Below are 46,280 nucleotides of genomic sequence, written 5' to 3'. Positions count from 1 at the left end.
CACGCATGATGCGTGTACAATAGAAGACAGAGCCGGGAACACCCGCTCACCCCGCACCCGAAAGGAGCCAGCCATGGCCCGCAAGACCTACACCCCGCAGCAGAAAGAGGCCGCCCGGGCGGCCCGCGCCGAGAAGGTCGAGCAGATGCACGACGAGCTGTCCGCCGCCGTCGACGCCCTCACCGAATCCGGCGAGTGGCAGCGGTGGCTGGACTTCCTCGGTTCGTTCCACCGCTACAGCTTCAACAACACGCTGCTGATCCAGGTGCAGTGCCCGCACGCCACCCAGGTCGCCGGATTCAAGGCGTGGCAGGCCAAGGGCCGCCAGGTCCGCAAAGGTGAGAAGGGAATCCGGATCTTCGGCAAGCCGTTCCGCCTCGTCTCCGAAACCGATGAGGCCACCGGAGAGACCACCCGCAAGGCCATCAAGTGCCCACCGCCCGTGGTCAGCGTGTTCGACATCTCCCAGACCGACCCCATCGAGGGGGTCGAACAGCCCACCGCCCCCGTCGCCCACCTCCAGGGCGACGACCACGCCGCCCTCTACGAGCGCATCAGCCAGTGGATGACCGGCCAGGGCTGGACCGTCACCCGCGAGCAGATCCCCGGCGAGTCCAACGGCTACTGCACCGTCGACGGAACCCGCCGCATCGTCGTCGACGCCGACCTGTCCGACGCCCACGCCGCAAAAACCGCCATCCACGAGGCCGCACACGCGATCCTGCACACCGACGATGACGGCAAGCTCACCACCGAGCCCGACCAGGCCACCCGCGAACTCGAGGCCGAATCCGTCGCCTACGTCGTGGCCGCACTGCACGACCTCGACACGAGCGACTACAGCGTCGGCTACGTCGCCAGCTGGAGCGGGGGACAGGCCGACAAGGTCAAGGCCACCGCCGTCCGAGTCCAGGAGGCCGTCCACCTCATCGCCGGCGCCCTCACCGACGGCGCCCTCACCGACGAAGATCAGGACGAGGAGGCCGCCGGCTAGGCCGGCGGGGCGGTCGGGCGTGGCGCCGCTCCGCTAAGCGCCACGCCCGACCGCCGGCCACCCTCGCATCATGCACGCACGACACGCCCCGCACCCAAGTATCACACGTGCTCCATACCCGCACCATGCGCGGATATGCTCGCACCATGCACGCATAACGAAGGGAAAGCAACCATGACCACGGTCATCGCGATCGCCAACCATAAGGGCGGCGTCGGCAAGACCACCACCGCCCTCATGCTCGCCCACGCCGCCGTCGCAGGTGGAAAGCGCGTCCTAGTCATCGACCACGACGCCCAAGGGGGAGTGGCCCTGCGCATCCTCGGAAACCGCGACCCCGACGGACACACCCTCGCCGACATCTACGCTCGCACCCCAGGCGTCACCCTCGCCGGCGCCACCCACACCACCCGCCGCCCCGGCCTGGACATCGTCCCCTCCGGTCGCGGCAAACTCGCCGCAGCCCTCCAAGCACTCGGGGGAGTGGCCCCCGGAAAAGTCCTACACAAAGCCCTCGACACCGTCCGCGACAACTACGACCTCGTCATCATCGACTGCGACCGCGGCCTGTCCCTGGGAACCATCAACGCCCTCTACTCAGCCGACCGGGTCCTCCTCGTCACCGAGCCCGAAAACGACTCCTTCAACGGCATCAGCGACACCGGCGAACTCGTCGACGAGATCAACGAAGACCTCCGCCCCAGCCGGCCCCTGCCCGACCCCGACATCCTCATCAACCTGCGCGACACCACCCGCACCGCCACCCACGGCCGCGTCGCCACCGAGATCCGCGACTGGGCCACCCAATCCGGCTACACCGTCCACCCCCACGACATCCCACGCCGCGCCTTCATCGCCGAAGCCGCCGCCAACGGTCAAGGACTCGACGAGCTCCGCGACATCGCCGCCGTCACCGTCCGCGACAGCTTCCACGAGCTGCTCACCACCCTGACCGCCGAAAGGACCTGAACCCATGGCCGCCACACCGCCCATCCGCAAGCGCAAGACCACCGACAGCCTCGTCGCCCAAGCCGCAGCAGGGGAGACCACCGCCCGGCCGGCCGACGCCCCCGAATACCGCAACTGGAACATGCGCCTGCCAGCCGACCTGGTCGAACGCATCTGGGGCACCTGCGAAGCCCTCGACAAGGACGAGGACCTACCCAGCGCCGTCGCCTTCACCGTCCGCGCCTTCGAGGAGCTGCTCGACCGCCTCGACGCCGAATACAACGACGGCAAGCCCTACCACTCAGACACCAGCCCCTTCCGCGCCGGCGGCCGCACCACCTACAAGAGGTAGACCCATGCACATCGTCACCATCACCACGACCACACCCACCGGCGAACTCCTCCACCAGGACACCCTGACCACCACCGGCAGCCACGCCGAAGCCCTCGACCTCGCCGCACACCACGCCGCAGCCACCACCATTGACATCCACGCCGACGACCCCTACAAACACCACGCCCACCTCATCGCCCTGGGCGACGAACCCCACGCCGTCATCGCACCCCGCATCACCCCAACCGGACGCACCGACCTCCTCGCCACCCTCCGAGCCACCACCACCCTCACCCACTAGAACCACTATCTGCCCGGCCGCCGCGGGTCGACTGGGGCCAGCTCCCGCGTGCAACACCGCCCGGTGACTCCCGGGGCGTAGATCCCTGGCCGTGGACGCCGGCACTGCCCGGCGGTGGGGCGAACCGGTGGGTGGCCCTCTTTCCCTGCCACTGCGAGTCTTTGTGTTCCGCTCCCTGCGTCAAGGTCGGCGCCGGCTTCGCCGTCGCCCGGCCGGCCACGACCAATCTGCGACGCGCTCGCTGCGCTCGTTTGTTTCGCCGCAGATTCCCCGCGTCCGCCCGGGTGCCCTCTCTTGCCTCCGGTTCGCGGCCCACACGATCGGCGGGTGTCAGGGAAAGGGGGACACTGCGCGAACGGCATAGCCGAGGTGGTGGTGCGAGAACCTGCAGGTGAGAGCACACTAACGCGTCATACACGTATGATGCACGCATAATACGTGTACAATAGAAGCAGAGCAGGCCACAAGGCCACTCACCCCGAACCCGAAAGGAGCCAGCCATGGCCCGCATCACCTACTCCGTCACCGCGACCGAGCCCTGGGAGGCCGCCGCCACGCTCGCCACAGTCCTCGACCTCTCGGTCAACCCGCTCACCGTTCACGAGGACCGGGTCACCGTCGTCGCCGACGAAGACGACACCGAGATCGTCGGCACCATCCGCCGCGCGATCTACGCCGCCTGACCCACAACCCCCGCCCATTGCCGCGAGGCAGACGGACACCACGACCGAAAGGACCACCGCCATGGCCATCACCGTGTACACCAAGCCCCAGTGCGTGCAGTGCGGCGCCACCATCAAGGCGCTCGAGAAGGCCGGCCTGGACTACGAGCTCGTCGACATCACCACCGACACCGAAGCCCGCGACTACGTCATGGCCCTCGGCCACCTCCAGGCCCCCGTAGTCGTCGCCGGCACCGACCACTGGGCCGGATTCCGACCCGACCGCATCAAGGACCTCGGCCGCACCGCCGCCTGAATCACCCGCCAGTAGGGGAGGGGACACACAATGCACACCATGACCGCCGAGGACCCGCAGGCCACCGCCGACCCGGTCGACGTCGACGACCTCGCCGCCGCAGACGCCGCACCCACCGTCCCCGAGCTCGACCCCGAAGCCGCCCTGCTGTGTGCACTCCTGCACACCACCGACACCACCGAAGCCCGCCACATCACCGCCCACCTCGAGGCGAACGACTTCCTAGGCCCCCGCTACGGCGACCTGTACCAAGTCATCGCAGACCTCATCGCCATAGGCGAACCCCACCACGCCCCCCGAGTACTCGCCGCCCTCACCAGTGCCGGACGCATGGCCGGCCACCACGGCCGGCTCCTAGCCGACGCCCTGCAAACCGTCACCCTGCTCGGAACCCCCACCGTCGGACTGCGCACCCTCGCCGCAGACGTCCTCGACGCGAGCTACCGCCGCCACTTCGCCCACACAGCCGCCGACCTCACCCGGGCCAGCGCCGAAGCCCCGACCGACGCCCTGTTCGAGATCCTCCTCAGCCACGGCCGCGCCATGCGCCGCGAAACCGAACGCCGAGCCGCCCTCACCAGCAGGGGAGGGGAGCAGGCATGACGTTCATCATCGGCACGGGCCCCACAGAGCTGCACGCCCTGATAGACCTCGAGAACCGCCTCGACGCCCACCGCGACGCCCGCGCCGCCCCGCCTGTCACCGTGCTCGACGTCGCCTGCCACCACGGCAACTGGTCGGCCATCGCCAACGTCCGCCACGACCTGCCAAGGGAGGGGAGCCAGTGACACCCGACGAAGCCCGATCCCTCGGCCGCGCCATCCGCACCGCCCGACTCGAGCAAGGCCTGTCCCAACTCAAGCTCGCTGTCGCGATCGGCGTCAGCGGGGGACAACTCGGCCTCTGGGAACGCGGCCGCGTTCCCGCCGCCCGGGGTCGGGACGCCCACGCTCCGACGATCCCGCGGGACCAGCTCGAGGCGATCGCCGCCGCCCTGGACTGCACCGTCACTGCCATCGCCGATCGCGCAACCCTGTCCGCCACCACCCGAGTCCTCTACGGGCTCGAACCACTCGGCCCTGCCCGTACCCTTGTCGCCGGCCAGGAGTACGACCTCACCGACGCCGAAGCCGACCGTGTCGCTGACTTCATCGCTGGACTCATCGCAGGCCGCAACCTGCGCTAACAGGCATTGTCGGAACTGCCCGATACCGTGCGCCGCATGGACGAGCTGCTAGACCGGATCCGCCGTGCAGCCGACCAAGTAGGGGAGCCGCTGTTCCTCGAAATCCTGGGCTGGCACCGTGCCGTCGTCGGCCTCCCAGCCCTGGACCCCAACGCGCACGGCGCCTACCGAGACGCGATCGCTGAACTCGGAGACGACCGCACCGCGGAACTACTCCGAGACCTGCGCCGACTCGCCCGCAACCCCCGCCGCTATCGCAACGGCGCCGACGGCAAACCTCGATACCGCCAGGGGCGAACCGTCAGCGATCACCACCACCGCGAGTAACCGCCTCGATCAGGCCGGCATCGCGGCGGTCCAAGGTACGGACGTTGTTGACCGCCCGTGACACTGGACGGGTTCGAAGAGTCGATGCCACCGCCCGCGACTTGACGTCCAGCAGATCCAGCATGTCTCCGACCTGGTCCTTCTCGAGCTTCTCCGGGGCCAACCAGGTATTCCACGAAGCGGGGGTCACAAAGACCGGCATGCGGTCGTGCACCTCGCCGGCCGCATCCTCACCCGTCCGCGTGATGATCGTGAACGTCGTCCGCCACTGCTCGTCACCGTCCTGGCGGTGGAAGGCCAACAGCCCCGCAGCGAGCAGCAGCTCGTCCCCCGGGGCATGCACATAGCTGGGGTTCTTGACCTTCTTGCCGTCCTCGAGAGCTTCCTGCCACTCGTAGTACCCGGTCATCGGAACCAGGGCACGTGCCGAGGCGAACGCCGAACGAAACATGCCATTGGTCGCAGCAGTCTCGAGCCGGGCGTTAATCGGCCGCGGCCCCTTTTCCTTCGCCCACGACGGACGAAACCCCCACGTAGGCATGAACGCCTCACTCACCCGCTGTTCGCCGATCAGGCGATCCCGGATTACCGGCGCCCGCGTGCGAGGAGCAACTGAGTAGGCCGGCTCCCACTCGAACCCCGGCTCCGTCCCATCCAGGTCAAGAACATCGACCAAGGCGGCGCCAGACACCGCTACCGAGTACCGACCACACATGCCGAGACAGTAGCAGCGCCTCGAGCGATTCGGCTCTGACCAGCAGGTATTGCGGCCTCTACTCACAACGCCACCTGAGATCTAAGAGGAAGAGCCCCTCACAACAGACCCCTCTGATCGTCATCGGTGGCGGGTATGGCTCCCCGGCGGTCCACGGGATCGACACGCGATCGCTTCTGCACCGATCAATAGATCGATCTATCGAAACATCCGAACTATTGCCCCGAGAAATTCCTGGATAACAGTAGAACGCTGCATTTTGCCCCTCTTGGCATGTTTCAAAAATTGGCCGGAAAATCGGGCGGTAAATCACCGGCAGAAAAACTTTAGAAATGAATTGCAAACCCCTTTTCAGGCGCCATGTTTTTTTGCTACCTTGTGTGGGCCGCACCGCATCGTTGCAGGTAAAACGATCGCAGCGGCATTGCGAACTCAATAGTGGATACCTCCGGAAGCGCTTATCCGCGACTGCTGAAAATGTTCCGAAAAGAAGTCCCGAGAATCAACCAAAAGGAGAAATCATGCGTACTTCCAATCTTTCTTTGTCGTCTGTCCCCGCTCACTCGTCCGACTCCGTGTCAATCGTCTTCGACGGCTGGAATGCCGTCCTCGGAGCATCCGAAGGATTCGGCTACTCCCGCCGGCAACTGTCAACGTTCACGCTGGACCTGCCTCGGCTGGCCGACAGAATCGCCGGAATGCGTCACCACTCAAGCCGGGTGGAACGAATCGCGGTGGTGATGGGGACCCATGATCTGCGCGCCAATCCGGCAGCCCACACCGCGCAAGCCGCCGCAGCCCGGCAGTGGAAGCGAGACCCGCGAGTCACCGTGATCGACCCCGGGATGGAGCAACTCGATGAGCCGACAGTGGGGGAGGGGGTGGTGGTCCCGCTGCGGCGCCACTGCGAGGTCCGCGGAGATGCGGAGATCCAGCGGATGCTCACCGAATGGACCGACGACCGCAAGACCGATGTCGCGATCCTCGTCAGCGCCGACGCGGATCACCTCCCGACGGTGACCGACATCCGGCGCCGGCGCCGGACCCACCTCGAGGTGGCCCGATGGGAATGGCAGTGGTCGTCCCTGTGGGAACGCGGCCTGTGGGTGCACCACCTGGGCCACGACCTCCTCGACTCCGTGACCTCCGACTGCAATCCCCGAAAGGCGGCCTGACATGACCACCACCCACACCGCGAACGGACCGCAGGATCACGTGGTCTACCGGATGGAGACCTCCCGGGATCTGCTCGACTGGCTCGGCGGGCAGTTCGCCCGCCGAACCCGACCCCGGGCCGGCAACGGGAGGAACAGCACAGGTCAGGCCAGCAGCCCCGCCGACGGGGCCCAAGCCCGCACGGTCGGCAGGCTGGAGGTGCAAGTGGCGCGGGTGTGTGAGCTGGTCAACCTCGCCCTGGCCCAGGTCGATCTCTACGACGACCTGGGGATGGCGTGGATCCTGCTCGAACAGGCCCGCCAGCAATTGGGGCACGCTGCGGTTTCGGCTGCGGCCGGCTCGAGTGACGACGGCGGCGAGGGTGAGGCCGGTGGGCACGCCGCGATGAAGGCGCAGATCGTGTGGCTGCTTCAGCGCGACCGCATGCCCTGGCCCCAAGACGCCGCGGAAGTCGTCGACTTCGGGGGAGGACCGGGTCTGCTGCCGGACCTGCTACCGGACACCCCGCTCGAACTGCTGCCGCTGCAACTGCTGGCCCACACGTCCATGACGCTCGCTGCAGGAGCCGAGACTCAGGGCATGGGCGAGACGGTGATGGCGATGGCGTTCGGCGAGTACGTGTCGACGGTCATGGCAGAGGCCATGGAACTGCTCTCGTCCTGCTCCGACCCGGCGGACGTGGACGAGATCGTCGAGACCGGCTACCAGGTCGCCGACCTCATCGCGGGAGCGTTCCCGCCGGCGTGGCAAATGTTCCAGGGACCGGCCGGCTTCCCCGGAGAGGCCGCCTGACACACCCTGATCGGGCCCACGCGCCCGATCAGGGCACCTGGCCCGCCGAGGCCGACCGGAAGGCGCACAGAACGCGTCTTATCGGCACGCGACTTGTGGGAGCTGTTGACCTCATGAAGTCACGGTTGTCGGCACAGTTTGTGCCAAGGGCGGATTGGAATGCCGAACGGTCCTGGTTCTGGTCGAACACCGGTCGGCTCGTTCCGAACCCGTGCGGCGCCCGGCTCGTTGCCGGGGCCCACCCCACAACTGCAGTTCGTAGCCCGAAGCTAGCTCGTGACGGCTCCAGTGGGGTACAGTTAGTAACAGCAGAAGCCAAAGAATCGCACTTTTACCTACCTCTACTGACGGAGGGGTCCCATGGACGCTGCTCCCACTAGCGGCACCTCTGACCGTCACGCTGCGCTACTGGCCGCTTACACCGCTCACCTTGCCGAGTACGGCCGTCGGCCCGGAGTCCGGGCCCTGCGCGAGCGAGCCCGGGTCAGCACTGACGCCGCGGCCACCTGGCTCAAAGAGCACGCGCCCGAGCGTCGCGCCCCCGAGCTCCCGGCCGAGAGGCTAGCCCCGGTGCTGGCGCCCCTGTGGGCCGCCGCCGTGGATGCGGCCACCCAGGTCCTGCAAGAGGACCACCAGGCCACTCTGGCCACCCACATCAAGTCCGAGCAGCAGGCCCTGCAGGACGCTGAGCGCGCCACCACCCACGCACAACAGCAAGCAGACCGTGCCGCCGAGGCCGCGTCCCGCGCCGAGGCGCTTTCCCGCGAGATCAGCACTTTTCAGCAGGAGGCCCATCGCGCCCGACAACAGGCCCACGAGGCGGAAAGAGCTGCCGCCGAGACTCGCGAAAGGGCACAGCGGGATATTCACCAAGCCGAGCAAGCGGCCGCAGTGGCCCGCGCCGAGGCCGCCGCGCTTCGCGAGGCTCTGACCGCGGTGCGGCCGGTCACCGAGCCCACACAGGAGAAGTTATGACCGATCATCACGACCACGAGGCCGAGTTGCTGCGCGCTGCTGTCATCCAAATGCGCGGTACCGACCTCGACCGCTCCGACGGTGGGGGCGACTTCACCCTCGACGGACTCCAGGACGATCACAGTTGGCATGCTGTGGCCTTCGGTATGCCCTGGAACGGTTGGGCAACACCCATTGTGACGACTGCAACCCTGCAGAACATGCTCGAAGACCTGGCAAAGCTCGACGGTCAGCCCTTTGGTGAGATCCGCCCTGACGGCGGCCTCGTCGTCTACGGCGAACAACCAGAGGACAATTACGTCATCACCCCAAACGAGTGCAGCGAGTACTCCCTGCACTCTCTCGGCTGGTGTTTCCTCGTTTGATCCACTGCGGCCACCCCTCGGCCGCAACCCGACCTAACCACCTTCCTGCAGGCCACAGCGATTTCGCCGGCTACCGTAGGCCGACATGGCCACGAACGCTGTCCCCGGCCCCGGGCACACTTGTCAGCCCGACGGGCGCACAGCGCGCAAGGGGCAGGCCGCAATTCCGCAGCCACCCCCTCACACAATCCTCGCCCCCGCGGACGACCTTGAGTTGCAGCAAGTGTTGCAGTGGCTCCAGGCCCGGCCGGACTTGGAGGTTGAGCTGCGGGACGCCATCCTCGACGCCATCAACTACGTCATTGAGGGTTCGATCACCGGGCGGTTCTATCTCTACGACCCGGAAGTGGACTCCGATGAGCGCTCATCGGTCGGCACTAAACTGCAGTACCGACTCCTGCGCGCCTTGGGCCTGCCGAAGCAGAAGCCTCTAGACACCGTGATCGCGGGTATCCCCGTGGAGGTCAAGACGACCATTCGCGACTCGTGGATGATCCCTACCGAATCTCAGTGCGAGATCTGCCTACTGATCAAGATCGACGCTGCGGCTGATCATTTCTACGCCTCGATCATGCGGGCCCACCGCGTATGGCTGCGCGATGGCGCCAACAAGGACGGCAAGCGCAGTTTCACCGCCGACGCGGTGAAGCGCTTCCTTGCCCCGGTGGTGGACGGACAGCTGCCGCGTAACCCCTTGCGCGACCTCACCGAAGACCAGCTCGCGGTGGTGTTCGGCCGCGGAGGAATCAGGAAGCGACTCACCTCCTTTTTTGGCTACATGCCGCACACGGTGGTTCCCCGGTACGTCATCGAAACCATCGGGCTCGGCGCCAAAGATCCCATGCGCCGAGCCCGGCAGGCCAAACCGGACGTCCTCGCCGAACACAACCTGGTCCTTCTGTGCGGAACGTGGCAGGTGGACTGTGCTGCGGGAGCCGCTATCGGCTACGCGCTCGAGGAGACAGACTGGGTCGCCGTGGACCCGGCCAAGATCCCGTCCGCTCTGCTCGAGAAGGTGCTCGAGGGGATTAGAGGGTTGCCAGCTCCGGCGTCCGTGAAAGCGGAGCTTCCAGACTCTCCGGAGCAGGCTCAGGCGCAGGCTCAACCTTGACGGCCTCCAAGGCCTTGCGAATCTGCTTACCCACGGCAGCGGGCACCGGCGGCGGGAAGGCGTTGCCCACCTGACGCCACGAGGCCGTCTTAGTCCCAGGGAAGATCCAGTCAGCCGGGAAGCCTTGGATGAGCGCACCCATCTGCACGGTGAGCCGCGGCATCCCCACGAACCCCGGCGCCGGTGGCTCGTTGGCAATAGTCCGGCCTTCCACACCGAGCTCAGCCCACGCGGCCCGGGCGCGAGTCGGGCCTAAGTCCGGGCCGCCGTGTTTGAGCGATCCGCCGACCAGTGTCGGCGCGATCGTGTTGGCACCGGCCGCCCAGGCATCGGCACCTTCCCAGCCGTTGGCTGCCATGTGATCTCGCAGTAGCGCGCCCACGCTCTTCGGGGGTCGCTTGTGCGGGGTCGGCCACACGAAATGCTCGGCCCAGGGCTCCTTGATCCCAACCAGAATCGTGCGCGGCCGCAGCTGAGAAACGCCGAAGTCCGAGGCCTTGAGCAGCCGCCACGCCGACTTGTAGCCCATATCCTCCAGGCGCCCCTCGACCTCCGCCCGGAAGTCCTCGAAAACGGGATCCATCAAGCCACGCACGTTCTCGAGCATGACGGCCTTAGGCCCGATCTCTTCGATCAGATCGAGGGCCCGCGGGAAGAGGTTCCGCTCGTCGTCTGCGCCGAGCTGCCGACCGGCCTTGGAGAACGGCGGGCACGGCACGCCACCAGCCACGAGATCGGTTAGGCCGGCGTACGGGGCACCGGACCACTCGTTCAAGTCCATCTCAACGGTGTTCCACTGTGGCCGGTTGGTGCGCAGGGTCGTGCAGGCATGCTTGTCGTACTCGACGCAGGCCAAATGGGTGAACCCGGCCTGCTCCAGGCCGACAGCCTGGCCGCCAGCCCCGGCGCAGAGTTCCACTGATGTAAGTGCCACGATAACGACCCTCTCCGTAAGTGCTCTCATACTGTCATATGCCGGCGGGGTCCATCACAAGTGACGAGCCACTGACTGACGTATCCGGCACCGAATTAACTCTGTACCTGCGGTGTTAAAACATAACCGCCGGCGACACACCCGTAGTCGACTACGCCCAGGAGTGCGTTGATAATGCCGGCAGGGGAGACACGCCCCAGGTCGTCACCCGACGCGCCTACCTTCGACCGGACGGGGCGCACTGTAACCGCCAGCTCCGACACGTCGGCGCTCCCACCCACAGCTTTCGGTGCAGGAGCTCACTCCACCGTCGTTTTGGCACCCTTGAACGCGGAGAAGATGCTCGTTGCTTAGTCGTTCGGGCCAAGTCCAAGCAGCTTGGCAAGATCCTGCTTCACACGCGCCGTGTCATCCGGCCGGAGCTTGCGGATCCTGTCGTAAGTCTCGTCTAGAGCATCTCGAGTCCGCCTGCCCTGAGCGAGCCACTCGTTCAAGCGCCTGAGGTTGGGCGTGGACAAGCTACGCACGGCGGACCAGACTTCCTCAACGGACTCCGGCTTGGTCCCCTCAGATCGCATCTGTTCGTTGCAGAGCGCACATTCCGTCCTGAGATTCCCGCGATCGTTTCCACCACCGAAGTGCTGCGAGATGATGTGGCCCACCGTCATCACAGCCTTGCGGTCGGAGTTCTCGGGATAGGGCTCCCCGTCGCCTACTCCGCATACCTGGCATCGTGACCCATCTCGGGTCAAAACTAGGGCGCGCGTCTTGGCTGATACGACTTGCCTGTTGGGTGGCCGATCTCCGAGGCCGGGGTGCCACCCGATTTTGTCGATGCGGTAATGCTCCGGCGGAAGCGATCGGTCGTCTTTCTTCGACGCGATGAGCCACCCATCGCGCTCACCTCTCAGCGAACGCAACCGTCGCTGAAGATGCTCATTGGTGTTAGGCGTCTCTGGATTAGGTGCTAGCTGCTCGCGCAGCTCTCTAGTGGTGACCAAGTCGCCCACCTTCTTCGTACTGGCTAAGTAGGCAGCGATCTTTCGTTCGTCGCCGTAAGCGCTTTCTTTGCCTGGAGTGCGGGTCAACTTCCACCAAAGTTCGCCGTTCGGCGCGTATGCAAACGAGGGGTAATCCACCTGCCTAGGATCGCACCCAGGCGGAGGTAGAGAGCAGTCCGACTCCTCGCCACGCCGTTGTACCGCTCGAACTGCGACTTGCACCCTCCACCCGTGAGCGCCCTGCTGTTCCGCAGCCGAGGCCACCCGCCGTTGGGGGGTAGTCCGCGTCACGCCGACCCGGGCGTGGGATTGCTGCACGATCAGGTATCAGGTTCAGTCACGCAGCCTGAGTGACCAGCAGGGCCATGATGGGCTCAAACTCGATAGGGGCCTATCGCCCGAGCGCGACCTGCCGACGTCGCCGGTTCGGTGGCAAGTTCGCTCGGTCCAAGTCAAAGTCGAGATCCGCAGCTCCTCGCGGGTGGTCCAGGATCGGCGGTCGAGGACGTTGTATTTGAGATAGCGGAAGATGCTCTCCATGGCCGCGCTGTCTCCGGCGGTGCCGACGCGGTGGACGAGTCGGCATATCAACGGCGGGCGATCCGAGTTTTCCTTACGTCCGCAATCGCGCGACGTTTCGGCCGGGGCGGAGTGGGTCCGCATTACGAGAGCTCTCCTGTCGTGGCGCTACGAATGGTGGCGACCTTTTAGCTCGGGGCGGAGCCTCCGCGCAATCGCTTCCGTCTCCCCGAGGCTCAGCTCGTGAACCTCGTCTCGTTCTGTACCTCCACCTGGGATCGTGCCGGCCACGTGAATGTGAAAGTGAGGGATGGCTTGGTGCGCATCAATCCCGTTGTTTTGCCAGATGCTGATTCCCGGACGTTGCTCTACCTCGTCGATGGCGTGCGCCGCTTTCCTGGCGAGCCTCATCACTGCATCTGACTCGGCATCGTTTATGTCCAGCACGGTCGGTGCGTGGCGTGTCGTGACAACCAGTAGGTGCGAAAGCCCCCGCTGTTCGCGGGTGACCAAGAGGGCTGCATGTTCCTCGCGATGGAGAACAGTGAAGGGGCGAGCTCCACTCAAGTAGTCACAGAAAGCGCAAGGATAGGCGTCAGGAACGTCGAGGTGACTCATGACGAATCCCTCAGCGAAGATAGGAACTCTTGAACCTCAAGCATGTCGATGCGCTTTTCATCCTGGGGTCTGACCACAATCCGCAGTTCTTCACATACTCGCTGCTGGCGTGAGGCGAAAATGAACGACAAGATGAGAAAACGGATGGCGTCCTGGATCGGCAGCACGGTCGACATTCCCGACTGCCCTAGGCCAATGACCGGAGCTGAGACTGCCTCGCCATTGGACCGGATGCGTACCTCGTCCCACAACTTGTCCATCGCTTCCCACAGGACGCCCATGTTGGAAGTGGCCTTGTTCGTCTCGTCGAGGCGGGTATAGGCCACGCAAAAGTAATGCTTGCGCTGGTGCTTGATCGTCGCGACGGTGCCGAGCGGGTAACGGCCGGTGTTACCTACCTTAGTGACAGTGTCGATGACCTGCTTGCTTGCCAGTGCCGCTTGTAGGTCTTCACGCAAGTTATCTACGTCGTGCTGGTACACGCGGTGTAAGAACTGTCCCTGCACGCTGCCAGACGCAATGATGTGGGGAGTCTCGATGTCGAAGGTATCCGCCATGCCGATAACGAGATTCGTGTCCTGCTCGAAGAGGTCGCCCGTGATAAGACTCACCTTTGTGTCGGGGCTCGCGAAGTGCTGTTCGACCGGATAGGGCCACGACTTCCAGACCGCGTAAACGAGTGCGGCCAGCGGAAGAAGAAGAATCTCTGGCAGGTCCAGCCTGCCGAGAGTGTTGGGCGAGAATAGGTCAAAGAGCCCAAGTGCTGCTGACAAAACACCAAGCGCGGCAAGCCCGTGCGTAGCCAGACCGCGCCAAAATCTTTTGTTCCGAAGGTCGCGAGTAAGGGTCACGCGTCACAACTTGTCGTAGACGGATTGATCGTAATAGTAACAACCGGTGTTGGAGCTGGTCTTGAAATCAGCGGCATAGCCGTCTAGTGCATATTTTATTATTGCGGGGCTCAACGCCACTGACATGGTGTAGTATTTCGCGTCCAGAAGCGGGGACGGAATGAAGTTCTTATCAACGGTCTTGTCTCCGTCGTGGTTCGCGATCACCACGGGCAGATTAAACTCCATCATCACCTGCACCTCATGGGCGAGGAAGGAAACCCCGTCGCCGCCTTTTCTCTTGGCCTCCGGCGTTCCGATGAGGATCACCTGCTTCGCGTTGCTCATGCGCTCACGCAGGTTCCGCTTGATGGTTTCCGGCTTGCTCGTGTCCCGCGAGATGAAGAGGCTGTGGGCGTCGTAGAAATTGAAGTCAATATTGTCGTTATCGCGCCATGCCTCCATCAGTCGGTACAAATGAATGTTTTCGCTCGCGAAAGCAACGTAGGTCTTATTGCGGTAGCTCATGTCCCGTCCCTAAGTTCGACTCGATTCCCAGTGTAGGCGGGCCCGCCGACAGGCTGCCCCTCTGTTCACCGGTTCTGCCGCGCAACTTCGAGGGTGCCCCGGCCCCACTCGTGGCGGCTGCCCTTGTCGCCGAATGGTGAGCGCCGACTCGGGTCGATCGGGACGATCGGGTAGGTCGAGGGTGAAGTCATCAACCAGCGGAAGGAACTCGACGGTCTCAATTGGGTACACCCGTGCGGGACGGACGAGGGGCCATCATCGGCGTGTGACTCTCAACTTCGTTTGGCGGGATTTCGCAGCTTCGTTTGGCGGCTCAGGTGAAGCCGCTGGCGAGGGTGGAGCGGCGGAGTCAGTGTTCGTCGCCGAGGTGGCCGGAGAGTTTGTCCAGACGATCGAGGCTCGATCCGTCAAGGCCGATGATCTCGACGGTCTTGCCCTTGGCGGCGTACTTGTGGGTGATCGCGTCCAGGGTGGCCACGGTGGAGGCGTCCCAGATATCGGCCTCGGTCAGGTCGATGACCACGTGCTGGGGGTCGCCGGTGTAGTCGAACTGGTAGACCAGATCGTTGCTCGAGGCCCAGAAAAGCTCGCCACGCACTCGGTAGGTGCGGATGTCGATGGTGCCGTCGTGATTGACGTCGAGTTCAGAGTCCTTCTCCAGGCTCGTCATGTGGGCCACGCGGCGGGCGAACATGACCATCGCGGTGAGCACGCCGAGGATGACGCCGATGGCCAGGTTGTGGGTGATCACAGTCGCGGCGACGGTGACCGCCATGACGATCGTCTCCGGGAGCGGCATCAGGCGCAGGGTGCGTGGGTGGATGGAGTGCCAGTCCATGGTGGCCACCGAGACCATGATCATCACCGCGACCAGGGCAGCCATGGGGATCAGGCCGACGATGTCGCCCAACGCTACGACGAGGATGAGTAGGAAGATCCCAGCCAGCAGGGTGGACAGGCGGGTGCGGGCGCCGGACTGCTTGACGTTGATCATGGTCTGGCCGATCATCGCGCAGCCGCCCATGCCGCCGAAGAAGGCGGTGACGATGTTGGCCACGCCCTGGCCCCATCCCTCACGGGTCTTGTCGGAGCGGACCTCGGTGATGTCATCGACGAGTTTGGCGGTCATCAACGACTCCATAAGCCCGACCAACGCCATCGCCAGGGCGTAGGGGGCGATGATCTGCAAGGTCTCCAACGTCCACGGAACGTCGGGGATGAACAGCGACGGCAACGAGGAGGGCAGCTCGCCCTGATCGCTGACGTTGGGCATGGTCCAGCCGAAGAGCACGACCACGGCGGTGATCGCCACGATCGCCACCAGCGGGGCCGGCACCGCGGCCGAAAGTTTGGGGAAGAACACCATGATGAGCACGCCCGCGGCGACCATCGGGTACACCAGCCACGGCACCCCGAGCAGGTGCGGGATCTGCGCGGTGAAGATCAGGATGGCCAGGGCGTTGACGAACCCGACCATCACCGACCGGGGGATGAAGCGCATGAGCTTGCCCACCCCGATCACGCTCAACACGACCTGGAAGATGCCGGCCAGCAGCACGGTGGCGATGAAGTAGTCCAACCCGTACTCGCGCGCCACGGGGGCGATGACCAGGGCGATTGCGCCGGTCGCTGCGGAGATCATCGCGGGCCGTCCGCCGGTGAAGGCGATCGTCACGGCCATGGTGAAGGAGGCGAACAACCCGACCCGCGGGTCCACGCCCGCCAGGATCGAGAACGAGATCGCCTCGGGGATGAGCGCGAGCGCGACGACCAGACCGGCCAAGACCTCGGTGCGCAGTCGGCGGGGGGCAGAGAAGGCGTACTTGAACGACGCGAGCACGCCGACGGGTGCGAGATCGTCATCCGAGCTGGCCGGGGGCGGGGACGAGGCCCCGGATGCGTGGGTGGGAGCTGTCACGGGGGTTTTCCTAACCGTGGAGGGAACATGACACACTCTCCCGTAACGGGAGGTTTGAAACCTACCGTAACGTCAGGTTTGGGTAGCGTTGAATTTGGGACCGACACCGTGACCTATTTCACGAGGAGTGTGATGCGGGAAGAGTCCGCACGAATGGTCGGTGAGGTCGCTGACTTCACCGGCCTGTCGATCCGCACGCTGCGCCACTACGACGACATCGGCCTAGTGGTGCCCTCCGGCCACACCGCCGGCGGATTCCGGCTCTACACCGACGCCGACATCGACCGACTACTCCTCGTCCGGCGAATGAAACCTTTGGGCTTCTCGCTGGAACGCATGAAGCAGTTCCTCGAAGCCACCGACATCCTTACGGCGGCCCAACGCTCAGAATCGCCGGGGCTCGATGACTGGCACGCAGCCAGAATGACCGTCGAAGAGATCCGCGCCGAAGCTGAAGCGCGCTACCTCGAACTGCAGACCCAACTCGAATACAGCGCCGAGTTCTTGCAACTATTCCGCCAGAGGTTTGACTAAGCAGGCTGATCCATAAACGACCGTTTTTGCTACAAGTGAACTCGAGCTCGCCGGATTTGGATACGCCGAGGTGGGCGGAAGCCAATTCTGTAGCGGAACCCAGTCTCAAAATCTATGTTTCTGATCTGCCCAGCAGCGACGAGTATTGCTACATTTGTCGGTATGGGCCACGCTTTCGGGTACGCACGGGTGTCGACTGGCGATCAAGACGCCCGACTGCAGCACGATGCCCTCGCCGCTGCCGGCTGCTACAAGGTCTTCACCGACACCGCCTCCGGGACATTGGCCTCCCGCCCAGAGTTGGGAAAGCTCCTCGATCAACTGCGCCCGGGCGACACCCTCGTGGTCTGGCGACTGGACCGGCTGGGCCGATCGATTCGGCATCTGATCGATCAGCTGACCGAGTTGCAGGAACGCGGCATCGAGTTTCGCTCCCTGCAGGAAAACATCGACACCGGGTCCTCGGGCGGGCGGCTGGTGTTTCACATCTTCGCCTCGCTGGCGGAGTTCGAACGAGACCTCATCTCCGAACGCACCCACGCCGGCCTTGAAGCCGCCCGAGCCCGTGGCCGTAGAGGTGGGCGTCCGCCGTTGTTGTCCGGGGACAAACTGCGCACCGCCCGCAAGCTCTACGAGCAACAAGACATGACCGTCGCCCAAATCGGCGAGGTCCTGGGGGTCAGCCGCACCACCGTCTACCGAGCGCTGCAACGCGGGGCCGATAAGCCCCCGGCTCCGCGCCGACAGAAGTCGACGACGGCGTAGCAATGAGCGGGGGCAGTGAACCTCAAGGTTCGATCGGCGCCCCCACTGGTGCGAAGACTGCCGCGGCCCGATGGCAGGTCCTACGCCAACACGTGGAGAGCGGGGTCCCGCTGACCCAGTTGGCCGCAGCCGAAAAGGTCGGGGAACGCACTTTGCAACGCTGGCTCGCCGCGTATAGAAAGGGCGGGATCGCCGCGCTGGCTCCGGCAACGCCACCCAAGCGTGGGCGGCGCACCCACCCAGACCTTGTGGCCTACATCGAAGGCCTGGCGCTGAGTACGCCTCGGCCGTCCACCGCGGCGATCTTCCGCAAGGCCGCCACGACCGCCACCCGCCGCGGATGGCCGATGGTCTCCGCGAGCACCGTGCGGTCCATCGTGACCGGTCTGGATCCCGGCATGGTGACCTTGGCTCACCAGGGCGCAGCGGCCTACCGGGACACCTACGAGTTGGTGTGGCGCCATCGAGCCGAGCGGGCCAATGCCACCTGGCAGGCCGACCACACCGAACTCGACATCCTCATCCTCGACGCCAACGGGCGGCCCGCCCGGCCGTGGTTGACCGTCATCCTCGACGACTACTCCCGGGCGGTGTGCGGCTACATGGTCTTCCTCGGTGCACCCTCGGCGATGAACACCGCGCTGGCGTTGCGGCACGCGATCTGGCCGAAGAACGATCCGAACTGGCCGATGTGCGGCCTGCCCGATGTGCTCTACGTCGATCACGGGACCGACTTCACCAGTCACCATCTCGCCCAGACCGCCAAGGACCTTCACTTTCAGATCATCTACTCGACCATCGCCAGACCACAGGGCCGCGGCAAGATCGAGCGGATCTTCGGCACGATCAACACCGAACTCCTTGCCGAGCTGCCGGGCTATCTCACCCGCGGTCAGCGGCACCCCGAGCCGGTACTGACGCTGCCCGAACTCGACACCGCGATCGGCGAGTTCATCAGTGCCAAGTATCACCGCCGGACCCACCCGGAGACTGGCGACAGCCCCTACCGGACCTGGATCGGTGACGGGTGGCTTCCCCGCCTGCCCGAGACCATTGATGATCTCAACCTGCTGCTGTTGACCGTGGCCAAAACGCGCATCGTCCACCGCGACGGAGTGCGCTTCCAGGGCCTGCGGTACGTCTCGCCGCTGCTGGCCGCCTACGTCAAAGAGCAGGTCGTGATCCGGTACGACCCCCGCGACATTTCCGAAATCCATGTCTTCCACAAGAACCAGTACATCTGTAAGGCCGTGGACCCCGATCACGCATCGACCACCGTCAGTCTCAAAGACATTCAGCACGCGCGCGCAGTCCGCCGACGCGAGCTACGTGGCCAGATCGCCGAACGCATTGCCGTCGTCACCGGCCACCAAGGCCCCTCGTTTCCGGCCTCGCCGGCACCGACCTCACCAGCCCGGAGGAAGACGAAGCTTCGCACCTACCTGGAGGATGACTGATGTCTCCGCAACGGTTCATCGCCACCAAACAGCACCGTAGATTCGTCGAGTTTGCCGACGCCGTACGCCGCCAACGCACCATTGGCATCTGCTACGGCCAAGCCGGGATCGGTAAGACACTGTCCGCCAGACGGTATGCGAACTGGCACAAAGCCGAGCGGCTCCTCGAGGAATGGGGACCACGCGATGACTCCGATTTCCCGATCTATGCCGCCCTGGCCAGGAAACGGACAGTCTTCTACACCCCCGCGGTCCTGAGCACTCCGCGTCAGGTCAGAGACGATCTCACCGGCCTGACAGTCCAGGTATCTGCGTGCATCGACGAGCATCTGATCAACACCGGAGAACTGCAGACGCGACCCAGGACTCTGGGAAGGCACGTCGAGCTGATCATCATCGACGAATCCGACCGCCTTAACGCCACCGCCCTGGAAATGGTGCGAGACCACTATGACCGCGACAACGTCGCCGTCATCCTCATCGGCATGCCCGGGATCGAGAAGAGATTCAGCCGCTACCCGCAGCTCTACAGCCGCGTCGGGTTCGCCCACGAGTACCGGCCACTGAGCAAAGACGAGCTGCGATTCGTGCTGGAACGTCGCTGGCCCAAATACGGCCACCCCCTCGATCCCGACGACTTCACCGACGCTCAAGCCCTCGCCGCGATCGCACGGATCACCCGCGGCAACTTCCGCCTCGTCGACAGACTGTTCACGCAGATGGAGCGCATCATGCAGATCAACGAGCTCAACACCATCACCGACGACGTCGTCGAAGCCGCCCGATCCACCCTCGTCATCGGCATCACCTGACACCGCCAAACGAACCTGCGAAATCCCGCCAAACGAAGGTGAAAGTCACATCATCGGCGCTGTATCGCAAGGTCCGGTACGGCGTTTTTGAAACATCGTCCCCTCGGGTCTAGGGTGTACTGATACACCACCTGGCGGAGGGGCGCTTCGATGGCTGATCGGATCGGGACGTTGCTTGATCGCTCGGGTGACGGTGGCGAGGAGGTGCTCATTGTCAGCCGTGGGAAGGTGCGGACTCGATTCCGTCGCCGGGACGAGTTGGGCTGGAACTTTCGGGTGGAGTCGACGGACTCGGAGAACATCATCGAGCGGAAGCCAAAGCCAAAGCCAAAGCCGGATCCGAAGCCGACCCACCGGGCCTCGCGCCCGCGCGGGCAGCGGGTGGCGTATGTGCGGGTGTCGGCCGCGGATCAGAACGAGGCGCGTCAGCTCGAGGCGGTGGGAGAGTGCGACCGGGTCTATATCGAAAAGCAGTCCGCACGCTCTCGTGTCGATCGCGTGAAGCTCGCCGAGTGCATCGGGTACCTCCGCGACGGTGACGAGCTAGTTGTTGCATCGATGGACCGGCTCGCTCGTTCCCTGGTCGATCTCAAGCAAATCGTCGGCGAGATCACGGCTAAGGGCGCGAGCGTGGAGTTCGTCCACGAGCGGGCCACCTACGCCGCTGGCGCCCAGGATCCTCGAGCGGATCTGATGCTTTCGCTGCTCGGGGCGTTCGCGGAGTTCGAGCGGGCCATCATCCGTGAACGCCAGGCCGAGGGTATCGCTATCGCCAAGGCGAAAGGTAAGTACAAGGGACGCAAACGAGTACTGACCGACGAGCAGATCGAGACGGCCCGCGCCCGCATCGAGGCAGGGGAGGGGCCGTCGGCGATCGCCCGCGATCTTGGAGTCGGGCGTTCTACGTTGTACCGCGCACTCCAACGTCACACGCAGTGAACGCCGATGAGCGGCCCCATTGCGCTGTTGCCGGGCCTGACAGCTGAACTCCAACTCCCGCTCGTGTGCGCCCCGATGGGGGTCCGTTCCGTTGTCAGTCGATTCGCGACGGGTGGCGGGTCAGGGCCATGACCTCGATGTCCATGTACGGGAACAGTGGCAGTCCCTGGAGGATCTCGTGGAGCTCGTCGCCGGACTCGACATCGAAGATGCTGATGTTGGAGTACTGGCCCACGATGCGCCAGAGCTCCCGCCACGTGCCGGAGCGCTGCAGGTCCTGGCTGTAGGCCTTCTCACGGGCCAGGGTGTCGGCGCGGACCTCAGGGTCTAGGTCGGTGGGGATGTTGACGTCCATGCGGACGTGGAACAGTGCCATCGTCGGCCTCTCCTTCTCGTGTGGTGCCGCTATCAGTGGCGGGTGAACTTGTCGACGGCGTCGTGGTCGATCTCGACGCCCAGGCCCGGCCCGGACGGCAGATGGACCCGGCCGGCCTCATAGCGGATCGGGGTGGTCACGTAGGTCTCGGCCAGCAGCAGCGGGCCGAACAGCTCGGAGCCGTAGTTGAAGCCGGGCTCGGCGCACGCGAGGTGCAGCGAGGCGACCGTCCCGATCGGCCCCTCGAGCGAGGTGGCGGCGTGGCACGCGATCCCGGCCGCGCGGGCGATCGCCACGACCTCCTTGCCACGGGTCAGTCCACCGAGTTTGGTGGTCTTCACCGCGATCACGCCGGCGGCGTCACGGCGCGCCACCTCGAGGGCGTCGTGCGGGGACTGGACAGACTCGTCTGCCATGAACTGCACGGGCAGTGAGCGGTTGAGCTCGGCCAGCACCTCGATCTGCTCGGTGGGGGTCGGCTGCTCGATCAGCTCGATGCCGGCCTCCACGAGTGCCGGGATGTGGACGTTCGCGGTGAACCGGTCCCAGCGGGCGTTGATGTCCACGCGCAGGCCGGCCCGGCCGTCGAGACGCTCGGCCAGCGCGGCGATGCGGGCCACGTCCTCGGCCGGGTCCAGGGCGCCCATCTTCAGCTTGAACGTGCGGTGCCGGTCCGAGGCCATGAGCTCGTCGATCTCCTCGACCATCTCCTCGAGCGGCATGGCACCCAGCGCCCAGGTGCACTCGATCGAGTCGCGGACCGCCCCACCGAGCAGCGATCGCACCGGCACGTCCAGCGACCGGGCCCAGGCGTCGAACATGGCGATCTCGAGGGCGGCCTTGGCGAAACGGCCCCGGGCCACCACGCCCTCCATCGCCTCCAGGACCGCCGGGATCTCGTCTACCCGCCTGCCGACCGCCACCGGGGCGAGGTACTTCTCAACCAGGACCTGCATGGTCTCGGCCGACTCGCCGCCCCACCACGGGCCGCCCGGGGTGACGCCCTCGCCGTACCCCACGACCCCGGCGTCGGTGGTCACCGAGACGAGCAGGATCGCCTGTGCGGTGGCGGTGGTCGTCGCGAACTTGTGAGGCCTGATGAGCGGCACGTCGAGGATCCGTGTCTCCACGGAGCGGATGGTCAAATCAGACATCTTTCAGCCCTTCGGGTTGGTGGACCGGCCGGTTGACCGCCGACGCCCCGGCCGCTTGGTGGCGGCCGGGGCGGGTGGCTATGAGAGACGAGGTCGTCGCCGGTCAGGCCACGTACCGCTTCTCGGAGACCGGGTCCAGGACGAAGTCGTACTCCACCTCGTCGATGCCGTCGGCGTTGGGCCGCGGGTGCAGGATCAGCTCGGGCTTGACGGCGCCGGCGACATCATCGTCGACCCACTGGCCACCCTTGAAGTACAGCTGGGTGGTGATGAGGCGCTTGCCCGGCGCGGTGACCTTCAGGTGCAGGTGGGCGGGGCGCCACGGGTGGCCGTCGTAGCTGGAGATGAACTCGCCGGTGGGTCCGTCGTGCGGGATCTGGTAGGGGGCCGGCTGGATGGTCTCGATCTCGTAGTTGCCGTCGGCATCCGTGGAGAAGGTGGCGCGCAGGTTCCACTCGGGAATGCCGAGGCCGTCGTCGAACTGCGAGTAGTAGCCGTCGGAGTCGGCGTGCCAGAGCTCGACGGACGCGCCCTCGATGCCGTTGCCGTCCAGGTCGCGGACCTGGCCCTTGAAGATCAGGGCGGTGCCCTTCTCGTCCTCACGCATCGGCATCTTTGCCTTGGAACCGAGGTTCGGGGCGTCCGGCACGTAGTACGGGCCCTCGATGGAGCCCTTGGTGCCGGTGAAGATGCGGCTGTTGGAGTCCTCGATGAAGTGCTCCAGGAACACGTCGAGCCACAGCGGCCACTCGCCGCCCTCGCCGACCTCGATGAGCCACTGCTTGAGCACGCGGTACTCGTCGTAGGTGACCTCGTGCTCGTAGATGACCTCGGACAGCTTGGTCAGGACATCCTTGTAGATGGCGGCGGCGCGCTCCGGGCTCGTGTCGGACGAGAAACGGACGCCCTTGAACTTGTCAGTGGCGGCGGAGCCGGAGCCGGCGGCGGTGGGCACTGCGGTGCTGGGCATGATTCTCCTCGTCGTTCACGAATAATATGGCATGCGTCACAATCGACAAGGCGATAGTGGCTGTGTCCGCAAGCATCCGAAATACGAGGGGTCCAGATTCCACGAAGAGGAACAGGCGTCCCTCTCGTCTCAGGCGAGCTTCTGTTCCAGGTCCCTCTTCGCCTTCTCGAGTGATTCCCGGTACCGCGGGATAACTGTCGGGTTGAAGCGGTAGCTGGGGAGCGCGATACCGAGCGCTAGCACAGGGCGCTGGAGGGTGTCGCTCGCAGCTACGGCCAGCCCGCTCACGCCCTGGGCGCCTTCTTCGAAGTTCGTCTCGTAGCCCTTGCGGCGAACCACGGACAGTCGACGCTTCAGCGACCGGATGTTGGTTAGGGGAGAGTTTCTCCAAGGGGGGAACCCGCCCTTGTACAGGTCCTCAACGTGCGGATTCGTCAGGCTGGATAGCAGGGTCCTCCCCCCAGCGGTGGTGTAGGCCGGCACCCGCCGCCACTTGTCATGGGGCACGGCGTCGTCTGCGGCTCCTTCGATGCCGTGCACGAGCCGAACGTAGGGCCCCTCCGGCATCCACACGTGGATGGTCTCTCCGGTGTCATCACGGACTGCCGCGGAAACCGCGCTCAGAGCGGTGAGAATGTCGGACACCGCTAGAGGGCGCACGTTAGTCGCCAACGAGGGGCCGGAGCGATACCGCCTGTCCGGAAGCTGGATCGCCATACCTTCGAGGACCAGCGACCGAAAAATACGATGCGCAGTCGAGGGCGCGACGTCCAGCACTTCAGACGCGTCTTTGACTGACAGGACACGCCCCGCGGAGAGCAGGCGCAGCAACAGCAGTGCCCGGTGGACCGAAGTGAGAGGGGACGCCTCAGCGCACTCGATGGGGGCCACACCCGTAGGAAGGTCACGGCCCACGCCGCGATACCGACCGCGGTCGTCCTTGAGCGCGAATCCGCCGAAGTTGAGCGCGCTCAGGAGTCTGTGCGTGGCAGTGGGTGACCCGCCCACGATGACCGCTGCTCCCCGAACGGAAAGCGAGTCGTGCTCCTCAAGTGCCCGCAGCAATCGGCACGCTCGTCGGACCGAATCGACAGCGCCCGCTCCCGAATCCGACTCGCGCCAGGCAGTGCCCATCATCTTCCTCATGCTTCAGGTCTGTACGAACAGTGTTGAGAGGTTTGGGCCACAGTATCCGTTGTCGTATCGACTAAGTCGAGACTCGTTCGCTGCAGGGCACACCGTCCCGCTGGGCGGAATTCGGACCCTGCCCTCTTCATTTGTGGCCCATATAACTGCACTGTCGACAGTGTTCAGCGTCCCCCTCGGCGGCGCCTGGTCACGGCCTCGGGGCCGCTCAACAGGAAGGTAGGCATGAACACTCAGGATGCCCAGACGCGAAGTGCGTTCTCGCCGCGCACCAGCTCACCAGAAGAGCTGCGGTCCCTCGTGCAGGACGAGCGCGTCCATCGGACCCTCTACACCGACCAGGCGATCTTCTCAGAGGAGATGACCGCGATCTTCGGTGGAAAGTCGTGGGTTTATCTCGCCCACGAGTCGCAGGTGCCGGACCCCAACTCGTTCTTGTCTATCCGGATGGGTCTCCGCCCGGTCATCGTCACCCGGGATCGGCACGGCGAGTTGCACGCGGTTTTCAATCGATGCACTCATCGCGCAGCGACGGTGTGTCGCGAAGAGAGCGGAACCGCGAAGAGTTTTCAGTGTCCGTATCACGGATGGACGTTCCGCAATACCGGCGAGCTGGTGGGTGCCCCGTGGCCCCAGGGATACGGAGCGGACTTCGACAAGGAGGATCACGGGCTCCGTCGCGTGGCACGAGTCGAAACGTACCGGGGGTTCATTTTCGGGACCCTCAACGAGGATGCGCCCTCGGTTTCGGAGTGGCTCGGTCATGCGAAGCCCTGGCTCGACTACTGGGTAGACCGAGCCCCGGAAGGCGAGGTGAAGGTACAGAACGCAGCTCACAGAATGGGGTATCGCGGCAACTGGAAGCTCGCGTACGACAACGCAGGGGACGGATACCATCCGTCGTTCTCGCACAGGTCCCTACTCGAGATGGCCTCTCGTATGGGGGACAGCAAAGACATGGCCTACTTCGGCAGGACGCCGGACAGCGGTCCGATGCGTTCCTACCTCCTGGGCAACGGTCACAGCGTTCTCGACCAGCGGGGCAACTATGAGGGCCCGGGCAGCTTCTGGGAGAACCAGCGCCCCCAGCCCGGCCGGGAGCACTTCGAGGAGCACATCAGGAAGAGCTACCCCGACTGTGCCGACGAGCTGCTCGATCTCTGTGTTGGGTCCCAGATCAACCTCAACATCTTCCCCAACCTGCTCATCATCGGCAATCAGATTCAGGTAATCGAACCGCTGGCCGTCGACCGGACCCAACTCACCTGGAACGCCACCAGCATCGGCGGGGTTCCGGAGGAGGTCAACACGATGAGGATGCGTACTCAGGAGGACTTCCCCGCCTTCGGTGAACCTGACGACCAGGCGAACTTCGAAGAGGTTCAGAGAGGACTCTCCGCCCCCGAGGAGGAGTGGATCCTCATGAATCGTGGTCTCAATGTGGAGAACTGGCAGGAGATCGACGAGAACGGAGTGGTCTCCAGTGCCGTCACCGACGAGATGCACATGCGCCAGTACTACGACGAGTGGCTGCGCATCATGACGGACGAGGAAGTGAAGCGATGAGTGCGCAGATCCCAGCGGAGTTCTCCGACACGTCCCGGTTCTCCTACTACGTGCAACCGGATTTCTACGATGAACTGAACCGGTTATCGATCGCGTTCAAGCAGGACTGGCCCGAGTGCGACATGGAGACGTTCGCTCGCGTCCAGGGCTTCCTGTCTCGAGAAGCGCTCCTCGTCGACAATGCGCGGCTCAACGACTGGCTTGAACTCTTCGTCGACGACTGCCTGTACTGGGTGCCGATCACCGCTGGTGCAGGGGACCCGAGGTACCAGGTCTCGCACGCTTTCGACGATCGCCGCCGGCTGACCGACCGGGTGTACTGGCTCCGGACGGGACTGGCGTTCAGCCAGCTACCGGCTTCTCGCACCCGAAGGCTCATCACCAACGTCGAGGCCACGCTTGACGAAGAAACCGGCGCGCTCCTGGTGCGGTCCAACTTCGTCATCTACGAGTTCAGGGCGGGCGTCACGAAAACCTACGCCGGGTGGTACGCACACGTGCTCAGAGACCTTGGGGGAACACTGCGAATCCAGATGAAGCAGGCCAATCTCCTGGACTCCGAGCAAGTGCACGAGAACCTCACGCTGGTGTTCTGACATGGATTCCGACTCCACACTTCCAGTGAACGAGAGCCCTTCCGCCCGGATCGAGAGTCTCGAATCGCGGTGTCAGGGTCTCGAGAACAAGGTTCACAGACTCGAGCGCCAGCTCGCAGCCCTTTCCCCGCTAGTCAAGGCGACCAAAGGCCTCCATTTCTGGGATTTCTCGGTCTACGAGGCGCGGCCGGACGCAAGCTGGCTCGCCGTCGACCGAGACGAGGCATCCGGTCTGTTGAGCGCACTTGCAGAGGTCGACCACTGGGAGCCGTGGGATACCCGTATAGAACCGAGGCCGCAGTCATGAAACCCATCGCGATCATCCGTCACGCTGCTGAGACCGGGCCAGGACGGCTCGCCGAGGTGGCGGATCGTAGGGGCCTCCCCACCGCTCTCTACGAGCTCCACCGCGGAGACTCCCTCCCCCCACTCGAGGAGGTCTCCGCAGTGGTCGCGCTCGGTGGTCCCCAGAGTGCCTACCGCGTTGATGAGCATCCGTATCTACTGGAGGAGGAGGATTACCTCCGCGGCGCAGTCGAGCAGCGCACGCCCGTGCTGGCGATTTGCCTCGGGTCACAGGTTCTGGCACGGGCCCTGGGTGGTGCCGCCGAACCTGGCGCAACCGGTTTGGAAGTCGGCGTGATCGACGTGGAGGCGCTTCCGGGGGGTCACGGATTCTCGGGTCGGTACCTCTCGTTTCACTCGGATGCCGCTGTTCCACCGCCTGATGCCGAGATCCTTGCGACCTCGGACCGATACATCCAGGCCTGGCGGATCGGCTCAGCGCTGGCGATCCAGTTCCATCCGGAGATGACCCTGGCTGGCATGGACACGCTGCTCCGGCTCGAAACCGAGAAGCTCGAAACGTACGGCATCGACGTCGCCGAAGTCCAGCGCGAAGTCCACGAGTACTTCGACCACGACTCGCACTTCGCATTCACCCTCCTCAACCAATGGTTCGACAGTTGGGGCGCCCCGTCGTCCCCGGTCGAACCCGTCACCTCACGTCCCACCCACTCCCTCACAAAGGAAACTCTCGATGACTAATACCGTGATCCGCCCCAGCGCAGCGAAGTTCATCGAGCGCCACGACCTCCACACGATGGAGCAACTCGACGCCGCCGAGCACTCCCGGATGCTCGTCAAGGAGCACGGCATCGAAGTGATCCGGCTGGTCTGGCCCGACCAGTACGGTCAGCTGCGTGGGAAGGCGCTCACCGTGCCCGCCTACTTCAGCGCACTCGAAGCGGGCAACGCGATCACGATGGCGCCGTTCTTCTTCGACACCGCCGATGCCATCGTGCTTAACCCCTTCAGCCCGGACGGCGGCTTCGACATCGACGGAGTCGGCGGCAGTCCGAACGTCACCATGGTTCCCGACCCGGGCACCTTCACCCTCGTGCCCTGGGCGTCGCGGACGGCGGTCGTGTTCGCCGATCTGTACATGACCGATGGCCGTCCCTTCCCCCTCGCGCCCAGGACGATCCTGAAGAAGGCGCTGGCTCAACTAGCCGAGAACAACCTCGCCATCAAGGTCGGGGTCGAGATGGAGTGGTACCTGACCCGAATCGTCGACGATCTGCTCGAATCGTGCTCGCTCGGTTCCCCGGGCACCCCGGCCGACCCCCCGAAGGTGGCCCCGGTCGCACGCGGCTACAACTACCTCCTCATCGACCATCTCGACGAGATCGAGGACGCCCTCAAGCCCATCCGTGATGCCACGCTGGCGATGGGATTGCCGCTCCGCTCTTTCGACGACGAGTGGGCGCCTAGCCAGGTGGAGACGACGTTCGACGTCCTCGAGGGGCTGCACGCCGCCGACGCCGCCGCGCTGTTCAAGATGACGGTCAAGCAGGTCGCTAAGAAGAACGGCTACCTGACCTCGTTCATGTCCACCCCCGCGATCGAGGGTTTCTACGCCAGCGGGTGGCACCTGCACACGTCCATCGTGGACGCAGGCAGCGGCCGTAACCTCATGGTTCCCGGCGAAGGAGAGCCCCTCTCCGAACTCGGACAGCACTACGTGGGCGGGACTCTCGCCCACGGCGCCGCGGCTTCGGTGTTCACCACGCAGACCATCAACGGCTACCGTCGCCGGCGTCCATACTCGCTGGCCCCGGATCGCATGACGTGGGCGTTCGACAACAGAGCTGCGATGATGCGAGTCATCAGCGCTCCCGGAGACCAGGCCTCGCACGTCGAGAACCGCGTCGGCGAGTCCTCGGCCAACCCTTATCTCTACCTGGCATCCCAGGTGGCGGCCGGCTACGACGGCATCGTCAACAGAACCTCTCCGGGGCCCCTCAGCGAGGATCCCTACAGCGCAGAGGTGCCCCAGCTCCCCACCTCCCTCGCCGAGGCCGTTGACGTCCTCGAGGCGGACAGCTTCTACAGGTCCGCTTTCGGCGACGTGTTCATCGATTACCTCGTGACGATGAAGCGAAGTGAGGTGTCCCGGTACGAGGCGTGGGTCGCCGAGAACCCGGACGAGTCCACCTACGTGAACGGCGTCACCGACTGGGAGCACCGCGAGTACTTCACCCAGTTCTGACCGATACCGACCGCGTGCGGGGGCGCCCACCGCCCTAGGGCGCCCCCGCCGCACCACTCTCCGAGGGTTACTGCAATGCCAAGAATCAATTTCACCGTCCCCGACGGGTCCATTCAGACTGTGGAGGCCAACGAGGGCTCGTCCGTCATGGAGACCGGCGTCCGATTTGGGGTTCCCGGCATCGTCGCCGAATGCGGTGGAGCACTCGCGTGCGCCACCTGTCACGTCTACGTCGACGACGAGTTCCTCTCAGCCGTGGGCGGGCCGGACGACTTCGAGGACGAGATGCTTGACGACGCGGAGAGCCCGAGGGCGGGGAACAGCCGTCTGTCCTGCCAGATCCGTATGTCACCGAGTCTCGACGGACTCTCGGTGACGGTGGCACCGGAACAATGACACCCGGATCTGCGCAGGACCGGTCAACCGGAGTCCTGGTGGTTGGCGCTGGAGAGGCGGGCGTGAACCTGGCGCTGGCGCTTCGCGGCGGCGGGTACGAGCCCGCCATCCTGGTGGTGGGGAACGAACCGGACCCTCCATACAATCGGCCTCCCTTGTCCAAGGACTTTCTCAACTCCCTGGTCACGGAGGAGGACCTGAGCCTTCGGGAACCTCAGCTGTACCGCGAGCAGAGGATCGATGTCCTTTCCGGGACCGAGATCGTCGCGCTTGAAGTGGGTGACGCTGGCAGCGGCTCAGCCGAAACCACGGAGGGGTTCATCCATTTCGATCGTGTGGTTCTGGCCACCGGCGCGCGTGCGCGTGAACTGCCTGTACCCGGAGCCCAGCTCGACGGCGTTCATTACCTCCGGGATCTCACCGATGCCCGCCGGCTACGGCACGACCTGGACAGGGCCGAGCGGGTCGTCGTCATAGGCGCAGGATTCATCGGCCTCGAGGCGGCCGCGGTTGTCAACGCCCGCGGGATCCCCGTGACCGTTGTCGGGAGGGAGGAGCGAGTGCTCGAGAGAGTCGGCTCAGCACCACTCTCCGAGTACCTGGTCGCCGCACACGAAAGCGCCGGCGTCGACTTTGTCATGGGCGCGCAGGTGAGTGAGTTGACCGGGGCGGAGGGACGCGTGACGGGCGTCAGGCTCGCCGACGGGCGCACCTTGGCCGCGGACCTGGTGATCGCGGGGATCGGTGCGGTCCCCAATATCGAACTCGCGCGTTCGATCGGCCTCACCTGCGAAGGGGGCATCGTCGTGGACCGACGTTGCCGTACCAGCAACCCCCACGTCCTCGCGATCGGTGACTGTACGACAACGGCCCATCCACACCGTCCGGATTCACTGTTGGCGCTTGAATCGGTTCAGAGCGCGATCAACCAGGCCAAGGTCGCCGCCATGGAACTTATCGGCGGGGAGGAAGCCGGTGAGAACGTCCCATGGTTCTGGTCGAATCAGGCGAGTCTGAAAATACAGATTGCGGGTGTATCGCACGGTTACGAGCAGGCCGTGGTCAGGACCTCGGAGAAGGATTCCGGACTCACCGTTCTCTACTATCTCGATGGACAGCTCATCGCTGGTGACTGCGTCAATCGACCGTCAGAGTTCTTAGCGATCAAACGCGCCCTCGCCAAGAATATGACGATCGATCCCTCTCTGGCCGTAGACGTTGCTACTCCCCTGAAGAAACTCGTCTCGCCACGTAAGGGTTAGCCCCGCTGATTCATGGAGTGTGAGGACGGCTTCTGCCGGGTGACGGTGGGTGCGATTGCGTCTATGGGCGTGCGGGAGCGCCGGCTGGCGCTGCCGGTGGCGGGTCTCCGGGTGGTGCTGTCGTGGGCGGGCAGGTGAGGTCAGGCCGGTTTGGGGATCGCGGCGATCGTGCTGAACACGGCGACGATAGCGACCGCCCAGGGCCACGTTTCGGGGATTTTCACTCTTCGTCGTCGCCCGCTGCGGGCCAGTCGGGCCGCGGCGTGGAGGAAGCGGTAGCGCAGCGCCTTGGGCTCGCACAACGCCAGGACTGCGGCGTCGCCGGTACAGGCCAGCATCCGAGTCCAGGCCACGAGGTCAGCGGCGAGCATCACCGCCACCAGCCACGCCTGGTTGAGGGCGAACTCCCGGGAGGGAAGCCGGCCGAGCCCGGTGTCTTTGGCGTGTCGGATCCGGTCCTCCACTCGGGCGTGAGCCCGGTGCCTGGCCTCGAGGAATTGGAGCTGGCCGGTGGCGGTGTTGGTGACGAACGCCTGGTAGCGCCACCCGTCGATCTCCTCGAACATCGATAGCTGGGCGCCCGGGTGGGGCCGCTCGCGGCGGACGATCACCCGCATCCCCGCCGGCCACTTGGCGAGCAGCCCGGGGGCGAGGAATCCGGTCAGTTCGGCAACCTCGGCCCCGTCGCGAATGTCGCCCGACGGGTTCAATGCCGGCCCCCACGCTTCCTCGGGGCAGGTCGCGATGGCCCGTCGCAACGGGCCGGTGATGGAGAATCCGACCGAGTACTCCACCCGTCGACCACGGACGCGGTTCTGCTCGGTGACCCAGTTCAGCAGGTCATGGGAGGCGCCGGCGCCGTCGGAGCGGATCAGCAGATCACGTCGATGGTTGGCGGGGACCTGGGCGATCGCCTGGCCCAGGACGTCGATGTGGTCGGCGGCGGTGTTCGACCCGGCGTTGCCCGGCCGCAGGCTCGCCGCGAGGAACTCGGTCGTGTTGTCGCACCACACGCCGATCGGGTGGTAGCCGAAGGTGCGCTTGTACGTCGGCGCAGCAAGCTCTTTCTCGCTGTGGGTGACCACGATGGTGGCGTCCACATCAAGCACGATTGTGGCTCCCAGGTCCCGGCCCGCACACTTGGATGCGGGCACTCCGCCGGGCAGGTGGGACCACACATGCCGCCGCGTGCGGGCTCGCGCCACCTGGATCTTCTTGCGCTTGCCGGCGGTGACCTCGTCCAGAGTGCGCCACACCGTCGGTGCCGACGCCACCGGGCCCAGAGCGTCAGATTGGTGGCGCAGGACGCCGATGTCGGAGATGGACTCGCCGCCATCTGTGAGCATCACCGCGAGGTCGATCAAGACCCGGCCACGGTCATGGACTGGGATGAACCGTCTGCGAGTCATGGCCTTCGACAGTTCGGCGGTCAGCCCCACTCGATCCGCCAGAAGGCGTGGCGCGATGGCTCCGGCGTGGGAGATCACCCCGACACCATCAGCAGTAACGGACAGGCCAGACGACCACGACGTACGCTTCACCTACCGAGTGCTTTCTGTGTGGGGACATGGAACCTTCGACAAGTCCCAGTTTCCCCTGTTCAGGAAGCACTTCGGTCTATTTTCGCCCGGCAATCCTCAGATCCCCGTGAACTACCGGGGTTAGACGCCGATTCTCGCTTGGTTTTGCGGAACCCTCGGCTGCGCCTTCGAGGAAGTCATGCTCGCCGGTGAGGCGCCTCACAGGTTGCTGGGTCACCGGTGGGGGAACCCTATCCGGAAGACTGAGGTGGGGCAGCGGTGAAAAGGTCACGCTCCGCATGGACCTGGGGGTATCTGGAAGACCCGCTAGAAGAAGAGAAATGCGTGACCCGGACGCCAGCTTGTCATAAGGTCTAGTTATCGGAGGGCCGAAGCTGAAGCCGCTCCTCTCTCTTCACGGTTTTGGTCGAGACGCCGAGGTGCTGGCTTTTCGGCTGCACTAATTAGTGGACAATCCATCCGCGACCCGGAACGGCGCGTCAGTGGCGGCCTCGATCTGCGCGAGGGTCACCCCGTCGACGAGCTCGATAAGGGCCAGGCCGTCGTCGTCACGGTCGAACACGCCAAGCTCGGTGATGATCCGGTTCACGCACCCGAGGCCCGTCAGGGGCAGCGTGATCTCGGGGACGATTTTCGACGAGCCGTCCTTGGCAACCTGGTCCATCACCACGATGATCCGGCGGGCGCCCACCACGAGGTCCATCGCGCCGCCCATGCCCTTGACCATCGCGCCGGGCACCATCCAGTTGGCGATGTCCCCGGCCGGGTTGACCTGCATGGCACCGAGGATCGCCACGTCGATCTTGCCGGACCGGATCATCCCGAAGCTCATGGCGGAGTCGAAGATCGACGAGCCCGGCAGGGTCGTCACGGTCTCCTTGCCGGCGTTGATCAGGTCCGAGTCCATATCGTCCGGATGCGGGTAGGGGCCGATGCCCAGCAACCCGTTCTCGGACTGCAGGGTGACGTTGATCCCCTCTGGCATGTAGTTGGGCACCAGGGTCGGCAGCCCGATCCCGAGGTTGACGTACTGCCCGTCCGCGAGCTCCAGGGCCGCGCGGGCGGCCATGGCCTTGCGGTCGCGTCTGTTCCGGCTCATCAGCGCTGTCCTTCCGACGGCGGGTTGGTGGTCATCTTCTCGATCCACTTGGTCTGCTCGACCTGCTCCGGGCTCAGTCCCACCAGGCGGTGGACGAAGATCCCGGGAAGGTGGATGTCGTCGGGGGCCAGTTCGCCCACCTCGACGATCTTTTCGGCCTCCACGATGCACACCCGGCCGGCCATCGCGGCCAGCGGCGAGAAGTTGCGGGAGGTGAGGTTGAACCGCAGGTTCCCGCTGCGGTCGGCTACCGCGGCGCGCACGAGCGAGTAGTCGGCCTCGATGGCCTGCTCGAGGACGTACGTCTTGCCGCGGATCTCGCGGGTCTCTTTGGGCGGCGAGGCCACCGCGACTCCACCGGTGGAGTCGTATCGCCACGGCATCCCGCCGTCGGCCACGTAGGTGCCGACGCCGGTGCGGGTGTAAAATGCCCCGATGCCGGACCCGCCCGCGCGCATCCGCTCGGCGATCGTGCCCTGCGGGGTGAGCTCCACCTCGAGCTCGCCGGACAGGTACTGCCGTGCGAACTCCTTGTTTTCCCCCACATAGGAGGAAACGATCCGGCGCAGCTTGCCGCTCTCCAGCAGGATGCCGAGGCCCTTGCCGTCGACGCCCGCGTTGTTAGAGAACACCTCGAAGTTCCCCACGTCGCGGGCGGCGAGCGCCTCGATGACGATCTGGGGGATCCCGCACAGGCCGAACCCGCCGGCGGCGATCGATGCCCCCGCGGGGATGTCCGCGACGGCCTGCGCCGCGGTCAGGATCTTGCTGGACATTATTCTCCTAAGTAGTCGATCGCCAGGGCGAGGTAGGTAGGTGCCGTCGGACTTTCTGAAACCGTGAGTCAACCTCGGACTGTGTGGTGATCTCCTGATCAGCCAGTTGTGGCACGTAGTTCGAAGCGGGCCTTCAGGTCGGTGCCTGCCGCTGAGCCACGGGTGAGTACCGCTGGTCCAGCTCAGGAGTTCTCCTGCATAGACCGCGAATGTAGCGGCGAGGTCGTTGGTCTCAGGGGCGAGGCACGGGGCGCTCGATTCCGCGAGATGCCTATGGGCTGCCAGGTTGTTCAGCGCCTAGACGAGGTCGAAGAGCCGTGAGAGATGCTGCGCCATGAGCTCCCGTGCGAGCTCCGCGTCCTGGCGACGCACCGCGTTGTAGATCAGCTGGTGGTCGTGATCGAACTTCTCGTGCTTGTGGGCCTGTTCGACAAGGTGTGCCAGACTCTCCGGCCCGATCAGTAGTGGCCGCAACAATCCACTGATGACCCCATTTCCGACCGAAGCCGCCAGACGCCGATGAAACCCGTGCTCGATCGTGCGCATCCCGTCCAGGGCTCCATCCGCCTGCGTCACCCCCTGCATGGCCACCTTGAGAGCCCGCAAGTCCTCGTCAGTCCGCCGTGCGGCCGCTAACGCGGCGATCTGGGGCTCGAGAAGAGCACGGGCCTCCATGATGTCGCGGGGCGCTGGGTCACCACCGAAGAGGACGTGCGAGAACCTTTGGATGGAGTCGTCCGGAAGGCCGTCGTTGACATACACTCCCGAGCCGGGTCTGGCAACGACCAGGCCGATCATCTGGAGTGAGCTGAGAGCCTGCCGGACCGTGCTGCGAGAAACGGCGAACTCCTCGGCGAGTTCCCGCTCGGACGGCAACGCTTGCCCCACCCGGTAGACGCCGTCCGATACTCGTACGGCTATCTGTTCACGCACCGCCTCGTGCGCGGCCAAAATTCGGCGATTCGTGACATCCATCGCGATCTACCTTCCACTGCTGCTCAGCTCGCACTGACCTCGAGAGCAAGCCCGGAACGGACGAAGCGTCCGCTGGGATCGAAGGCCCGGGTGGTGGTCTCCGACAGGAGGACATCCACTCCGTCTCCGCGGACCGGAACGAACCCGAGGGAGCCCTCGATCCGGGCGGTGACGCGCAGATCGCCCTGATGGAGGAAGTACTCGGTGAAGTTACCGGCAAACGCGACATCGTCAACCGTCCATCCGGACAACCGGGTGACAGGACCACCAGGCTGCGCCTGGTCCACCGGACACAGCGCGACATCCTCCGGACGGAAGCGGAGCGTCAAGGTTTCCCCTTCCAGCACCAGGTTGGAGTGTCCGACAACCTGCCCCCCACTCACCAGGCCACCGTCACCACCCTTGAGAGTGACAGAGTTGGTCATGCCCATGAAGTCGGCGACCCAATTCGTCGCCGGCTCGCGGTGCACACTCTCCGGCTCACCCAGCTGGATGAGCTCGCCGGTGTTGAGGACGGCGATCTTGTCACCGACCGTCAGACCCTCCTCCTGGTCGTGGGTGACGTAGACGCCGGTGAAATTGAGCTGGGTGTGTAACTCGCGGATCGCCATCCTGAGGTCACCGCGCAGACGGGCGTCGAGATTGCTCAGCGGTTCGTCGAACAGGAGAACCGACGGCCGGGCCACCACCGCGCGGGCTAGCGCGATCCGCTGCTGCTGGCCACCGCTCAACTCGCCCGGGTATCGCCCGAGCAGCGCCGAGCAGGACACCATTTCCGCGGCCTGTTCCGCCCACTTCTCCCTCAAGGCGGTCTTCATCCGCCGAGCCCGGAGGGGAAACTGGATGTTCTCCAAAACGGTCATGTGCGGCCACAGCGCATAGCTCTGGAACACCATGCCGAGGGAGCGCCGGTCCGGCGCCAGATCGACACGTCTGTCGCTGTCGAAGAATGTCTGACCATCAACCTCGATGATCCCGCGAGTCGGCGACTCCAGACCTGCCAGACACCGCAGCAGCGTGCTCTTGCCGCAGCCGCTAGGTCCGAGCAGTACCAGCATCTCGCCCTGCTCGACCTTGAGATCCAGGTCGCCGATGGCCGTGACGTGCCCGCCGAACGTCTTGTTCAAGCCCCGGACGTTAACTCCGCTCATGATTTTCAGCCTTTCAGGATCGCATTGGTCACCGAGGACTTCGGCTTCTTCTTTTCATGACGCCGGCTGCCAGTGAAGGCATACGACAGCGCGACGAGCGCACCGGTGATCGCACACATCGTTAGAGCGACCACAGCGACAGAGGGGTAGGCGCCCTGCGACCAGTACCGGAGCAGGAGCGTCCCCATCACCTCGGTGCTGGTGGATCGCACCATCACCGATGCGCCGAATTCGTGGGTCAGGATGGACAGACACAGTGCGACAGACGCCGCGATCGCGGGCCGGAGCAGCGGCACCGTGATCCGCGCATGGGTTCGCAGTGCAGAAGCACCATGGACTCGAGCTGAATCCTGCAGACTCGACCCCGCGGACAGCATTGCGGAGGACTGCATTTTCGCCACATGCGGGATCATGATCGTGATGTACGCGAGGATCAGCGCGGCCCCGGTGCCGTATAGCACGATCGGGCCACTCGAGTAGGTGAACAGAATGCCGGCGCCGAACAGGACGCCGGGCATCACCAGAGGCACGCTGGTCAGCAGATCGACGGTCGTCCGGAGCCTGGGTGGGATCCTCGACGACCCCGAGAGCGCGACCGCGATCATGAAGCCCAGGGGCACCACGATCAATACCGCGACAAGGGAGTAACCGACGGAGTTGCCGACGGCCCTGCCGAGGTCCGGGTCGTTGAATACCGTGCTGAAGTTCGCCAGGGTGGCGGTGTCCGCCGTGATCACTGCGCCCGAGTAGTAGTCCGCGAGCGCGACGTTGAGCAGACCGAACAGCGGGAGAATCAGGGCGACCACGATGTATACGAGGATGGGGATCGCCGGCCACGACCGGGTCTTGGATGACGAACGGTGGCCTCGCGAGCTCAGGGTCTCGTAACGCGAACTGTGTTTGAGAGCTCGGCGCTGGACGTAGATGAGGAGCGCACCGATCAGGACCAGCGGAGAGCCGTATGCAGCCGCGAGGCCGTAGTCGACCGGGTAGGACTGCGCTGCCTGGTACATCTCCGTGGTCAGAACGGTGACGTTCTGGTCGCGGCCGAGCAGGAGCGGGGCGGTGAATTGCCCCAAGCCGAGCAGCAGGACGATCGAGGAAGAATAGACGAGGGAGGGACGCAGCAGCGGCAGGATCACCTTGGCCCACACGCGAACTGAACGCGCGCCGTTCGCCTCGGCCGCCTCGATGAGTGCGCCGTCGATTCCGCGCAGGGCGGTGAGGATGAAGAGGTAGACAAAGGGGATCAGCAATGTCCCAGTGATGAAGATGATCCAGAAGCGCGAGTACACGTCGATCGGCCCGCTCGCGAGGTGGTCCCACCATGGCGCTTTACGCAGAAACTGGTTGATGTAACCAGTCTGCGGAGACAACAGGAACGACCAGCTGGTCACTAGCGCCAGTCCTGGCACCGACAACGGCACGATCGGGAGCACAGACAACCAGGCCAGGCGTTTCGGTAGCTGCCAGGCGCAGCCCGCGAGAAAGGTGCCGCAAACTAAGGCCACCAGCACAGAGCCGACACCGAGCAACACGGTGTTAAACATCGTGGCTCCCAGCCAGGGGCTGTCGAGCATGTCGCGGTAGGCCTGCCCGCCGTCTAGCAGGGCTTTTGCCTGCACGCTGATCAGCGGGACCAGCACGAGGACGACGAGGACGGCGACGAGGCCGATCCACACCCCGCTTCGCGGGATTCTGCGCGGGGGACTGTCGTGACCTCGTGTCGAAACATCGTGATCAGCCGACCCCGCGGACGGCTGCGTGTTGAGCAAAGTCATTGTTGGGCCTCGGATTCCTTTCTGGCTGGAGGGCCGCCGGCGCGAGTCTTCATGACGCGCAGGCGGCCCTTGGTAGCTCGGCAGCGGAAGTCAGCCGCGGAAGAGCTTCGTCCAGTTGGCGCGATAGTCCTTAAGGAATGCCGGGTCGTCCAACTCCGGCAACGGCACGGCCATGGCCTCGATGTCACCGTTCGGGTTGTCGACGTCCGTCCGGACCGTCGAGTACCCGGTCGTGGCGGTGACGGCCTGCCCCTCCTCCGAGAACAGGAAGTCCACGAGGACCTGGGCGGCGTTGGGGTTGGTCGCCCAGCTGGCGATCGCGACGTTGGCGTTGACGCCCGACTTGGCATCCAGATCGGTGGCGTTGATGCCGTCGATCGGGGCGCCCTTTTCCTTGAGCGCCTCGTACACGGTCGACACCGAGTAGATCCCGGCCTTGACCTCGCCCGCGGCCACGGCGTTGGTCAGAGGAACCACTGATTCGAACAGTCGCGGGTTCATGTCCGCCAGTGCTGCGAGCGATTCGCTCTCCGACGGGTCGCTGGAATCCGGACCATCGAGCGCGCGCTGGATGGCCAGGTAGTAACCCGCCACCACGTCGCCGTACATGTCCGGAACCGCGATCTGACCACGGAATTCGTCCGCACGGTCGATGAGGTCGGCGTAGCTCTCGATCGGTTCGGAGACCTTGTCCGTGTTCCACACGACCGTGAACGATCCGGAGGAGAACGGGGCGTACCAGCGGTCGACCGCCAGACCCGGATGGTCCTGGAAGACGGTCTCGGAGAGTTCCTCGAAGGCCGGGGACTGGATCTCCGCCAGCTGGCCGTCGGCGAGGACCTGGTCGAGATAACCGTGCGTCGAGGTGTGGATCACATCGGCCCCGGGAGACCCGGTGCCGCGCTCGGTATCCACCCGGGGCCCGAGTTCGCTGCTGTTCATGCGCACGAAGGTGGCGTTGATCTCCGGGTACTGCTCCTCGAACGCCGACTCAAGCTTCTTCATCGACGGCTCGTCCATGCCGGTGTACCAGGTCACCTCGCCCTCCTGGTTAGCGAGATTCACGATTTCTTCCCAGCTGCCGCCTATGGCCTGGCTGGTGGGTTCAGCATTACCCCCACTGCAGCCGGCAAGGGGCAATACGGCGGCAGCGGCCACAGCGATCCAACATCTGGTTTTCAACATGGTTCCCATTTCTTCCGAGCCAACGGCTGGCATACGACGAGCGAGGGGATGGTCGGGATGCCTGGCGTGTCTGCGCAGCTTCACATCCGAGCGGTTGCTTAGTTTCTAAGCACGTGGTTAGTCTGTGTCCTCGATCACAAAGTGTCAAGGGCTGCGGCCAACAATTCTTTTTCGGCGCCTCACCCAGACGAGGATGCTGGGCCTAGGAGAGGATTCGACCATGGACGAGCTACTTCGGCAGTTGCCACGCTTCGATGCCCCCACGGGTCACGCGATCAAGCCGTCCCGTGCCGCCGCGCGGGTACGGGCCGCGGCCGTCGAAGCCTTCAGTGAGCTGGGATTTCACGGGACCACTACCCGCGAGATCGCCGCGCGTCTCGAGCTCAGCACGGCCGCCATCTACCCGCACTACAGTTCGAAACAGAGCCTGCTGTACGACATCGTTCTTGAGGCTCATGCGGCGGCGTACGCCTCCCTCACTGCGCTTCCGCTGGCAGGGTCCCTGACGGCGCGGGAGCGCTTGGAAGCGGCTACGGCTGCACTGTCGATGTGGCATGCCAGGAACAGCATGCTCGCCAGGGTCGCCAACTTTGAGATGCGAGCCTTGAGCGCGGAGCAGCTGGAACATATTCACGCGCTCCGGCGACGTACGTCCGCGTTCTTTCGCGCCATCATCGAGGAGGGCGGTGTACGGGGCGAGTTCCGGTCCGACGGTGCGTCCGCGATCACCCAGCTCATCACCTCGATGTGCGTGGACGTATGCCGCTGGTATCCGTCCAAGACCCACAACGACGTCGATGCACTCGGCGCGTTCTACGCGGACGCCGCTGTGCGGATCGTCATTAACGACGATCCGGGCGGGCGGATTTCTGCCCTCCCCGCCCCGGGCGACCGCGACTAATTGGTTGGACCAGTTGTAAACATCCCCCACGAGTTGGGGCGCCCGAATCCTCGGACGCCCCAACTATTCGATCTTTGCGCTTCGACGCTTATGCGGGATCTCGCGGATGTGCCGCGAGTGGGTGGACCACCAGGTCGTACCAGGGGTACATCGGTAGGGATTCGAGCGCGGCGTGCAGGGCGGTCGCATCGGTGACATCCCAGAGCGTCCACGAACCGCGCTGCCCCGGGACGCGCCAGATCCGCCGGAGCCGGCCCTCCTCACACAGTTCCTGTGCCCGCGCACCCTCAGCGGTGAGGATGCCCTGACGCCGCTCCGGATCCATGTCGTGTGGCAGGTGCTGCCTGCCCCGGACGAGAAACTCCACTACTTCGCCCCGCTCGGCTCGGCGGCCTTCGCGGCCTTGGTCTTCAACGCGCCCGGGTACTTGATCGGGTCACCGTCGAACGCCTTGCTGAGGGTCAGTACCCGACCGTTCGTCGAGATGGTCTCGTCGGTGTGGGCCTTCAACGCGTCGATGTCGTCACGGGCGTGGAGGAACCTGCCGGACAGGGCGTCGAGCTCCCCGTTGGCGATCACGTCGACGAACTCGGCGACCCGCTCGATCGGGGTCCACGTGCTGGCCGGCGCATCGGTGATGCTCGGACCGATGATGTCGGTCTTTACACGTCCCGGGCTGAGTTCGAAGACCCGGACCCCCGTGCCTTCGAGTCCCACGTCGATCGTCTCCGTGAGGCGGGTCAGACCCGCCTTCGATGCGGCGTACGCGGTCTCGATCGGGATGGCCGTGATGTTGCGCAGGCTCCCGATGTTGATGATCCGCCCCTCCTCTTGAGCGAGCATCCGGGGCAGGGCTTCGCGCATCATCAGCATGGGACCGCGCAGGTTGACCTCGATCACGCGCCACCACTCGTCGATGCCGGCCTCCCACAGGGGCTGCTCTCGGTCCTCACCGATCCCGGCGTTGTTCACTACCAGATCGACCCGCCCGTAGGTGGAATCGATGTGGTTGAACAGGTCCGCGACCTGGTCCGGGTCGGCCACGTCGGTCAATCGACCATCGATCTCGAGGCCGGCTTCCCGGGCCCGCTGTTGACTCGCCTCGAGATTGCGGGCGGACGTGGCGATCACCACGACCTTCCACCCGCGGGTGGCGAGATGAGTCGAGATCTCCTGACCGATGCCCCGGCTGCCACCGGTGATCACTGCGACGCGGTTACTCATGCCCGGCCCCCGGTCGCGGTTGCGGCGGCGAAGTCCTGCCGACCGGGATCACGCGGGTGATCGGCCAGCGGATGGATCTCGATGTCGAAGTAGGGGTAGAGGGGCAGGGACTCCAGGGCATCCTGCAGTGCGGTCGCGTCGGTCGCCTCCCAGAGCGTCCACACCGCGCGCCGACCCGGGACCCGCCACTGGCGGAGGAAGGTTCCCTCAGCCGCGAGCTCGGCTCCGCGCGCGATCTCGCGGGCCTTCATCGCATCGAGCTCATCCGGTGCCAGTGAGGCCGGGACGTTCAGTTGACCTTTGAGAAGAAATTCCATGTCACTCTCCTGTTCGGTGTTACTTCTGGTGGTTGGTGTTCACTCACTCGCCGAGAGCGAGAAGATGAATTCGCTGGTGACCCGGTGGAAGTCCGAGGCCGCTTCAGCGAAGGCGTAGTGACCGACGCCGTCGATCTGGTGGAAGGTCGAGCCGGGCACCAGGTCGTGCATCTGGCGCATTCCCGCGGCGGTGCACGCGGGATCGAGCTCGCCTGCCACCATGAGCGTGGGAAGGGTCAGATTCCGAAGCGAGGGCTGCGAGTCGTACTCCGTGATCGCCCGCATGGAGGCGAGAAACGCCTCTGTCCTCATCTGGCCGACGACGTCGCGCACCCGTGAGACCAACGGCCCCGCGGCGCCCGGGCCCATCATCGTGGTGAGCAAGCCGCCCGCGTACTCGGCGACTGACAAGCCCTGCTCGGTGATCGGTTTGACCCGCTCGGCCAGGTAATTCTCCTTGTCCTCGTCGCTCCGGTTGACGAAGCCCGCCGAGGACGCGGACAGGATGAGCCCGTCCAGCAGCTCGCCGGTGAGGGCCGGGAGTCGAGGTGCGATGAGTCCGCCCATGGAATGCCCCAGGACGATGTTGTTCTCCGTCGCCTCGCGGCGCACCATGGTCGCCGCGTACTCCGCCAGGAGCGGGACGCTGAACCTGTCCGGAACCGGTTCAGGACCGTAACCGGGGCAGGTCCAGGCCACCACGCGCAGCCCGTCGGACACGTAGCGGGCGATCGCGTCGTCGAAGTACCGGCTGTCGCCGTAGGCGCCGTGCAGCATGAAGAGCGTCGTCCGCCCTTCACCGTGGACCCGGTAGTCGGGCACCCGGTCGGTACCGGGGTAGTCGGTGGTCATGAGATCGCCTTTCTTCCTGATCGGATCCCGCTCGTCGCCATCCACGACGCGACCTGATCGGCCAGCGACTCGGGTGCCTCGGCGGGGAGCATGTGGGCCGTTTCCGGGATCTCGACGAAGTCGAGATCGTGGCGCAGGGCGTAGGCACGTTGGGCGTCGGTCGGCACCACCCGGTCGTGCTCGGCGGCCACGACCAGGACGGGGACCCCCTCCGGGGTCCAGTCTGTCCGGTCCGGCCGGTCTACTAGCGCGAGATTGTGCGCGCGGTACCGCTCCGGACCGTAGGCCCTGACACCACGTAGGCGTTCCGCCCGTACGGTCGGGTCGTGGGCGCGTTCCCCGTGGAACACCACCGCGGTGCCCGCCATCGCCATCGCCTCGAATTCACCGTCTCGGGCGCGCTCGGCCTTGGCCCGACGCTGGCGCCCCGCCTCGTCGTCGTCGGCATCGGTCGGCGCGTTCACCAGCACCAGGCCGGACAACAAGTCCGGGTGCCTGTCGGCCACCGCCATGGCCACGGCGCCACCGAAGGAGTGGCCGACGAGTACGACACCGGGCGACACCTCGCACGCGATGGCCTCGACGATCCCGTCCAGGCTGTCCAGCGCCGGCAGGTCGATGGCACGTGCACTCAGACCCCGGCCCTCGAGGGCCCGGATGGTGCCGTCCCAGACGCGAGCGTCGTTGTTGAGGCCCGGGAGGAGAAGGACGTCGGTCATGACAGCGAAGTCACCCGCCCCTCCCCGTGGATCCGGTCGCCCTCGACCCAGCATCCGTGAGTTCCCACGGAGATCCGCTCCGGGAGGATCACCCGGCAGATCGGGCCGGCGGCCATGTCGTTGAGCCGGAAGATGACGGCTTCCGACTGGTCGGCCCGCATGTCGGTGACGAAGGTGATGCCGTACCCGTCGTCCTCCGCCTCCCCGGCGCCGAGGCGCCGCGCGATGGCGGGTTCGCTTCCGAACCGCCCCTCCCCGAACATCAATTTCTCGGTGGCACCGTTGACCACGTCGTATCGCTTGATCCCACTCAGGAGCCACTCGCCCGGGATGAAAAGGGCGTTGTAGCTGTAGCGGTAGGGCTTGCCGAGGATGTCGTTACTGACCACCGGAAATTCGGTCACCTCGTCGTCGAGCGAGTGCTCGCGCACTTCGCCGGTCACCATGTTGAACATCCAGCGGTACATGTGCGACCCGGTCGCGGTGGCGTCGACGTTCCGTCGGATCCGGGCGTAGATGTCGTGCGCGTCGCCGCCGATGGGCGGCTTGACGAGGTGCTCCCAGATGCAGCCGTCCTGCACCACCCAGTCGCCGTCCTCGTAACAGTTGGACAGGTGCATGACCCATGCCGGCTTGGTCTCGAACCAGCGCACGTCGGCGGACGTGCCGAACCGGGGGATGATTCCGAATCTCGCTGGGACGTCCGAGTGGAACGACCCCTTTCGGACTCCCTGCGTCAGTAGTTCCGGATCGAAGAAGTACGGCAGGTCGTGCAGGATCGAGTAGTTTTTCGTGACCCCGATGTCGTGGGGCCAGCGCGCCCCGGGAAGTTCGATCGGGACGTAGTGGACCAGGTTGTCCTCTTTGTTGACCACTCCGTAGTTCATGTACGGGGGCTTCTCGGGGTAGTTGAAGAAGATCATGTCCCCGGTGTCGTTATCCACCTTGTAGTGCGAGGCCATCCCGTCGGGAACGAGCCGGGCCCACTGCTTGTTGGGGCCGTGGGTCTCCAGGGTGGTGGGGCTGAGGCACCAGGGTTCGGACCCCTGGGACATGGTGGCGTAGAGCCGCCCCGCGTGGGCCTTGACGTCGGTTCCGGCGTTGTCCTTCATCGTGCCCATCGAGCCCCACCCGCGCCTGGAGTACTGCTCGGGGTGGAGTATCCCGGGCCAGAGCGACTCACGCGCGCCCTGCTCGGCGAGGAACCCGGTGGTGCGAACGAACGAGTTGCGGTACTCGCAGGTACCGTCGCGGAACCGGATGGCGTGCAGCATCCCGTCGCCGTCGAAGGGGTGGTAGACCCCCTTCGGCATCAGGGCCTGGTTGTGGGTGTTGCGGACGTAGATGCCGTCGAGGTCCTCGGGGATCTCGCCGATCACGGTCAGCTCGTCACCGCTGACCGCATACTCCCGCCGTTGCGGACGCCACGGGCCCCGGAGCCAGGGGTTCTCGGCACTGTCGTCCTCGGGGACGTTGACGAACAGTGTGTCGTTCACGTCATACATCTGGAAACCACCTCATTGGTCGGTATCGGTCTCGCCGCCGAGCGCCCGGATGACACCGTCTGCCACCCGGTCGATCCAGCTCGACGAATCGGGACGCGCTTTGCTGAGAGAAAGGCTGTAGAAGGCGCCGACGAGAAACGCCACGCCGAGGTCGATGTCGGCGTCGGGGGGAAGGGCGCCGGTCTCGACACCCTTCTCCAGCACGGCCCGGATAGAGCGGCGCCGCGGACGCATCAGGTGCTCGCGGTAGAGCTCGAGGATCTCGGGATGGTGAACCCTCTCCACCAGGGCGGTGCCGAGGAGCCCGAGGTAGTTCTGCTTGAGGAATCCGTCGCGCATCGACGCCGCGATCAGCCGGAGGTCCGCCCTGAGGTCGCCTGACGGCTCCACCCGGCCTGTCGTGATGACGCTCTCCACCGCTGCGATCGCGAGTTCCGCCTTCGACGCCCACCGCCGGTACACGGTCGGCCTCGTCACGCCGGCATCCCGCGCCACGTCCTCGATCGTCATCCGTTCGAAGCCGTCCGACGCCAGACGGTGCCGGGCCGCGGCCAGGACACGTTCGTCTACGCCTTCTCCTCGGGGACGACCGGGCCCATTGGGTTCTGCCATCAGCAGGCCTCCTCTAGCTCGTGATCTCTGTCACAGCATTACATTACGTTACCGACAAGTCAACTAATTATCTGAACCTGCCGGCACGTGGCCGCAGAGAGGTTTGCGCCGAGCCGGTAGGCGGCACATCGCAACGTGCTTAGGCGCGGGTGCTGAGCCGGGATCGTCAAAGCTCGCCGCGGGTCGTTCGCAATCCGGGATCACCCCGGCAACGGCGCAGATGGCGCGAGGGTCGCTTGGGGGAGAACTGAGTTCCGCACGGGTCGCGGCCATGAGCAGTGGTCTCCATGGCATCGCCAGTGGACCGAGAACGCCACTCGGTACCCGGAGCAGCGACTAAATGCCAGCCAGCACGCGGGTTGCGGTCAGCCCGGACTCGAACGGCCTTCGGCCGACGCGAGCGGGGGTCGAGGTTGCGGAACCTACAAGCTCGGCATCGTTTACTGGTCAGGTGTCGGGTTCTGTGGTGTCGGGTTCCTGGTGGAGTTCGGGGTAGGCGCTCCAGGAGACGCCGCTGATGAATGCGTGGCGTTCGGTTGTCTGAGCTCTGTATCCGAATTGGGTTGCC

The 46,280-nt window shown here is 65.1% G+C and carries 53 protein-coding genes and 1 pseudogene; 28 read left to right on the top strand and 26 right to left on the bottom strand.

What is annotated here, in order from left to right:
* Positions 1-73 precede the first annotated feature (73 nt).
* The 10 genes from NJE57_RS19310 (at position 74) to NJE57_RS19265 (ending at position 5,068) form a co-directional block, all read left to right on the top strand.
* A complete protein-coding gene (locus tag NJE57_RS19310) occupies positions 74-994 on the top strand; it encodes an ArdC-like ssDNA-binding domain-containing protein (protein WP_319030131.1) in 921 nt (306 codons plus the stop codon).
* A gap of 174 nt (positions 995-1,168) precedes the next feature.
* Entirely contained in the window at positions 1,169-1,963 is a 795-nt protein-coding gene (locus tag NJE57_RS19305; RefSeq protein ID WP_319030130.1) for a ParA family protein, read from the top strand.
* Positions 1,964-1,967: 4 nt separating this feature from the next.
* Positions 1,968-2,294: a hypothetical protein gene (locus NJE57_RS19300; protein WP_319030129.1), complete on the top strand. Its 327-nt coding sequence runs from the start codon at positions 1,968-1,970 to the stop codon at positions 2,292-2,294.
* 4 nt (positions 2,295-2,298) lie between these two features.
* A complete protein-coding gene (locus NJE57_RS19295; RefSeq protein ID WP_095719255.1) occupies positions 2,299-2,577 on the top strand; it encodes a hypothetical protein in 279 nt (92 codons plus the stop codon).
* Between the two features lie 500 nt (positions 2,578-3,077).
* Positions 3,078-3,260: a hypothetical protein gene (locus tag NJE57_RS19290; protein ID WP_017838630.1), complete on the top strand. Its 183-nt coding sequence runs from the start codon at positions 3,078-3,080 to the stop codon at positions 3,258-3,260.
* A 61-nt stretch (positions 3,261-3,321) separates the two neighbouring features.
* On the top strand, positions 3,322-3,555 hold the full coding sequence (nrdH, locus tag NJE57_RS19285) for a glutaredoxin-like protein NrdH (RefSeq protein WP_017838629.1): 234 nt from the start codon (positions 3,322-3,324) through the stop codon (positions 3,553-3,555).
* Positions 3,556-3,594: 39 nt separating this feature from the next.
* A complete protein-coding gene (locus NJE57_RS19280; protein ID WP_319030128.1) occupies positions 3,595-4,158 on the top strand; it encodes a DnaB-like helicase N-terminal domain-containing protein in 564 nt (187 codons plus the stop codon).
* A complete protein-coding gene (locus NJE57_RS19275) occupies positions 4,155-4,343 on the top strand; it encodes a hypothetical protein (protein WP_319030127.1) in 189 nt (62 codons plus the stop codon). Before NJE57_RS19280 ends, NJE57_RS19275 begins: the two co-directional genes overlap by 4 nt.
* Complete coding sequence (locus tag NJE57_RS19270; RefSeq protein WP_319030126.1) at positions 4,340-4,741, top strand: helix-turn-helix transcriptional regulator; 402 nt, start codon at positions 4,340-4,342, stop codon at positions 4,739-4,741. Before NJE57_RS19275 ends, NJE57_RS19270 begins: the two co-directional genes overlap by 4 nt.
* Positions 4,742-4,777: 36 nt before the next feature.
* Positions 4,778-5,068 carry a hypothetical protein gene (locus tag NJE57_RS19265; RefSeq protein ID WP_319030125.1) on the top strand — a complete coding sequence of 97 codons (291 nt, stop codon included), beginning with the start codon at positions 4,778-4,780 and terminating at the stop codon, positions 5,066-5,068.
* On the opposite strand, the gene NJE57_RS19260 is transcribed toward NJE57_RS19265, so the two are convergent.
* Entirely contained in the window at positions 5,043-5,783 is a 741-nt protein-coding gene (locus tag NJE57_RS19260; protein ID WP_319030124.1) for an SOS response-associated peptidase, read from the bottom strand. The genes NJE57_RS19265 and NJE57_RS19260 overlap by 26 nt on opposite strands.
* 698 nt (positions 5,784-6,481) lie before the next feature.
* Between NJE57_RS19260 and NJE57_RS19255 the strand changes: the two genes are divergently transcribed.
* The 5 genes from NJE57_RS19255 (at position 6,482) to NJE57_RS19235 (ending at position 10,202) form a co-directional block, all read left to right on the top strand.
* Complete coding sequence (locus NJE57_RS19255; RefSeq protein WP_319030123.1) at positions 6,482-6,958, top strand: hypothetical protein; 477 nt, start codon at positions 6,482-6,484, stop codon at positions 6,956-6,958.
* 1 nt (position 6,959) lies between these two features.
* Positions 6,960-7,751, top strand: a complete 792-nt coding sequence (locus tag NJE57_RS19250; protein ID WP_319030122.1) for a hypothetical protein — start codon at positions 6,960-6,962, stop codon at positions 7,749-7,751.
* A gap of 360 nt (positions 7,752-8,111) precedes the next feature.
* Positions 8,112-8,726, top strand: coding sequence for a hypothetical protein (locus tag NJE57_RS19245; protein ID WP_319030121.1), 615 nt, complete (start codon positions 8,112-8,114; stop codon positions 8,724-8,726).
* Entirely contained in the window at positions 8,723-9,091 is a 369-nt protein-coding gene (locus tag NJE57_RS19240; RefSeq protein WP_319030119.1) for a hypothetical protein, read from the top strand. Before NJE57_RS19245 ends, NJE57_RS19240 begins: the two co-directional genes overlap by 4 nt.
* A gap of 85 nt (positions 9,092-9,176) precedes the next feature.
* Positions 9,177-10,202: a NaeI family type II restriction endonuclease gene (locus NJE57_RS19235; protein WP_319030118.1), complete on the top strand. Its 1,026-nt coding sequence runs from the start codon at positions 9,177-9,179 to the stop codon at positions 10,200-10,202.
* Here NJE57_RS19235 and NJE57_RS19230 read toward each other — a convergent pair.
* The 7 genes and pseudogenes from NJE57_RS19230 to NJE57_RS19200 all read right to left on the bottom strand — a co-directional run bounded on the left by NJE57_RS19230 (position 10,120) and on the right by NJE57_RS19200 (position 16,550).
* Positions 10,120-11,166, bottom strand: a complete 1,047-nt coding sequence (locus tag NJE57_RS19230; RefSeq protein ID WP_413464446.1) for a DNA cytosine methyltransferase — start codon at positions 11,164-11,166, stop codon at positions 10,120-10,122. The genes NJE57_RS19235 and NJE57_RS19230 overlap by 83 nt on opposite strands.
* Positions 11,167-11,486: 320 nt before the next feature.
* Positions 11,487-12,275, bottom strand: coding sequence for an HNH endonuclease (locus NJE57_RS19225; RefSeq protein WP_319030115.1), 789 nt, complete (start codon positions 12,273-12,275; stop codon positions 11,487-11,489).
* A gap of 253 nt (positions 12,276-12,528) precedes the next feature.
* A pseudogene (locus NJE57_RS19220) lies at positions 12,529-12,707 on the bottom strand (IS3 family transposase); the annotation flags it as partial.
* Positions 12,708-12,824: 117 nt separating this feature from the next.
* Entirely contained in the window at positions 12,825-13,274 is a 450-nt protein-coding gene (locus tag NJE57_RS19215; RefSeq protein ID WP_319030113.1) for an HIT family protein, read from the bottom strand.
* Positions 13,271-14,125, bottom strand: coding sequence for a macro domain-containing protein (locus NJE57_RS19210; protein ID WP_319030112.1), 855 nt, complete (start codon positions 14,123-14,125; stop codon positions 13,271-13,273). The genes NJE57_RS19215 and NJE57_RS19210 overlap by 4 nt, the downstream gene beginning before the upstream one ends.
* 3 nt (positions 14,126-14,128) lie before the next feature.
* On the bottom strand, positions 14,129-14,632 hold the full coding sequence (locus NJE57_RS19205) for a TIR domain-containing protein (RefSeq protein ID WP_319030111.1): 504 nt from the start codon (positions 14,630-14,632) through the stop codon (positions 14,129-14,131).
* Between the two features lie 349 nt (positions 14,633-14,981).
* Positions 14,982-16,550, bottom strand: coding sequence for a SulP family inorganic anion transporter (locus tag NJE57_RS19200; RefSeq protein ID WP_413464445.1), 1,569 nt, complete (start codon positions 16,548-16,550; stop codon positions 14,982-14,984).
* Between the two features lie 132 nt (positions 16,551-16,682).
* Here NJE57_RS19200 and NJE57_RS19195 point away from each other — a divergent pair, with 132 nt between their 5' ends.
* The 5 genes from NJE57_RS19195 (at position 16,683) to NJE57_RS19175 (ending at position 21,057) form a co-directional block, all read left to right on the top strand.
* The gene (locus NJE57_RS19195; protein WP_006898346.1) at positions 16,683-17,084 is read left to right on the top strand and encodes a MerR family transcriptional regulator; all 402 of its coding nucleotides are present in this window, start codon (positions 16,683-16,685) and stop codon (positions 17,082-17,084) included.
* A gap of 162 nt (positions 17,085-17,246) precedes the next feature.
* Positions 17,247-17,849, top strand: a complete 603-nt coding sequence (locus NJE57_RS19190) for a recombinase family protein (protein ID WP_063972675.1) — start codon at positions 17,247-17,249, stop codon at positions 17,847-17,849.
* Positions 17,850-17,851: 2 nt separating this feature from the next.
* A complete protein-coding gene (locus NJE57_RS19185) occupies positions 17,852-19,306 on the top strand; it encodes a Mu transposase C-terminal domain-containing protein (RefSeq protein ID WP_413464444.1) in 1,455 nt (484 codons plus the stop codon).
* A complete protein-coding gene (locus NJE57_RS19180; RefSeq protein ID WP_182374544.1) occupies positions 19,306-20,118 on the top strand; it encodes an AAA family ATPase in 813 nt (270 codons plus the stop codon). Before NJE57_RS19185 ends, NJE57_RS19180 begins: the two co-directional genes overlap by 1 nt.
* 150 nt (positions 20,119-20,268) lie before the next feature.
* Positions 20,269-21,057, top strand: a complete 789-nt coding sequence (locus NJE57_RS19175) for a recombinase family protein (protein WP_319030109.1) — start codon at positions 20,269-20,271, stop codon at positions 21,055-21,057.
* Between the two features lie 94 nt (positions 21,058-21,151).
* On the opposite strand, the gene catC is transcribed toward NJE57_RS19175, so the two are convergent.
* From catC to NJE57_RS19155, 4 genes are all read right to left on the bottom strand, one after another.
* Positions 21,152-21,433, bottom strand: a complete 282-nt coding sequence (catC, locus tag NJE57_RS19170) for a muconolactone Delta-isomerase (RefSeq protein WP_182691699.1) — start codon at positions 21,431-21,433, stop codon at positions 21,152-21,154.
* A 32-nt stretch (positions 21,434-21,465) separates the two neighbouring features.
* Entirely contained in the window at positions 21,466-22,587 is a 1,122-nt protein-coding gene (locus NJE57_RS19165) for a muconate/chloromuconate family cycloisomerase (RefSeq protein WP_182640228.1), read from the bottom strand.
* A gap of 103 nt (positions 22,588-22,690) precedes the next feature.
* Positions 22,691-23,557 carry a catechol 1,2-dioxygenase gene (gene catA / locus NJE57_RS19160; protein ID WP_319030108.1) on the bottom strand — a complete coding sequence of 289 codons (867 nt, stop codon included), beginning with the start codon at positions 23,555-23,557 and terminating at the stop codon, positions 22,691-22,693.
* Between the two features lie 129 nt (positions 23,558-23,686).
* Positions 23,687-24,703: an IclR family transcriptional regulator gene (locus NJE57_RS19155; protein ID WP_182640224.1), complete on the bottom strand. Its 1,017-nt coding sequence runs from the start codon at positions 24,701-24,703 to the stop codon at positions 23,687-23,689.
* A gap of 225 nt (positions 24,704-24,928) precedes the next feature.
* Here NJE57_RS19155 and NJE57_RS19150 point away from each other — a divergent pair, with 225 nt between their 5' ends.
* From NJE57_RS19150 to NJE57_RS19120, 7 genes are all read left to right on the top strand, one after another.
* Positions 24,929-26,269 (top strand): aromatic ring-hydroxylating dioxygenase subunit alpha, encoded by a 1,341-nt coding sequence (locus NJE57_RS19150; RefSeq protein ID WP_319030107.1) that lies wholly within the window; start codon positions 24,929-24,931, stop codon positions 26,267-26,269.
* Complete coding sequence (locus tag NJE57_RS19145) at positions 26,266-26,865, top strand: aromatic-ring-hydroxylating dioxygenase subunit beta (protein ID WP_182640222.1); 600 nt, start codon at positions 26,266-26,268, stop codon at positions 26,863-26,865. The genes NJE57_RS19150 and NJE57_RS19145 overlap by 4 nt, the downstream gene beginning before the upstream one ends.
* 1 nt (position 26,866) lies before the next feature.
* Positions 26,867-27,172, top strand: coding sequence for a hypothetical protein (locus NJE57_RS19140; RefSeq protein ID WP_187701174.1), 306 nt, complete (start codon positions 26,867-26,869; stop codon positions 27,170-27,172).
* The gene (locus tag NJE57_RS19135) at positions 27,169-27,912 is read left to right on the top strand and encodes a type 1 glutamine amidotransferase (RefSeq protein WP_182640221.1); all 744 of its coding nucleotides are present in this window, start codon (positions 27,169-27,171) and stop codon (positions 27,910-27,912) included. Before NJE57_RS19140 ends, NJE57_RS19135 begins: the two co-directional genes overlap by 4 nt.
* Positions 27,905-29,416 carry a glutamine synthetase family protein gene (locus NJE57_RS19130; RefSeq protein ID WP_319030106.1) on the top strand — a complete coding sequence of 504 codons (1,512 nt, stop codon included), beginning with the start codon at positions 27,905-27,907 and terminating at the stop codon, positions 29,414-29,416. Before NJE57_RS19135 ends, NJE57_RS19130 begins: the two co-directional genes overlap by 8 nt.
* Before the next feature lie 75 nt (positions 29,417-29,491).
* Complete coding sequence (locus tag NJE57_RS19125; RefSeq protein ID WP_319030105.1) at positions 29,492-29,812, top strand: 2Fe-2S iron-sulfur cluster-binding protein; 321 nt, start codon at positions 29,492-29,494, stop codon at positions 29,810-29,812.
* On the top strand, positions 29,809-31,074 hold the full coding sequence (locus NJE57_RS19120) for an NAD(P)/FAD-dependent oxidoreductase (RefSeq protein WP_319030104.1): 1,266 nt from the start codon (positions 29,809-29,811) through the stop codon (positions 31,072-31,074). The genes NJE57_RS19125 and NJE57_RS19120 overlap by 4 nt, the downstream gene beginning before the upstream one ends.
* A gap of 140 nt (positions 31,075-31,214) precedes the next feature.
* On the opposite strand, the gene NJE57_RS19115 is transcribed toward NJE57_RS19120, so the two are convergent.
* The 7 genes from NJE57_RS19115 to NJE57_RS19085 form a co-directional block, all read right to left on the bottom strand.
* Positions 31,215-32,615 (bottom strand): IS1380 family transposase, encoded by a 1,401-nt coding sequence (locus NJE57_RS19115; protein WP_304814472.1) that lies wholly within the window; start codon positions 32,613-32,615, stop codon positions 31,215-31,217.
* Between the two features lie 439 nt (positions 32,616-33,054).
* Positions 33,055-33,714, bottom strand: a complete 660-nt coding sequence (locus NJE57_RS19110; RefSeq protein ID WP_319030103.1) for a 3-oxoacid CoA-transferase subunit B — start codon at positions 33,712-33,714, stop codon at positions 33,055-33,057.
* Positions 33,714-34,490, bottom strand: coding sequence for a CoA transferase subunit A (locus NJE57_RS19105; RefSeq protein ID WP_319030102.1), 777 nt, complete (start codon positions 34,488-34,490; stop codon positions 33,714-33,716). The genes NJE57_RS19110 and NJE57_RS19105 overlap by 1 nt, the downstream gene beginning before the upstream one ends.
* A gap of 297 nt (positions 34,491-34,787) precedes the next feature.
* On the bottom strand, positions 34,788-35,465 hold the full coding sequence (locus tag NJE57_RS19100; protein WP_319030101.1) for a FadR/GntR family transcriptional regulator: 678 nt from the start codon (positions 35,463-35,465) through the stop codon (positions 34,788-34,790).
* A gap of 23 nt (positions 35,466-35,488) precedes the next feature.
* Positions 35,489-36,616 carry an ABC transporter ATP-binding protein gene (locus tag NJE57_RS19095; RefSeq protein ID WP_319030100.1) on the bottom strand — a complete coding sequence of 376 codons (1,128 nt, stop codon included), beginning with the start codon at positions 36,614-36,616 and terminating at the stop codon, positions 35,489-35,491.
* 5 nt (positions 36,617-36,621) lie between these two features.
* The gene (locus tag NJE57_RS19090) at positions 36,622-38,298 is read right to left on the bottom strand and encodes an iron ABC transporter permease (protein ID WP_319030099.1); all 1,677 of its coding nucleotides are present in this window, start codon (positions 38,296-38,298) and stop codon (positions 36,622-36,624) included.
* A 189-nt stretch (positions 38,299-38,487) separates the two neighbouring features.
* Positions 38,488-39,462, bottom strand: a complete 975-nt coding sequence (locus tag NJE57_RS19085) for an ABC transporter substrate-binding protein (RefSeq protein WP_319030098.1) — start codon at positions 39,460-39,462, stop codon at positions 38,488-38,490.
* 340 nt (positions 39,463-39,802) lie between these two features.
* On the opposite strand from NJE57_RS19085, the gene NJE57_RS19080 reads away from it, so the two are divergent.
* A complete protein-coding gene (locus NJE57_RS19080; RefSeq protein WP_319030097.1) occupies positions 39,803-40,483 on the top strand; it encodes a TetR/AcrR family transcriptional regulator in 681 nt (226 codons plus the stop codon).
* An 88-nt stretch (positions 40,484-40,571) separates the two neighbouring features.
* Here the strand turns inward: NJE57_RS19080 and NJE57_RS19075 are convergent, their stop codons facing one another.
* From NJE57_RS19075 to NJE57_RS19045, 7 genes are read right to left on the bottom strand one after another with little or no spacing between them, the layout of a single operon-like run.
* Positions 40,572-40,850: a muconolactone Delta-isomerase family protein gene (locus tag NJE57_RS19075; RefSeq protein WP_319030096.1), complete on the bottom strand. Its 279-nt coding sequence runs from the start codon at positions 40,848-40,850 to the stop codon at positions 40,572-40,574.
* A complete protein-coding gene (locus NJE57_RS19070) occupies positions 40,850-41,707 on the bottom strand; it encodes an SDR family oxidoreductase (RefSeq protein WP_319030095.1) in 858 nt (285 codons plus the stop codon). The genes NJE57_RS19075 and NJE57_RS19070 overlap by 1 nt, the downstream gene beginning before the upstream one ends.
* Positions 41,704-42,024 (bottom strand): muconolactone Delta-isomerase family protein, encoded by a 321-nt coding sequence (locus NJE57_RS19065; protein WP_319030094.1) that lies wholly within the window; start codon positions 42,022-42,024, stop codon positions 41,704-41,706. Before NJE57_RS19065 ends, NJE57_RS19070 begins: the two co-directional genes overlap by 4 nt.
* A 39-nt stretch (positions 42,025-42,063) precedes the next feature.
* Entirely contained in the window at positions 42,064-42,876 is an 813-nt protein-coding gene (locus NJE57_RS19060; RefSeq protein ID WP_319030093.1) for an alpha/beta hydrolase, read from the bottom strand.
* Positions 42,873-43,595 carry an alpha/beta hydrolase gene (locus NJE57_RS19055; RefSeq protein WP_319030092.1) on the bottom strand — a complete coding sequence of 241 codons (723 nt, stop codon included), beginning with the start codon at positions 43,593-43,595 and terminating at the stop codon, positions 42,873-42,875. Before NJE57_RS19055 ends, NJE57_RS19060 begins: the two co-directional genes overlap by 4 nt.
* Entirely contained in the window at positions 43,592-45,100 is a 1,509-nt protein-coding gene (locus NJE57_RS19050) for a carotenoid oxygenase family protein (RefSeq protein ID WP_319030091.1), read from the bottom strand. The genes NJE57_RS19055 and NJE57_RS19050 overlap by 4 nt, the downstream gene beginning before the upstream one ends.
* 12 nt (positions 45,101-45,112) lie before the next feature.
* Positions 45,113-45,712, bottom strand: a complete 600-nt coding sequence (locus tag NJE57_RS19045; RefSeq protein ID WP_319030090.1) for a TetR/AcrR family transcriptional regulator — start codon at positions 45,710-45,712, stop codon at positions 45,113-45,115.
* Positions 45,713-46,280 lie beyond the last annotated feature (568 nt).

This window comes from Dietzia sp. PP-33, from assembly GCF_033790845.1.
Taxonomy (GTDB): Bacteria; Actinomycetota; Actinomycetes; order Mycobacteriales; family Mycobacteriaceae; genus Dietzia.
Note: the sequence above shows the minus strand (reverse complement) of the source record. Positions and strands in the feature narration are given on the sequence as shown.

Excerpts from the sequence above, each read along its gene's own strand:
- NJE57_RS19240 (WP_319030119.1), top strand. The coding sequence starts at position 8,723 with ATGACCGATCATCACGACCACGAGGCCGAGTTGCTGCGCGCTGCTGTC.
- NJE57_RS19110 (WP_319030103.1), bottom strand. The coding sequence starts at position 33,714 with ATGAGCCGGAACAGACGCGACCGCAAGGCCATGGCCGCCCGCGCGGCC.
- NJE57_RS19235 (WP_319030118.1), top strand. The coding sequence starts at position 9,177 with ATGGCCACGAACGCTGTCCCCGGCCCCGGGCACACTTGTCAGCCCGAC.
- NJE57_RS19140 (WP_187701174.1), top strand. The coding sequence starts at position 26,867 with ATGGATTCCGACTCCACACTTCCAGTGAACGAGAGCCCTTCCGCCCGG.
- NJE57_RS19080 (WP_319030097.1), top strand. The coding sequence starts at position 39,803 with ATGGACGAGCTACTTCGGCAGTTGCCACGCTTCGATGCCCCCACGGGT.
- catA (WP_319030108.1), bottom strand. The coding sequence starts at position 23,557 with ATGCCCAGCACCGCAGTGCCCACCGCCGCCGGCTCCGGCTCCGCCGCC.
- NJE57_RS19300 (WP_319030129.1), top strand. The coding sequence starts at position 1,968 with ATGGCCGCCACACCGCCCATCCGCAAGCGCAAGACCACCGACAGCCTC.
- NJE57_RS19310 (WP_319030131.1), top strand. The coding sequence starts at position 74 with ATGGCCCGCAAGACCTACACCCCGCAGCAGAAAGAGGCCGCCCGGGCG.
- NJE57_RS19305 (WP_319030130.1), top strand. The coding sequence starts at position 1,169 with ATGACCACGGTCATCGCGATCGCCAACCATAAGGGCGGCGTCGGCAAG.
- NJE57_RS19105 (WP_319030102.1), bottom strand. The coding sequence starts at position 34,490 with ATGTCCAGCAAGATCCTGACCGCGGCGCAGGCCGTCGCGGACATCCCC.
- NJE57_RS19045 (WP_319030090.1), bottom strand. The coding sequence starts at position 45,712 with ATGGCAGAACCCAATGGGCCCGGTCGTCCCCGAGGAGAAGGCGTAGAC.
- catC (WP_182691699.1), bottom strand. The coding sequence starts at position 21,433 with ATGGCACTGTTCCACGTCCGCATGGACGTCAACATCCCCACCGACCTA.
- NJE57_RS19215 (WP_319030113.1), bottom strand. The coding sequence starts at position 13,274 with ATGAGTCACCTCGACGTTCCTGACGCCTATCCTTGCGCTTTCTGTGAC.
- NJE57_RS19185 (WP_413464444.1), top strand. The coding sequence starts at position 17,852 with ATGAGCGGGGGCAGTGAACCTCAAGGTTCGATCGGCGCCCCCACTGGT.
- NJE57_RS19230 (WP_413464446.1), bottom strand. The coding sequence starts at position 11,166 with ATGAGAGCACTTACGGAGAGGGTCGTTATCGTGGCACTTACATCAGTG.
- NJE57_RS19055 (WP_319030092.1), bottom strand. The coding sequence starts at position 43,595 with ATGACCGACGTCCTTCTCCTCCCGGGCCTCAACAACGACGCTCGCGTC.
- NJE57_RS19180 (WP_182374544.1), top strand. The coding sequence starts at position 19,306 with ATGTCTCCGCAACGGTTCATCGCCACCAAACAGCACCGTAGATTCGTC.
- NJE57_RS19245 (WP_319030121.1), top strand. The coding sequence starts at position 8,112 with ATGGACGCTGCTCCCACTAGCGGCACCTCTGACCGTCACGCTGCGCTA.
- NJE57_RS19190 (WP_063972675.1), top strand. The coding sequence starts at position 17,247 with ATGGGCCACGCTTTCGGGTACGCACGGGTGTCGACTGGCGATCAAGAC.
- NJE57_RS19125 (WP_319030105.1), top strand. The coding sequence starts at position 29,492 with ATGCCAAGAATCAATTTCACCGTCCCCGACGGGTCCATTCAGACTGTG.
- nrdH (WP_017838629.1), top strand. The coding sequence starts at position 3,322 with ATGGCCATCACCGTGTACACCAAGCCCCAGTGCGTGCAGTGCGGCGCC.
- NJE57_RS19065 (WP_319030094.1), bottom strand. The coding sequence starts at position 42,024 with ATGGAATTTCTTCTCAAAGGTCAACTGAACGTCCCGGCCTCACTGGCA.
- NJE57_RS19145 (WP_182640222.1), top strand. The coding sequence starts at position 26,266 with ATGAGTGCGCAGATCCCAGCGGAGTTCTCCGACACGTCCCGGTTCTCC.
- NJE57_RS19275 (WP_319030127.1), top strand. The coding sequence starts at position 4,155 with ATGACGTTCATCATCGGCACGGGCCCCACAGAGCTGCACGCCCTGATA.
- NJE57_RS19290 (WP_017838630.1), top strand. The coding sequence starts at position 3,078 with ATGGCCCGCATCACCTACTCCGTCACCGCGACCGAGCCCTGGGAGGCC.
- NJE57_RS19255 (WP_319030123.1), top strand. The coding sequence starts at position 6,482 with ATGCGTCACCACTCAAGCCGGGTGGAACGAATCGCGGTGGTGATGGGG.
- NJE57_RS19205 (WP_319030111.1), bottom strand. The coding sequence starts at position 14,632 with ATGAGCTACCGCAATAAGACCTACGTTGCTTTCGCGAGCGAAAACATT.
- NJE57_RS19135 (WP_182640221.1), top strand. The coding sequence starts at position 27,169 with ATGAAACCCATCGCGATCATCCGTCACGCTGCTGAGACCGGGCCAGGA.
- NJE57_RS19150 (WP_319030107.1), top strand. The coding sequence starts at position 24,929 with ATGAACACTCAGGATGCCCAGACGCGAAGTGCGTTCTCGCCGCGCACC.
- NJE57_RS19165 (WP_182640228.1), bottom strand. The coding sequence starts at position 22,587 with ATGTCTGATTTGACCATCCGCTCCGTGGAGACACGGATCCTCGACGTG.
- NJE57_RS19070 (WP_319030095.1), bottom strand. The coding sequence starts at position 41,707 with ATGAGTAACCGCGTCGCAGTGATCACCGGTGGCAGCCGGGGCATCGGT.
- NJE57_RS19095 (WP_319030100.1), bottom strand. The coding sequence starts at position 36,616 with ATGAGCGGAGTTAACGTCCGGGGCTTGAACAAGACGTTCGGCGGGCAC.
- NJE57_RS19100 (WP_319030101.1), bottom strand. The coding sequence starts at position 35,465 with ATGGATGTCACGAATCGCCGAATTTTGGCCGCGCACGAGGCGGTGCGT.
- NJE57_RS19060 (WP_319030093.1), bottom strand. The coding sequence starts at position 42,876 with ATGACCACCGACTACCCCGGTACCGACCGGGTGCCCGACTACCGGGTC.
- NJE57_RS19155 (WP_182640224.1), bottom strand. The coding sequence starts at position 24,703 with ATGAGGAAGATGATGGGCACTGCCTGGCGCGAGTCGGATTCGGGAGCG.
- NJE57_RS19265 (WP_319030125.1), top strand. The coding sequence starts at position 4,778 with ATGGACGAGCTGCTAGACCGGATCCGCCGTGCAGCCGACCAAGTAGGG.
- NJE57_RS19050 (WP_319030091.1), bottom strand. The coding sequence starts at position 45,100 with ATGTATGACGTGAACGACACACTGTTCGTCAACGTCCCCGAGGACGAC.
- NJE57_RS19195 (WP_006898346.1), top strand. The coding sequence starts at position 16,683 with ATGCGGGAAGAGTCCGCACGAATGGTCGGTGAGGTCGCTGACTTCACC.
- NJE57_RS19260 (WP_319030124.1), bottom strand. The coding sequence starts at position 5,783 with ATGTGTGGTCGGTACTCGGTAGCGGTGTCTGGCGCCGCCTTGGTCGAT.
- NJE57_RS19295 (WP_095719255.1), top strand. The coding sequence starts at position 2,299 with ATGCACATCGTCACCATCACCACGACCACACCCACCGGCGAACTCCTC.
- NJE57_RS19250 (WP_319030122.1), top strand. The coding sequence starts at position 6,960 with ATGACCACCACCCACACCGCGAACGGACCGCAGGATCACGTGGTCTAC.
- NJE57_RS19120 (WP_319030104.1), top strand. The coding sequence starts at position 29,809 with ATGACACCCGGATCTGCGCAGGACCGGTCAACCGGAGTCCTGGTGGTT.
- NJE57_RS19130 (WP_319030106.1), top strand. The coding sequence starts at position 27,905 with ATGACTAATACCGTGATCCGCCCCAGCGCAGCGAAGTTCATCGAGCGC.
- NJE57_RS19280 (WP_319030128.1), top strand. The coding sequence starts at position 3,595 with ATGACCGCCGAGGACCCGCAGGCCACCGCCGACCCGGTCGACGTCGAC.
- NJE57_RS19175 (WP_319030109.1), top strand. The coding sequence starts at position 20,269 with ATGGCTGATCGGATCGGGACGTTGCTTGATCGCTCGGGTGACGGTGGC.